At 43.7% G+C, this 57,671-nt stretch carries 60 protein-coding genes (2 of these 60 cut by a window edge); 20 read left to right on the top strand and 40 right to left on the bottom strand.

Annotation, left to right across the window (positions count from 1 at the left end; translation table 11 throughout):
• The 18 genes from R7R78_RS00780 to R7R78_RS00695 form a co-directional block, all read right to left on the bottom strand.
• Positions 1-550, bottom strand: partial view of a phage portal protein gene (locus R7R78_RS00780; protein ID WP_225472817.1) — the beginning only. Its footprint begins 1,010 nt before the window's first position; 550 of the gene's 1,560 nt are visible here — the first part of the coding sequence; the start codon lies at positions 548-550; its stop codon lies off the left edge, out of view.
• Positions 550-1,077 carry a hypothetical protein gene (locus R7R78_RS00775; protein WP_225472816.1) on the bottom strand — a complete coding sequence of 176 codons (528 nt, stop codon included), beginning with the start codon at positions 1,075-1,077 and terminating at the stop codon, positions 550-552. Before R7R78_RS00775 ends, R7R78_RS00780 begins: the two co-directional genes overlap by 1 nt.
• Positions 1,071-3,005, bottom strand: a complete 1,935-nt coding sequence (locus tag R7R78_RS00770) for a terminase gpA endonuclease subunit (protein ID WP_225472815.1) — start codon at positions 3,003-3,005, stop codon at positions 1,071-1,073. The genes R7R78_RS00775 and R7R78_RS00770 overlap by 7 nt, the downstream gene beginning before the upstream one ends.
• Positions 3,006-3,015: 10 nt before the next feature.
• Positions 3,016-3,585 (bottom strand): terminase small subunit, encoded by a 570-nt coding sequence (locus tag R7R78_RS00765; RefSeq protein WP_064368144.1) that lies wholly within the window; start codon positions 3,583-3,585, stop codon positions 3,016-3,018.
• A gap of 448 nt (positions 3,586-4,033) precedes the next feature.
• Positions 4,034-5,248, bottom strand: coding sequence for a tyrosine-type recombinase/integrase (locus R7R78_RS00760; RefSeq protein ID WP_225472814.1), 1,215 nt, complete (start codon positions 5,246-5,248; stop codon positions 4,034-4,036).
• 326 nt (positions 5,249-5,574) lie between these two features.
• On the bottom strand, positions 5,575-5,760 hold the full coding sequence (locus R7R78_RS00755) for a hypothetical protein (protein ID WP_025766795.1): 186 nt from the start codon (positions 5,758-5,760) through the stop codon (positions 5,575-5,577).
• Between the two features lie 41 nt (positions 5,761-5,801).
• Positions 5,802-6,260 (bottom strand): hypothetical protein, encoded by a 459-nt coding sequence (locus R7R78_RS00750; RefSeq protein ID WP_029822217.1) that lies wholly within the window; start codon positions 6,258-6,260, stop codon positions 5,802-5,804.
• Positions 6,226-6,513, bottom strand: a complete 288-nt coding sequence (locus tag R7R78_RS00745; protein WP_029822218.1) for a hypothetical protein — start codon at positions 6,511-6,513, stop codon at positions 6,226-6,228. Before R7R78_RS00745 ends, R7R78_RS00750 begins: the two co-directional genes overlap by 35 nt.
• 145 nt (positions 6,514-6,658) lie before the next feature.
• Entirely contained in the window at positions 6,659-7,576 is a 918-nt protein-coding gene (locus R7R78_RS00740; RefSeq protein WP_225472813.1) for a DUF4435 domain-containing protein, read from the bottom strand.
• A gap of 1 nt (position 7,577) precedes the next feature.
• Entirely contained in the window at positions 7,578-8,747 is a 1,170-nt protein-coding gene (locus tag R7R78_RS00735; RefSeq protein ID WP_225472812.1) for an AAA family ATPase, read from the bottom strand.
• A 676-nt stretch (positions 8,748-9,423) separates the two neighbouring features.
• A complete protein-coding gene (locus tag R7R78_RS00730) occupies positions 9,424-10,050 on the bottom strand; it encodes a Shedu anti-phage system protein SduA domain-containing protein (protein WP_225472811.1) in 627 nt (208 codons plus the stop codon).
• Complete coding sequence (locus tag R7R78_RS00725) at positions 10,047-10,322, bottom strand: hypothetical protein (protein WP_206946621.1); 276 nt, start codon at positions 10,320-10,322, stop codon at positions 10,047-10,049. The genes R7R78_RS00730 and R7R78_RS00725 overlap by 4 nt, the downstream gene beginning before the upstream one ends.
• Positions 10,323-10,377: 55 nt before the next feature.
• Positions 10,378-10,959 carry a hypothetical protein gene (locus tag R7R78_RS00720; protein WP_225472810.1) on the bottom strand — a complete coding sequence of 194 codons (582 nt, stop codon included), beginning with the start codon at positions 10,957-10,959 and terminating at the stop codon, positions 10,378-10,380.
• Positions 10,960-11,691: an ATP-binding protein gene (locus R7R78_RS00715; protein ID WP_225472809.1), complete on the bottom strand. Its 732-nt coding sequence runs from the start codon at positions 11,689-11,691 to the stop codon at positions 10,960-10,962.
• Positions 11,688-12,473, bottom strand: a complete 786-nt coding sequence (locus R7R78_RS00710; RefSeq protein WP_225472808.1) for a hypothetical protein — start codon at positions 12,471-12,473, stop codon at positions 11,688-11,690. Before R7R78_RS00710 ends, R7R78_RS00715 begins: the two co-directional genes overlap by 4 nt.
• Positions 12,470-12,601 (bottom strand): hypothetical protein, encoded by a 132-nt coding sequence (locus R7R78_RS00705; protein WP_255201246.1) that lies wholly within the window; start codon positions 12,599-12,601, stop codon positions 12,470-12,472. The genes R7R78_RS00710 and R7R78_RS00705 overlap by 4 nt, the downstream gene beginning before the upstream one ends.
• Before the next feature lie 59 nt (positions 12,602-12,660).
• The gene (locus R7R78_RS00700) at positions 12,661-13,209 is read right to left on the bottom strand and encodes a toxin YdaT family protein (RefSeq protein WP_025632637.1); all 549 of its coding nucleotides are present in this window, start codon (positions 13,207-13,209) and stop codon (positions 12,661-12,663) included.
• 52 nt (positions 13,210-13,261) lie between these two features.
• On the bottom strand, positions 13,262-13,471 hold the full coding sequence (locus R7R78_RS00695) for a helix-turn-helix domain-containing protein (protein ID WP_025766805.1): 210 nt from the start codon (positions 13,469-13,471) through the stop codon (positions 13,262-13,264).
• Between the two features lie 115 nt (positions 13,472-13,586).
• Here R7R78_RS00695 and R7R78_RS00690 point away from each other — a divergent pair, with 115 nt between their 5' ends.
• From R7R78_RS00690 to R7R78_RS00665, 6 genes are all read left to right on the top strand, one after another.
• Positions 13,587-14,249 (top strand): LexA family protein, encoded by a 663-nt coding sequence (locus R7R78_RS00690; RefSeq protein ID WP_025766806.1) that lies wholly within the window; start codon positions 13,587-13,589, stop codon positions 14,247-14,249.
• A gap of 266 nt (positions 14,250-14,515) precedes the next feature.
• Entirely contained in the window at positions 14,516-14,788 is a 273-nt protein-coding gene (locus R7R78_RS00685; protein ID WP_025766807.1) for a hypothetical protein, read from the top strand.
• Between the two features lie 162 nt (positions 14,789-14,950).
• Positions 14,951-15,193: a hypothetical protein gene (locus R7R78_RS00680; protein WP_176291387.1), complete on the top strand. Its 243-nt coding sequence runs from the start codon at positions 14,951-14,953 to the stop codon at positions 15,191-15,193.
• A complete protein-coding gene (locus R7R78_RS00675; protein ID WP_225472807.1) occupies positions 15,190-15,591 on the top strand; it encodes a hypothetical protein in 402 nt (133 codons plus the stop codon). Before R7R78_RS00680 ends, R7R78_RS00675 begins: the two co-directional genes overlap by 4 nt.
• Positions 15,566-15,724: a hypothetical protein gene (locus R7R78_RS00670; RefSeq protein ID WP_180764731.1), complete on the top strand. Its 159-nt coding sequence runs from the start codon at positions 15,566-15,568 to the stop codon at positions 15,722-15,724. The genes R7R78_RS00675 and R7R78_RS00670 overlap by 26 nt, the downstream gene beginning before the upstream one ends.
• A 65-nt stretch (positions 15,725-15,789) precedes the next feature.
• Positions 15,790-16,095 carry a helix-turn-helix transcriptional regulator gene (locus R7R78_RS00665; RefSeq protein WP_140139313.1) on the top strand — a complete coding sequence of 102 codons (306 nt, stop codon included), beginning with the start codon at positions 15,790-15,792 and terminating at the stop codon, positions 16,093-16,095.
• A gap of 18 nt (positions 16,096-16,113) precedes the next feature.
• Here the strand turns inward: R7R78_RS00665 and R7R78_RS00660 are convergent, their stop codons facing one another.
• The 5 genes from R7R78_RS00660 to R7R78_RS00640 all read right to left on the bottom strand — a co-directional run bounded on the left by R7R78_RS00660 (position 16,114) and on the right by R7R78_RS00640 (position 21,177).
• Positions 16,114-17,046 (bottom strand): type VI secretion protein, encoded by a 933-nt coding sequence (locus tag R7R78_RS00660; RefSeq protein ID WP_258496369.1) that lies wholly within the window; start codon positions 17,044-17,046, stop codon positions 16,114-16,116.
• A gap of 133 nt (positions 17,047-17,179) precedes the next feature.
• A complete protein-coding gene (locus R7R78_RS00655; RefSeq protein WP_225472805.1) occupies positions 17,180-18,214 on the bottom strand; it encodes a GTP pyrophosphokinase family protein in 1,035 nt (344 codons plus the stop codon).
• A 35-nt stretch (positions 18,215-18,249) separates the two neighbouring features.
• Positions 18,250-19,056, bottom strand: a complete 807-nt coding sequence (locus R7R78_RS00650) for a DUF2971 domain-containing protein (protein ID WP_225472804.1) — start codon at positions 19,054-19,056, stop codon at positions 18,250-18,252.
• Positions 19,057-19,143: 87 nt separating this feature from the next.
• Entirely contained in the window at positions 19,144-19,821 is a 678-nt protein-coding gene (locus tag R7R78_RS00645) for a hypothetical protein (RefSeq protein WP_225472803.1), read from the bottom strand.
• A 159-nt stretch (positions 19,822-19,980) separates the two neighbouring features.
• Positions 19,981-21,177 (bottom strand): tyrosine-type recombinase/integrase, encoded by a 1,197-nt coding sequence (locus R7R78_RS00640; RefSeq protein ID WP_225472802.1) that lies wholly within the window; start codon positions 21,175-21,177, stop codon positions 19,981-19,983.
• 180 nt (positions 21,178-21,357) lie between these two features.
• Here R7R78_RS00640 and sbcB point away from each other — a divergent pair, with 180 nt between their 5' ends.
• From sbcB to purT, 5 genes are all read left to right on the top strand, one after another.
• A complete protein-coding gene (sbcB, locus tag R7R78_RS00635) occupies positions 21,358-22,779 on the top strand; it encodes an exodeoxyribonuclease I (RefSeq protein ID WP_086046658.1) in 1,422 nt (473 codons plus the stop codon).
• Between the two features lie 55 nt (positions 22,780-22,834).
• Positions 22,835-23,209 (top strand): CidA/LrgA family protein, encoded by a 375-nt coding sequence (locus R7R78_RS00630; RefSeq protein ID WP_005377887.1) that lies wholly within the window; start codon positions 22,835-22,837, stop codon positions 23,207-23,209.
• Position 23,210: 1 nt separating this feature from the next.
• The gene (locus tag R7R78_RS00625; protein ID WP_005385454.1) at positions 23,211-23,888 is read left to right on the top strand and encodes an LrgB family protein; all 678 of its coding nucleotides are present in this window, start codon (positions 23,211-23,213) and stop codon (positions 23,886-23,888) included.
• Between the two features lie 429 nt (positions 23,889-24,317).
• Positions 24,318-25,205, top strand: coding sequence for a cytidine deaminase (cdd, locus tag R7R78_RS00620; RefSeq protein WP_005377892.1), 888 nt, complete (start codon positions 24,318-24,320; stop codon positions 25,203-25,205).
• Positions 25,206-25,348: 143 nt separating this feature from the next.
• On the top strand, positions 25,349-26,524 hold the full coding sequence (purT, locus tag R7R78_RS00615) for a formate-dependent phosphoribosylglycinamide formyltransferase (RefSeq protein ID WP_225472801.1): 1,176 nt from the start codon (positions 25,349-25,351) through the stop codon (positions 26,522-26,524).
• Between the two features lie 72 nt (positions 26,525-26,596).
• Here the strand turns inward: purT and R7R78_RS00610 are convergent, their stop codons facing one another.
• Positions 26,597-27,247 carry a thiopurine S-methyltransferase gene (locus tag R7R78_RS00610; protein WP_213973290.1) on the bottom strand — a complete coding sequence of 217 codons (651 nt, stop codon included), beginning with the start codon at positions 27,245-27,247 and terminating at the stop codon, positions 26,597-26,599.
• A gap of 315 nt (positions 27,248-27,562) precedes the next feature.
• Here R7R78_RS00610 and R7R78_RS00605 point away from each other — a divergent pair, with 315 nt between their 5' ends.
• A complete protein-coding gene (locus tag R7R78_RS00605) occupies positions 27,563-28,342 on the top strand; it encodes a phosphoribosylglycinamide formyltransferase (protein WP_025766820.1) in 780 nt (259 codons plus the stop codon).
• Between the two features lie 121 nt (positions 28,343-28,463).
• Here R7R78_RS00605 and ihfA read toward each other — a convergent pair whose 3' ends face one another.
• Positions 28,464-28,760 carry an integration host factor subunit alpha gene (gene ihfA, locus R7R78_RS00600; RefSeq protein WP_005377899.1) on the bottom strand — a complete coding sequence of 99 codons (297 nt, stop codon included), beginning with the start codon at positions 28,758-28,760 and terminating at the stop codon, positions 28,464-28,466.
• Positions 28,761-29,294: 534 nt separating this feature from the next.
• Here ihfA and R7R78_RS00595 point away from each other — a divergent pair.
• Entirely contained in the window at positions 29,295-30,176 is an 882-nt protein-coding gene (locus tag R7R78_RS00595) for an AEC family transporter (RefSeq protein WP_005377901.1), read from the top strand.
• 216 nt (positions 30,177-30,392) lie between these two features.
• On the opposite strand, the gene pheT is transcribed toward R7R78_RS00595, so the two are convergent.
• From pheT to thrS, 12 genes are all read right to left on the bottom strand, one after another.
• The gene (gene pheT / locus R7R78_RS00590) at positions 30,393-32,798 is read right to left on the bottom strand and encodes a phenylalanine--tRNA ligase subunit beta (protein WP_225472800.1); all 2,406 of its coding nucleotides are present in this window, start codon (positions 32,796-32,798) and stop codon (positions 30,393-30,395) included.
• Positions 32,799-32,816: 18 nt separating this feature from the next.
• Positions 32,817-33,800: a phenylalanine--tRNA ligase subunit alpha gene (gene pheS / locus R7R78_RS00585; protein WP_005385470.1), complete on the bottom strand. Its 984-nt coding sequence runs from the start codon at positions 33,798-33,800 to the stop codon at positions 32,817-32,819.
• 191 nt (positions 33,801-33,991) lie between these two features.
• The gene (locus R7R78_RS00580) at positions 33,992-35,167 is read right to left on the bottom strand and encodes a hypothetical protein (RefSeq protein WP_064368098.1); all 1,176 of its coding nucleotides are present in this window, start codon (positions 35,165-35,167) and stop codon (positions 33,992-33,994) included.
• Between the two features lie 10 nt (positions 35,168-35,177).
• Positions 35,178-35,969: an outer membrane lipoprotein-sorting protein gene (locus R7R78_RS00575; RefSeq protein WP_005385474.1), complete on the bottom strand. Its 792-nt coding sequence runs from the start codon at positions 35,967-35,969 to the stop codon at positions 35,178-35,180.
• Positions 35,970-35,987: 18 nt separating this feature from the next.
• Positions 35,988-38,366: an efflux RND transporter permease subunit gene (locus tag R7R78_RS00570; RefSeq protein ID WP_225472799.1), complete on the bottom strand. Its 2,379-nt coding sequence runs from the start codon at positions 38,364-38,366 to the stop codon at positions 35,988-35,990.
• A gap of 248 nt (positions 38,367-38,614) precedes the next feature.
• Positions 38,615-39,403, bottom strand: a complete 789-nt coding sequence (locus R7R78_RS00565; RefSeq protein WP_005377913.1) for a TetR/AcrR family transcriptional regulator — start codon at positions 39,401-39,403, stop codon at positions 38,615-38,617.
• A gap of 448 nt (positions 39,404-39,851) precedes the next feature.
• Positions 39,852-40,661 carry a helix-turn-helix domain-containing protein gene (locus R7R78_RS00560; protein ID WP_225472798.1) on the bottom strand — a complete coding sequence of 270 codons (810 nt, stop codon included), beginning with the start codon at positions 40,659-40,661 and terminating at the stop codon, positions 39,852-39,854.
• A 366-nt stretch (positions 40,662-41,027) separates the two neighbouring features.
• Positions 41,028-41,345 carry a heavy metal-binding domain-containing protein gene (locus tag R7R78_RS00555; RefSeq protein ID WP_005377919.1) on the bottom strand — a complete coding sequence of 106 codons (318 nt, stop codon included), beginning with the start codon at positions 41,343-41,345 and terminating at the stop codon, positions 41,028-41,030.
• Positions 41,346-41,534: 189 nt separating this feature from the next.
• Complete coding sequence (rplT, locus tag R7R78_RS00550) at positions 41,535-41,888, bottom strand: 50S ribosomal protein L20 (protein WP_004727974.1); 354 nt, start codon at positions 41,886-41,888, stop codon at positions 41,535-41,537.
• A 40-nt stretch (positions 41,889-41,928) separates the two neighbouring features.
• A complete protein-coding gene (gene rpmI / locus R7R78_RS00545) occupies positions 41,929-42,123 on the bottom strand; it encodes a 50S ribosomal protein L35 (RefSeq protein WP_005377932.1) in 195 nt (64 codons plus the stop codon).
• Positions 42,124-42,243: 120 nt separating this feature from the next.
• Complete coding sequence (infC, locus tag R7R78_RS00540) at positions 42,244-42,795, bottom strand: translation initiation factor IF-3 (RefSeq protein WP_080276913.1); 552 nt, start codon at positions 42,793-42,795, stop codon at positions 42,244-42,246.
• A gap of 3 nt (positions 42,796-42,798) precedes the next feature.
• Positions 42,799-44,727: a threonine--tRNA ligase gene (gene thrS / locus R7R78_RS00535; protein ID WP_005395892.1), complete on the bottom strand. Its 1,929-nt coding sequence runs from the start codon at positions 44,725-44,727 to the stop codon at positions 42,799-42,801.
• Between the two features lie 404 nt (positions 44,728-45,131).
• Between thrS and R7R78_RS00530 the strand changes: the two genes are divergently transcribed.
• Positions 45,132-46,109, top strand: coding sequence for a DUF3187 family protein (locus R7R78_RS00530; RefSeq protein WP_025766827.1), 978 nt, complete (start codon positions 45,132-45,134; stop codon positions 46,107-46,109).
• A gap of 6 nt (positions 46,110-46,115) precedes the next feature.
• Here the strand turns inward: R7R78_RS00530 and R7R78_RS00525 are convergent, their stop codons facing one another.
• Entirely contained in the window at positions 46,116-46,859 is a 744-nt protein-coding gene (locus R7R78_RS00525) for a sporulation protein (RefSeq protein WP_025766828.1), read from the bottom strand.
• 248 nt (positions 46,860-47,107) lie between these two features.
• On the opposite strand from R7R78_RS00525, the gene hutC reads away from it, so the two are divergent.
• From hutC to R7R78_RS00495, 6 genes are all read left to right on the top strand, one after another.
• Positions 47,108-47,815: a histidine utilization repressor gene (gene hutC, locus R7R78_RS00520; protein ID WP_225472797.1), complete on the top strand. Its 708-nt coding sequence runs from the start codon at positions 47,108-47,110 to the stop codon at positions 47,813-47,815.
• Positions 47,816-47,944: 129 nt separating this feature from the next.
• The gene (gene hutI, locus R7R78_RS00515; RefSeq protein ID WP_225472796.1) at positions 47,945-49,195 is read left to right on the top strand and encodes an imidazolonepropionase; all 1,251 of its coding nucleotides are present in this window, start codon (positions 47,945-47,947) and stop codon (positions 49,193-49,195) included.
• 1 nt (position 49,196) lies between these two features.
• Complete coding sequence (gene hutG / locus R7R78_RS00510) at positions 49,197-50,207, top strand: formimidoylglutamase (RefSeq protein ID WP_042521966.1); 1,011 nt, start codon at positions 49,197-49,199, stop codon at positions 50,205-50,207.
• A gap of 73 nt (positions 50,208-50,280) precedes the next feature.
• Positions 50,281-51,978 (top strand): urocanate hydratase, encoded by a 1,698-nt coding sequence (gene hutU, locus R7R78_RS00505; protein ID WP_225472795.1) that lies wholly within the window; start codon positions 50,281-50,283, stop codon positions 51,976-51,978.
• Positions 51,979-51,989: 11 nt separating this feature from the next.
• Complete coding sequence (gene hutH / locus R7R78_RS00500; protein WP_017821814.1) at positions 51,990-53,525, top strand: histidine ammonia-lyase; 1,536 nt, start codon at positions 51,990-51,992, stop codon at positions 53,523-53,525.
• Positions 53,526-53,860: 335 nt separating this feature from the next.
• Complete coding sequence (locus R7R78_RS00495) at positions 53,861-54,586, top strand: DUF3581 domain-containing protein (protein ID WP_017821813.1); 726 nt, start codon at positions 53,861-53,863, stop codon at positions 54,584-54,586.
• 110 nt (positions 54,587-54,696) lie between these two features.
• Here R7R78_RS00495 and R7R78_RS00490 read toward each other — a convergent pair whose 3' ends face one another.
• Positions 54,697-55,158: a methyltransferase family protein gene (locus R7R78_RS00490; protein ID WP_005377951.1), complete on the bottom strand. Its 462-nt coding sequence runs from the start codon at positions 55,156-55,158 to the stop codon at positions 54,697-54,699.
• Between the two features lie 73 nt (positions 55,159-55,231).
• Positions 55,232-57,671, bottom strand: partial view of an FAD-binding and (Fe-S)-binding domain-containing protein gene (locus tag R7R78_RS00485; RefSeq protein ID WP_213868404.1) — the 3' portion only. 596 nt of this gene lie beyond the right edge of the window; the window shows 2,440 of its 3,036 coding nt (coding positions 597-3,036); the start codon falls outside the window, past its right edge; the stop codon is at positions 55,232-55,234.

Here is a 57,671-nt window from a genome sequence, read left to right as displayed (position 1 = left end):
CGTTGACCTGAATCGGTACTCTTAGAGGGTCTATGAGCTGAATAGCAAATCCCCAGGGACCAGCATGTGGGCCTTCAACGATTCGTATGAACGCTTCACCGCTCCCCACTACCGTATTGAGAATAACGCGCTTGGCTCTGCGCCAATCAAGGCGCCCATCAACGGTACAGTTTTCGCGTCGTCCCCACTTTTTAAAAGCTTTCTCAACGGCAGCATTTCCGTTGGTATCCAATGAACCATCAGGCTCTTTGCCCCGAACTTGAAGAACAATACCTTTATGTCCGAGTACATTTTTACGAACTTCTCGGACAAACCCTCGGGCATAGTCATTGTTACTGATCTGTTCGCGTGAGCGAGCGACTAAAACCGCGAGTTTTTGATCAATCATCTTGCCAATGGGCACAGGTGAAGAATCCCAAGAACTATTGTTTCTGTCTGGATCAGCTGCCGAGAATAGGCTTCGAGAAACAGGGCTCAATTTGACATATGGCGTCTTGCGACGTTTCTTTTTGGCCTCTGGCTTAGCGTTGCGATTAAAAGGATTCCACATCAGCGCATCCTCACTTTATTTACTGTCAGAAGACCTCGGCCAGACTTCTTACGCTTCTCCTGATTCACCCTATTGAGAAATCGCTGCTCTAACTGCAGCAGTTCGCTCAACGGGGTCTTCTCCAGACTACGACCACCAAACGACAGCTTAAGCTGATCAGATGTAGCACGATTGGTTAAGGTAGCCTGAATAGCTGCCAATGCTTTCTCTGCTTCGCTGCGAGGGTCATGTACATCCAATGCTGCCAAGTCTGGCAGTACAGTTAATCGGCTGGTAAGAGGCTGATGTACATCGGTGCCATCAGTTACACGCAACACAACGCTGTATTCTTCTGCGGGCCAGTTCGCTGTTTCGCTTGCTGGTATCGAGAATTGGAACGCATCACCCTCCGGTGTGCCGACAATGTCTGCCTTACCGCATGCGGAACGTAGATAGATAGTGGCTACCCAAGAACTAGCGGGGTAATCTGGATAAGAGAGTTTGAAGTTGACCGACAGACCTGAAGTGATCTTTGTCGGTATTACCATGATTTAGCAAAGTTTCCTTTTCGCCGTACTAAGCGGCGCTTGCGTTTTTTCAACTTAACAGGCTTACGCTCTTCCTCGTCTTCCTGCTCGTCTGCCTCATCGGCTACCGATTCAGGTTGAGTTTCTTCCTCATCATCAATCGGTTTTGGTTTCTTTCGGTCAAGTCGTAGCATTCTGGCCACCATATAGTTCATACCTTCACAGTCGAGAAAGTGGTTGTCTTTACTGACTCGATTCCACTCTCCTTTTTCATCATCAAACTCCTCAGCAACAATCTGCTTACAGTAATCTTCTGAGACATCGGAAGGCAGTAACCAATCACCAACGGTGCCGCGTTTCCAACGGACACGGTTATGTACCCACGCTTTAGCCAAGCTGGCATCAAAGTCCCATCTCTTGTCACCACGCTTTCTAACCTTGCCCTGCTTATCAACTTCAACGCGAGTGACACGAAAAGGTTTGGGAAGCTTCTGCCAACCCATTAACGCTCGTGCACGAGTTTTATGGCGACGAACCCAGGCATAAACCTCATCGGTTCTGTAGCCTGCATCGACACCGCACTGCCTGATTTTTAAGTTCCCCCATTCATGCTCCATCAAGTCATCGAGTTCACTCCATACCTCCGGCTTATCGGTATCCCCCCATAGCTCGCCAAACTCAATCAGGCGTGAGGACATACCATCAACCCAACCGCGTACGATATAAACAAGACGGTTTTTCTGGACATCCACAGTACAAATTAGTGTGTGTACCCCATCAGGAACTTCACCTGATGAGAACGTCGAGCGTAGCTTGTAGACTTCTTCCCATTCAGGAGCATCACCAACAACAGCAAATATTTCTCCAAACCCTGTGTTATAAACAGAGAGTAATTGGTGTGGGTCACCGCTTCTCTGCGCTTGAAGGAGTTTTCTGGCTAGATAGCCATAACTCTTTTTACCGGAGAACGAGCAAAGACCACTCACCCAAATACTGAAGTGGTTGTTGTCCTCCAGTGGATGAAGCATGGAATGAAATGGGACGACGGTCGATTCATAACCCTGTGTAATCAATACAGAGCTGTCGTCGTACTTCTTAGCATATTGCCCAGGAGCAATAGCAACACCTTGAGCGTTCATTACTTTGCGGTGTTTGTCTTCAATCTGTCCCCCACAATGAGGGCAGATTAAACGGGCTTCACGCGATGCAGCTGCGGGAGAGCTTTCATTCTCTGTGCCTTTGCCTGGCCACCAAAGTAGATCACTTCGTGGTATGAAATACTCACCGCAATCTGGGTCAGGGCATGGGACAGCCCATTCATGTCGAGTTCCTTGTTCCCACTCCAACCAAATCGGGCTCGACACTTTGCCTTTTGGTGCAACTGCCCAATGAGTCATCCCTGTTTCAGGGTGTTCATAGGTACTTGCCTTACCATGCGTTGGCGTACTAGTTAGCCCAAGCTTTGAGTCGATATAAGCATCACCACGAGCTTCTGCAATTTCCGCTAATGAGCCCTCACCTGTTGCATTGGTATCAGGACGGTCTAACTCATCAACTAGCGTGATAACCGCAGAATCCGATGCCAATTCAGTTGCCGAACCAGCCCATGCAAAACGCAAAGACACGCCCCCAATACGCTTTTTATGTTTGGGGCTTTTATCATCGTACTTTAACCACAGCGTTGAGCACTCTCGGAACATCTCCATTATTTTGGGCTCAACGACGTTGTTAATGTTCGACTCGGTCGGCCCCACATAGATGATCGGTGCAGGTTGGTCATCAAGGCGCCATCCAATCACGTTTTGCATCGTGGCCGACTTTCCCATCTGCGTTCCCATAACAAAGGTGATTTTTGAATAAGCAGGGTCGGCAAACGCGACACAAACAGGAATCATGTATGGTGTTGAAGTCGTATCAAACGGACCAGGTATTGGCGAACCCGGAGGCATTATTCTATTCTCAGTCGCCCACTGCGCAGCATTCCTCAGCGGCTTCGCTCTGATCATCTCTGCTACGTTTTGCAAGATACTCAGCAACGAACGCACTGAGGTGGTCAGCGGTGGCAGTGCGTATACGTCGAGCTTCTCGATCAATTGTGTTTTTGCATTTGGCGGGTTCATGTTCTGACGCTACCTCTAAAGCTGTTCGAGCCCCTATGCCATCCAGCTCACTACCAAATAAGTTTCCAACCATGTAAAGGAACTGGGCTAACTCTCCCAAATCCATCACTGTTTCTTCGGCCTTTTGAGCTTCAATTTCAGCTTTGCGGCGTTTGGCAGCAGTGAGTAATAAGTCTTCACCGTCTTTGGTGCCAACTTTTGGGCTGCTGTGCTCTTTCTCGTACTGGCCAATTTGCTTTTTAATTTCGCGGTCGATAATCCACTGAATGGCTTTATCTGTTTCAATGATTAGAGGCTTACCTCGTCCACCACCGCCTTGGTGTGGCAAGCCCTCTTTGATGAGGTCACCCACCCACTTCGGTGAGTAACCCATAATTCGAGCAAATTCATTTCGGTTTACTTCAGCCATAGCGACATTCTTCTAGCGTTACGCGTTATGGTTCACTCCCTTCTCGACCCACTCGATAGAAGGGAGTAAAAACCGGACATTAAAATGAGGCGGAATCGGCGAGTCTCAGCCCCGTGGGTTATTGAACCTCTGGGAAGGACCCGCAATCTTTCGCAGCCCTTGTGGGACAAGGCGTGAGTGGGATTTGACTTGAAATTAATTGAACAGCGTTTTTAAACCTAATTTTCACCGTGATTTTCAACCACTCAAAAAACGCTGAAATCAGGCGTTTTTGGGGTCAAAACCAGTAAAACTCCCTTCTACTCCTTTCTCGGTTTTTTAGTCATTTAGACGTCTAAACATCCAAATGAACACCTATCACCACAATTAACAGATTTTCTTAAGAGTTAAATCGGTCAGCGATGCGTGAAGCCTTATCGATTCTAAGCTCACACTAGATGATCATGTTTTAGGATCTTCCCGCGATCTTCCCATGGAAAAAAATAAAGCCCTGCAGATCTAACCAATTGTGATAAGTCTGCAAGGCCTTAAGTTTCAAGGCTTCCGTTGTCGTGTGTATGTAAGCTTGGTCTAAGTCTGACATCTTGTGATTAAGAATGCGTTCACGTACAAACTTATCGACACCTAGGTCAGTCAGCCTAGTGCCAACTAACTTACGGCAATGGTGGCTAGTAAACTCACCCTCACTCCATTCCGCATAAGTACTGTTAGCAGTGTCCTTACAGATAGGTGCATCCCCTTTCGCATTGGGAAATATAAACTTCTGTCCTTCCTTTTGGGTAAGGCGATACTGTTGAAGTAGGTTTCTAATCTGCCAGGTCATCGGTAACATCAAAGCTTCACCGTTCTTGGCATTACAGGCGGGTATCCTCCAGATATTCTCGTCCCAATCGATATGGCTCCATCGAGCTAAGCGGGTTTCACGAATACGTGTCCCGTGAGCTAACTGCATCAACACAAACACCTGCTTTTGCACTGAGTGTGTCTTTAACCTATCAAGTAATTGGCTCACATCATCAGACTGAATTTTCCCCTCGTTAGGTGTGATTTTCTTGCTGATAAAATCAGTAAATACCATCGCAGCCACTGGGTTTGAAGCGATATGCTCTTCTCGATATGCCTGATTAAACGCTGCTTTTAAAATAGCAAAGTAGCCTTTAACCGTTCTAAGTTCATAGCGCTCACGCAGCGGCCAAACCAATAAGTCCTTGATATGGTGCTTCCGAATATTAGCAAGAGGCAACTCCCCAAGAGCTGGTAACAAGTGATTAAAGACCACCGACTTAACGGCACTTTTCCTCTCTGAAGAGATATCCTTGTTCGACTCAATATGCTGCACATACCAGCGCAAGCAATCACTAAAACAGGTCCAGTCTGTAACCACTTGGTCCGTATCCGTCGCCATCCTAGCAATCTTTTGGGGTAACAACTCAAACAGTGCCTTAGCGCTTAGACGAGGCCAAAGTCCAAGCCGTTCCCATTTTGGTTTCCCGTATTTGCCATTGTTCTTGCGCTTATCAATCAACCACCAAGTAGCACTCTCACGAGACTTATGAAAACGCAGCTCCAACGCATACCTTTCATCCCGAAGCCTCGTGACAGTATCACTTTTCAGATAGCTTTTAATTTTCGCATCAGAGATACGTAATCGTACTGTAGTCATAGAGTTAAACCGCTAATCTGTCTCTCCAGTGTCACGCCGCTTCTTCGCCTGTGGCTGACGTTTCCAGTAATGAAGGGGAGTTTCGCCCCTCAGCTTGAGCCTTATTGATTTTCTTTGTGTGCTCTCATGTTAAGGATTAAGCAACGGGTCAGGTTACTTCATGGTCATAGCTAACACAGAGAAACAGCGAGGCACCAACGCATGTCCGTGAAGACATTAGGAATAGGGTCACCACCGTAAGCACTGTTACTAAATGGCCGAAGCCTGGCAATGCTCGACGACATTGCAAATCGTTAACGTCTTTGCTCTTGGTGGTGAAAATGGGGTTACTGTTCTTTACCGAGGTGCTTTTTCACAATATCAATCAAGCGATCGTCTGTGTCGGTCTTGGTGTTTTTGGCATGAGCATCAGCAATCGTGATAAGCAGCTCAGTCACCGATTCAGGGCTAAGTAGCTTTGCAGCCCAGTAACCAAGCAAGCTTTTAAAGAAGGTAAACAAGAAAACTTTCATAGTATTAGCTCCAATAAAAAAGCGGCCGTTATAGGCCGCTTCTAATTCAGTATGTCTTTCGGGAATTTATCGATGAAGTCGGAGACCTCTCCTGCTCCTTTATGTGTGTTGTAATACGTTTTCCAATATCGTGCCAAGGCAGGAATATCACCTGGACTAGGTAAAGACTTAGGAACACGCAAGTAATGCACTCGGCACATCGCCACCGCATAAGCTAAGTTAGTGATAAGTTCCTGTGCTGTACCTTCTTTTACAAGCTGGCTTACCTTTTCTTTCAACTCAGTACGATAAGCCAAATAGTTTTGCCAAATATCGTCATGAGTGGCAGGTTCCATCTGCACAATACCTAGAGCCGGACCATTACCAATTTGCTTGAGGTATTTGGCTCGGCTCTCAACAAAGATAGTGCCGACAACCAATTGCTCTGCCGATGTACTATACAAGCCAAGCAGCTTTAAAGTCGGCCTAACGACTAATTCGGTCAGTTGCTTTGCATCCATCTATTTTCTTCCCCTGTTTACGCTTGTCGAAATGAACCCAGATATCAAAAATTAGCCTCGCAATTACAACGACAAGACCACCAATGGAAATTAAATTGGCAATGGTGATATCGGGGCTACTGGTAGCCAATTCACTGGATTGCTGGGCCTTAGCCGCCACAGTTTCGCTGAATACGCTGACACCAGTACCGCCACAATACGCGATTAGCCTACCTTTCCATTCATGGAGGTTTTCAAGAAATGTCTTAACCATGTGGAACTCTTAGAAACAAAAAAGCACCCGAAGGTGCTCCAACACAGTTTTGTTGAGATATAAAAAAACCCCGCCGAATGGGCGAGGTTTTGCACAATGGAAAGATTGCGCCATTTAGGGGTGAATGTCAAGGCTCACCCAAAGATTATATACTACAGTATTTGTTCTTAAATGATGAAACATCATCAAGTATTCTTTCGTAACACCTGTTGTCTTTCGGAAAATCTCGCCCAATTATTAGTTCATCTATTTTCGTTTGCTTTTTCATATACTCTTGAATGAACTTCCCAGCCTTTTTACCATCACCTTCGAAAGCCTTTGAGATCTTATCAACTTTCTTTTTACTCAGCAGGCTAGTAACTTCTTTAGAGAGCTCACTCATTTTTGACTCAAAATTGTGCCCTCTAATAAAAAAGTGAATTGAATTACTAAATATACCGAGCTCTTCTAGAAGTTCTTTTTGCGGTGCTGATAAAGCATAATTAAACTCGTTAGCTATAACTCCATTCAATGAAATTTTATTAACTAAAACATTAGCGGACTCACTATCCTTAGAAAAGAGGTGGTAACAAAAAGTCTCATAGTACTCTTGAGACCAACCCTCAACTGCCTGTATCAAACATGGTATACCTACACCATCAGGTTTCCGGCTAAGAGTTGCACGACAACATTCTTCAAACAGGCCTCTAGGCTGATAATAGTAATTTTCAATTGAATAAGCGTAAGTCTGAAAACAGAATTCATTTCTGTAAAGTTCTTGATTTAAGCCGAATATATTATCGTAATCACTATCGATACATACCAAATTATATCGACCTAGGGTAATCCGTTCTTCTGATATAGCTTTTAGTAATGTCGACTTTCCATTTGCCTTACCCTCACAGCAAACAGCTTCCACAGCTATACCATCAATACCAGCCTGTTCAAAAACTCCGCCCCAAAAATAGCAATCATCAAAACCTTCTACAAAAGCAGTGACCTGGGGGGGCTCACCAAAGGCCGCTTGGGATTCCTCTAAATCATCATCAAATTCAAAATCAGGGACATTTTGTTCTACGTTCATACTAAATAGTTAGCTCCAAACAATTATGCAACCAACCATTCTTAACCAAACTAGGAGAATGAGTAGTAATAATAAACTGATTGTCTGGTGCAATATTAGATAAATCTCTAATTAAATTTTTCTGCCATTTTACATGGAAGGAAATTTCCGGCTCATCAAGTAAAAATACTGCCACCCTATCTTTGTAGTAGTAAACAGATAAAAATAGGTATATTAGAGTTTTCTCACCTCTAGACAAAAGTTGCCAAGAAACAAGCTCCTCTTCACCATTGTTTAATACATTTGCTAAGGTAATTTTATCATAAGCATCACGCGCTATTCTTTTATTGGTAGCTTCAAAATATTCATTAATTTTGTCGAGTACATCGTCGAGTTCTTTTTGCTGACGAGCTATAGATAAATAACTTTTTGAGGCCATTAATTTATCTAAAAAGTCTTTATCACCTTCTCCTTTAACACGATTAATCTCTTGAACAAAAAGCTTATTCAAATGTGCTTCTCGAGCTTGGACAGCGCTTCTGCAATAAGCAAAACGTTCATCTATAGAACTACTGTAAACATTCCAGAACATAGTATTGGTTTCAATGTCATAATTTTTCAAATTATGCATGGATAAACGATCTTCTTGGAATAGAAAAGCTAGTGGTTTTTTAGAAGACAAAGAATCAATAAATTCGTGACTATCAGAAGAATCTTGAAAAATATCCTCTGAATTCCTGTATGACTTCTTCCACATTTCACCAGTATTCTTACTCTCATAAGATAAAAATGCAGAGGTAACATCATCGCCTATACTTTCGTACAATGACTGAGCCTGTCTTAATAGCTCTATATCATGGAAATGTCTATTATCTATTAACTCATCAATCTCCTCAAATATTGTAGAGTTTCCTTCAATTTGAGGAATAATAAGGGTCGCAATTTGACTATCGTTTATTAACGTTAATTCCGAAGACCAAAACCTATATTTTGATGTAGCTGGCTTTCCTAAAGACTGGGGGGTTGGATTTAAACTATCAAAAAGCACGTTTAGAATAGAACTTTTACCTGTTCCATTTATTCCTGTAAGAAAAGTCACACGGTTTTTGAAAGGTATAGAGATCTCCTCTTTACCCCATAAGTTTAAAATTTCGATTTTTTTAACATGTAACTGTTTTAAATCTATTTCCACTTTTCTAACACTCTATATAAGTGATATATCTATCACAACAACCGAGCGATAGACTCGATTGTACTTTTGCGCATAACGCCAAACTAAGGTGCGGGCAACACAAGCACCAAACTAAATCCATTGTGCCATAAACACTTGAGTCAACTCAAACGAAAACACATGTAAATGATAATCATTCCCAAATAAATATTGCCAAAATGGTATTTTCTTTATTTTTCAATACCATACAAAAAAAAACACTAAATCACTATCCGTAGTTGCACATTTTCAACACGGTTAGGAAAAATAACAACTATCCAAACTCTATCCACCTAATCTCTTTCCACGGTTTCATAGGAGTTTTCTACTTTGACTGAACGCTTCCAAGTAACAATCAACTGTACGAGCGTTTTCATTTACTAGAAAGTGCTAAAGCCACGATGTGCTCAATCAAAATTGACCTATCAATTCATCTACTTCAAGTTTGGTAAAGCATATTTGTGACCTTTACTTAAATATCATTACAAAGCCTTGATAAGATTGTTAGCACAAGGGTAAGAACTGTAGATTGTTCATATCCCGATGCGTAATCCCGTTTATTAACAATAGACAGCCAAGCTAAACTTTCGTTAGTGGGATGGCGCTAGTGTTTGAACACCCAGAAAGTACTAATAAAGCGGCCAGTGCAACTAGAGATTTAAAACTGCGAAAGTATTACAAATTGGTCGTCCATAGCTTCATACAAGTCATCGAATGTATAGCAGGCAATGTGCTTGCTATCGACTAATAACCTTTCCACTCGAGCATCAAAGCGCTCCTGACAATCACCAAGTTTCAACCCATCTCTGCGGCCAATGATAAGAGCGCCGTTGTACTTAATGGAGTAGTGTCCAAACTCAGACTGCATGTTTGGAGTCTTATCGTTAACTGCGAGGTGCAGGTACCAGTCGATAACTTGGCTATATCCGTGTTCAAATCGGCTAGCCCACGGATACGTTGATGTTTTCTTGTTGACTCTTTGGTTAAAAATTGAATTTAGCTTCGCGTCCTCAAACTCAATAAACGAAAATGTTTTTTGATTCTTATCCGCGACAACAAAGTCTGCACGATACTTCCCAAGAATAGGCAACTCTTCGTTAAACATTGATGGGGCATCAACACCAACGACCCTACCCATCAATAGCACAAGCTGATCTCTGTCCTTAAAAAACTGAAGTAACTCGGTTTCTGAAAGCTCAGGTTTTGAGTTAAGAAGCTCATTAAATTCATCAAGTTCTTTGCGACACTGCTGGCTTTCCAATTGCCCACTTTTCATGAGAATCATTTATTAGACCTCATCACTGTGGACACATTACTTTCCTGCACGATATCTACAATCCTCGTAGTGCCATCCTGCTTTGCATAAACGAGCCAATATCCTTTACCTAACGCACTCCGAAATAGTCTTTGTTTCTTAGACAAAGTAATAGGCTTTAGAGACCTCTCATTATCGGACTTCAGCCAGTCTACCGCGCGGCGAGCTTTCACTCGTACATCACGAGGAATAGATTCCATCGCAGACATTGCTTTTGGAGTGACTTTTACCATCTGAGACACAATATTCCCCCTAATGTTATCGCGTAAGTCATTGTTAATTTAATTGCCCAGTTATTCAAGCCACCCTCTCCTTCTCTATCCTTTCCATTAGCGCCAACATCGCGGCATTACGCTTAGCAGCCAGCCAATCTGCTAAGCCATCAAGGATAGGATGGTATTGGCGTTTGAATACTGAAAAGGTACAAACGAAACGGCCGGAGCACATGGCCGCGAAGCGGCTTTCTAGGTCCCACGCTACTCGGCCATCGTTGCAATGCATGCATTTTCGATAGTGACGGTTTGGAGCTCGGTACTTACCGCTGCCGCCACAGCAAGAACAAATACGGCCTTGTGGTGTGATCGCCTCTTCCACAGCTGCGCGCACAATGGCTGCGAATGCGGCTTCACTCTTTTGACCGCGCCAGTCATCGGTCAGCGTATACAATTCCGCGAGTACCGCCTTTTCCAGTGCTCTTCTCGATTGCGCGTTATCCAGTAACTCCACAAACAACACCAGAAAACCGACCGGAGATTCCTTCCAGGTTATCCCCACCATGCCGAGTTGGTCTTCCAAAGAAAATAAGCCTTTGCCGCCCTTTTGCGGTTCGTAATTTATGCCTTTTAAGTCGAACTTAGCCAATAACGTTTCTGGTCGCATTTATGCTACCTCCTTGCTGTTCCTCACCTGCTTGCGAAAACTCTCCCACGTAAAGCTCACCCACTCACAGCTCTCCAACAAACGCTCCATCACACGAGCACCAAGAACCTGCGTCAGGTCATCAGATTTCAGATTGGTCAGAATGCCGGTTGGCTTCTCGTTGGTATAGCGTGAGTCGATGATGGTATTAATCATGATCGCCTCGTGGTCATTCATTCGCTGAACCCCAACCTCATCCAACACCAACAATTCGACCTGAGCTAAATACTTCAGAAACTGAGCTTCTGTAACGTTCGATTGGCGGTTGTACTTATCGCGAATTTTCATCATCAACTCAGCGACCGTAATCACCAACACTGTACGATTGCGCGTCATCAACGAGTTCGCCATTGCACAAGCCAGATGGTTTTTACCCGTTCCTGTCGATCCAGAAAATACAAAGTTTTTCTCATCACCTTCCAAGAACTCAGAAACCCAACGGCGAGAAACACTAAACGCCTGACGTTGGCCTTGGTTCTCCGTCACGTAATTGGCAAATCGACACTTCAAGTGCTTCTTGCCTACTCCACTGCGACCAAGTAAATCCTGAACTTTGCTCTGCTGGTAGTTCTGATACACCGCATGGCTTTGCTTCTCGACTTCCTGCTGAGCAAGTTGAGCCATCTGCTCTGGCGTGTACGGCACAACGTTCGCAGGCATCGCTTGCTGCAGTTTTTGGAAAAAGCTGTTCATTGGTCACCTCCGTTTTGGCGGTCTTTGAACCACTGAGGTGGTCCGTAATCATCAGGGTTGGTTTGGTCTGAAAACTGCTCCACCGGAATTAGCTTCGAGTTTGGCGAGGACGATTTAAGGCTAAACAACCCTTGCCACTCGTTGTCGATGGATTGCTCAATGATTTGGCGCTGCATGCTCACCACGTTCTGGGAGAGCTTGAGCAAGTCGAGCATTTTGGTGCGCTCGCCCCGCTCAGTTTTGAAAGGCTTTTTGATTCGCTTACGGAATGCCAGGTACTCAGCCCAAGCATCGTGATCGAGCATAGCTGGAATTTGTTCCTCAGGAACCAAGCTACCCGTGATGGGAGACTTTTTGTTTACTTTTTCTGTAGTAGTCTCTGGTAATCTCTGTGTAGTCTCTGTTTTAGTTTGGCTGATTGGTACAGCACTGCTTGGCGCATTTGTACGTTCTAGTTTGGCGCATTCCGCCAAACCAGTTTGCTCCATTTGTGCAATCAAGTTTGGCTCATTAATGCGGTAGAAAACTCGGCAAGGAACACCTTGCTTTTTCTCTTCCAAAATACCTAACTGACGCAGCTTTTTACGCGCGGTATCAAGCTCTCTTCGAGTCATGCCCGTTTCGTCTTGCCACTCTTCCTGAGTTTTGTAAAACCACCCTGAAGCGTTCGTTCTTCGGCTCCAGTAAATACTCTGGCTAAGCATTAATGCGCCTGTGATACCAATACCCATCTTCACAAACGATCGATGAAAAGCGATGGGTCTATCCAAATACTCAATCACACCGCAGTCCCCGCTTTCATGGATTCAAAGATTTCCATCGCTTTAGTCCGTGATACGACGAAACGACAAACACCGTTATTGGCCACCCAGATATAGCAGCCGTGATAGTTCTGTAAGCTAAGGCTCATTGCACAAAGTTCTCCTAGTTAGATGCGTGTTATGTGGTGGTCAGCCACTACGCTTTTGATTAGGCTGCTTTCTTCGCCATTAACGACTCAAGGTATTCCAGAAGTGGCGCGTGAGATGCCTTCGCCTCCTGCACTTCTCGATACGCATCGCGCAGCTGGTCAATGTTCGCGTTCTCCCCTAAAGAGATCACCGCACGGAATGCTTCAGATGTTTCTTTGTTGTGGTTATGCAAGAGCAAATCTCGGCTTAAGTTTGCATCACTCGCACCAATGCAAGTGACAGAGAACCCAAGCGGGTTAAGAAATTGGTTAAGCATGTCGCTTGCGCGTTTGGCAGGCATCGCCTTAAGCACCGCAGGTAACAAATCCATCATCGTGGCTTTGGCCTCTACGCTGGTGCGCTCGACATAGCGGAAAAAGTTCTGAGCATTGTTCTTGTCATCAGCGCCCGGTACTTTAAGTAGCTCTTTACGCTGCGCATCAACCTCGTGCTCAAGATCGAGTTTGTGATACAAGCTCGCGACACGGTGAGCAATACACTCTTTACTCAGTTCAGTGCGCCAACTTTCTATTGCGTTACGCATAACGCTTTTAAAACTATTATTCATGGTTTTTCCTTACTGGTTGTTTGTACAGAATGTGGTTGATCAGCCTAATTTCTTAAACTGGCGTATTCTTTATATGGTCACCCAATAGTTCTTCTATTGGCACTTTGCCACCAGTGGCCTTAGAAATGGCGCAAATATACTTAGCAGGAGCCTGATGTTTTCGATTAATCCAATTCCATACATGTGATTGTTTAACACCTAAAAGCTTTGCAAGTGATGTTTGTCCTCCTACAAGCTCGGTAGCTCGTTCTATAGCGGACATAGCTATCCTCCTAACAACTTTACGTGTTGAACTTTATATACGGTTTACGTGTTTGTCAACTAACACGTTTTGTTGTGATAATTAACACGAAATGGGAAATCAGGAAGATAAGTTGATGAGTTTTGCTGAAAGAGTAAGGCAACGTAGAAAAGATTTAGATCTATCGCAGGCTGAACTAGCTGAACGAATCGGTTTAGCTCAGCAGTCTATTAATAAAATTGAGACTGGCGTTACTTTAAAGCCAAGAAATATTGTTCAGTTAGCAGAAGCTTTAGAGTGTGACCCTACTTGGTTACTTACAGGCAAGAGCGCACAAAGCGATAGTATTAAAGGAAGCGGCGATGCTCTCCCTTCAAATACAATTTCTCCTTATTCACTGAAACGCATCCCGATAATTAGCCAAGTTCAAGCTGGCGCATGGGGAGGCGTAGATCCTCAATCCTCCTTAGATGATGATGTTGAATGGCAAATTACGACGATGAATGTAGGTGACGATGCATTTGCGATGAAAGTCACCGGAAACTCAATGACGAACCCACATGGTTCACCTTCAATTCCGGCTGGTTCGATAGTGATAGTGGAGCCATGCGACTGCCCAGATAATGGCAAGATTGTTGTTGCAACCTTAAATGACTCACCAGAAGCAACAATTAAAAAGTTAGAGATCGATGGCCCACAAAAATTTTTGGTGCCATTAAATCCTAAGTACGACCCTATTCCTATTAACGGGAACTGTCGTATTGTTGGATATGTAAAACAAGTAATCATGGATTTATAGCTGCGCAAAACTCAATGACTTAGCTACTTTTCCCCTAACTGCACACTCTTTCAAAAAATTGCCACCTCAACGTAGGTGGTTTTTTTTATCTAAAAATACAACTTTACGTGTTGACATTGTCACGAATTAACAATTATGATTCATAACAACTTAAGTTGTTATGATAAATACAAACAACTTGAACGTTTGTGAAACTGCAGTCTGACCAGCTGCAACTCATCCACTTGACCAATCGTTTATTTAGAACTTTGTGCAATGAGAGCTTAATGATGAAAACAATGACGTTAGACCAAACCCATCAACTGCTGAACAACCTGCAACTACTCAATGTGTGCAGCCATCAGTTTGAAGAAGTGACAGCAGAGCTAAGTAAGGATGATCCGCTCCGTATCGCTGCGACTTCCATCTTTGAAGGAGCCGAGGACTTTAAAGGGCTGGAGATTCACGTAAACGAAGAAGATTTTGAAAAGGCGCAAGAGCTATTCAGCCAGCTGGTTAGCCTGCAAGCCGCAGTGGAAGCAAGAACACTACCCCACTAGAAAGAGAAAACCCCTATCGGTGACCAAACCAACAGGGGCGTTCTTTGTGCAATGAGACTTAGATAACTAACTCTCGCAATCAGTATATCTCTGGCTGACCACCAATATCAAGAGTTTAGGCTGATTGCGGGTATTCACCCCACAACCAATAGGACATGTGCAATGAGTATTTTAACTTACCGCAACAGCCAAGAGGCATTTATAGGTAAACACATTACTTCTCTGTTAGAGCAAGACGGCCACGAAGAACTCGACATCAAACGAGCCGTTGAGCGCGGAATCGATCACTATCGTAATACTGCTGGATTTGCCAAGGGTAAAGTGTTCGATGAGTGCCTAGCCAGAGCTAAACAGATGCTCTCACCTAAGAAGCCAAAGCGAACTAAAAAGAGCAAAACGAAATGACGCCTGAAGAGCGTAAACGTAAGCAAAATGCAAAGCGCGCTCAAAGATGTAGAGATAAACGTAAAGCCAACAACAACCATGATTTGCGCGTATCTCTAAACCCTCTGGAACAGGCGAAGTTAGAGAAAATCTGTCAGTTCTTCGCCTACCCTGCTGAGCCGTACACCAAGGAAGAAGCGCTTCAGTCACTTATCCATCGTGTTTATAACGAAATTACAGTGATTAAAGCGCAATTGGGGAAATGCACTAAGTGCGGAGAACAGCTGCCCGAAGGGTGCGCAAAGTTAAGCGAAGGCGGTTTATTTAAAGGTGACGCAGCTTGCTGGCACACCGCTAATCGAGTTCGTATTTATCAACCATCGGAGAAAGACAATGAAAGCAGACCAAGTGGCAGTTAAGGCCAAGGAAGAATTTTACGACATGGTAGATGAAACCGCGCTGAGTGACTACGCGGTCAACGAAGTAGACCTTGGAGAGATTGAAATCAACGGCAAGAAAATGACTGTCTATTTAGGCATTCGCCAGAACTAAAGCATTAAACCAACACAACCGATTGACCACGGTTTACGACTAACAAGATACAGGAGCTTTGTGCAATGACTTACTCGAACCTTAATACATCACCTATGAGCTTTACATACTCTGCCCCCGCTTTCGTAGTTGAATCTGCAAAAGAAGCAGACAAGCCTGTATATGACGTAGAGCGTTACCCAGAATCTTCCAACAAGATCATGTGCCATCAAGAGGTGTTAGATTTCTTCAATAAAAAGCGAACCACCATCATTGCATGGCGCAAGAACCGCAACTTCCCAGAGCCAATTAGCAAATCACCGCTGCGCTGGATACGCGCAGCAGTGATGGAATGGGTAGAGCATGAAGGTGGGTTTAAGGCTGGGGTTTAATGCCCCATTGACTTGGCCTTACCAATGACAAGCCTCTCGTAGTGATTTTAAGCCTGTATCCAAGTCATCGATATTAAATGTTACTGTTTTTGATGAACCATTATAAGTTGAATATCTAAGAACCATAGTGTCTGTATTTTGCATAGACTTTATGAAGGGTATAGTTGAGCTTGCAAATAATGCTTTCTTATTAGTTGATAAAATAAATTTCATTTGTTGTGCTTTGTCTTTGCCAAAGCGAACAGTTACAGTTTCACTATTCTCACCAAGATAATCCCCTGTATCAATATAAGCATCTGTTTTATCTTCATTGCAACGAAGTACTAGAGTTTGATCACCAAACTCCGCTTCTTTCACCATTGTAACGCGAGGGCTATCATCAATAGGAGATTTAGAGTTTAAAACGAGCCAATTACTTAAAGGATCTTCACTTTTTGGATTTTCAGTAAGGTGAGCTTTACTCTCTTTTGGTCCTCTCATCACAGTATTGTTCTCGGCTACAAGGTCGCTTAGAGAGCCAGCCCCGAGAAAGTCACTCACGGATAATAGCGGGATATCTCGTTTTTTAAACTCTGAGCAATCTTGTGCTGAAGCGACATGAAATACTGATCTTTTAAAGGCATCAAAGTCTGGTTTTTTCCCCTTATTCGACAGTATCATACTGACCCTATTATTCTGCTCTCTTGTAATTTCATACACGTAGCTATATTCACTTGGGTTACTTTCGAGTTCAGTGATGCCAGATACCTTTAGAGACTTGTTGTCTACACACATCTGCAAAGAATAGGAAGAGACTAAGCCACTTTCACCAACAGCTAAGCTATTAATATTAAGCGTTTGAAACTGTTCAACTACAGCCATAATTGGCATATCGACTTCAAAATCACTCGCTACGGAAATTGCAGGGACAAATGCCAAGAGCGACAAAAAATTTGATTTGATTTTATTCATTTCGATTACATCCATATATAAGACACATAAATATGTCAAAATACCGCTAGAGAAACTAAATAGATCACACCTTAAACACGCTATACAACCTTGAACTGAAAGTACCGGAGTTCGGATTCATTAAAAGTTGCTGTTATATATTTTTTATTAGATGCTTGAACTCACTCAACTGGTTTCTAGTTCGTTTTGCAAACCCTTCGCCGAACCTATCAACATATTCATCAAACACGAACTCAAGAGCTTGTCGTATTGTCCCAATAGCCGTAAAAACAGTGTGAACTTCATTGTCCGCGTCAAAAGGTGGGTAAGCTGCTTCACATTCTTGCCGTGCAGACTCGGTGCGTTCAAGAATGTCTTGAAGATGCTGCAGATTCGTGACCCCAAGTGACTTGAGTTCCGCGACAAGTTCAGAAACATCTGAGGGTTCATCAAGTGTTCGCTCAGGAAACTTCCACTTTAGGAACGCCATTAAACTATCTAACTCAATATCCTGAGACATAACGCGAGTATCACTGTGATCAATAGCAGTAGTTATTCTAGCCTGATACTTTTCTCGAGCATCACGGATATGTTGAAACTGGTCATCTGCAGTTTCGAATAGTCCGGATAGAGCATTTAGCTTACGTCTAAGGTGCTTAGGTACATCAGACTCTTGTTTGTAACTTAAATGATGAGCAACTAAAGCCCAAGCATCTTGAAGAATAGTCCTTACCTGTATTTCACAACGGTGGTCTCTAATATCGTTATAGCGTTCACCAACATAACTACTTTTTAATTTAACGATGTAATGCAGTGCACCATAACCAAATCTATCAACTTCCGAATCTTGAACTTTGTCCACTTTCTCTACGATATCAAATGAGTTTTCAATCAACTTTTCTATTGACTCACGATCTTTCTCGTATAGGAAGACAACTCTCACCCCTGCAAAATCAGTAATCGATTCAAACGGATCTTTATAATTCTTTCTATGGATCTTTTCGCAGAAGCTGTCCAACGATTTACTTCGCGAAGATATCGAAGCCACTTCAATACCGTTTGTAGATACACTCTTATTCAAAATATAGTGAACTTCTTCACATAAAAGCTTATACCGTTCTATGCTTTCGTAGTAACTTCGGATTATTTCAGGAGAATTTCTCCAGACTTTATCTTTATAGTTTTGCAAGAATACCTCCCAAATACAGAATGCCGTGTTATGTTTTATTTAATACCATAGTGTCTGTTAAGCTCTATACAGTCTTGTAATGAATGTCCAAAAGAAGCCGTAGCCATAAAGCCAAAACCGTCAGAACGTACCCTCTGCTTAATTACTGGAATTTCAAATTTTTGATAAAAGTCATACCCAAGCTTTAGTAATTCACTTGATGCATTTGAACCAAGAAAAATCATTTCGATATCTTCAGTTGGTAAATCGTGGACATGAATGGGAAAACCATATGCATCTTTGTTATCTAGACTGGTACAAGCTTCGAGAGGTATAGCCAAACGCCTTTCTTGTTCGTATTTCCATTCTTTCGATTTAAAGTACAAGTCACTTACAAAGAAACTTGGTTCAGACAATATAGAAGAATCCAAGACTGGAGTAGAACTGACATAATTAACTTTACTCAATATAGATATGGTAGAGGATTTTTCTTTCAGTTTAATTGCTAAGCCACGATGTGATTCTGCATAATGTGCCCACATTAGTACATTATCAGGAATTTGTGACTCTGATTCGCTAAAGCAAGACATTCCCACCTTTGCACAGATATCTTCAAAGACAGACGTATCTAAGCGAAAGGGATAATCGCTGTCATCGACTATCAAATACTGTTCAATACTATTTGAATTTCCGTTGAGGTGAATTTTAACTTCCCTAGAACTAGGTTCAATTTCAACCTTCGACTTAAATCGAACCTTCATTTCATATGGGTCATTGTATGCATCGGGGGTATTAAATCGGATCGTTTGATACTTTAAAAACGCCTCCGCTGCACTAACCCCTAAATACTTAAATATCGACATACATCTCCTAAAACATAACACCTTAAATACGAAGCCCAACCTTGAACTGATATTGCCAAGCGTTGGAAAGCTCTCTTAAATGCAATATTAGTTGCCACTCAAACTAGCCCTAGCTGATTCAGTAATCTCTGCTGAAAGCACCCACATTAAATCCGTAACTTCCTCAATGTAGGCAACTGAGATATCTATTTGAGATCCATTCATAGTTAAGCCTTCGGTGTTTTCAACAAACTTTGATTTAATAGCTTTACCACCATTGTGAACCCAGTCAATACGAACAAAACGTACTTCATTATTGAGTCGATTAAAGGCTTCCGTAAATCGTTCACTTGGCTCTGAAACAACACCTATTGCCTGCAAGCATGAAATTATATGTGCAAGATCACTAGAGTGTTTAGCTCGCTGTATAGGCACTGCCCCGACCTTGTCTGCAAGCATGCTATAGTAAGTTTTAATTTCATTTTCAAACATTGACCAAGCAGTTAAAAGCATTGATTGCCTTTGATACATAGGCATGACTGAAGTAAAAATATCTTTGAAGTCATATTCATCTTCACTGATTCCCGCAATGTGCTGCTTCTCAACTTCTACGACTTCACCTTCATCGCCAGCCCACTGCTGGATAAACATTTTATCGGTGTATGTTTCAATATGTTGGTCTATGTTTTCGACAAACCCATCAACAAATTCAAGTTGCTTTCTATTAAATGCCCTGAGTAAATTCAGTTCTTCTGGTACAAAAAATAAATGAATATTTTTGAACATGATGACCTCTGATGGTTGGGGACTGCATAGGCTGCTAACCCATATTAAGCGAATCATAGCTGTCTTATATTCCACTATCATGCCGCCTTTCATCGGTCGGTTCAAAAGTTGATCTTTGAGTTAGTGATCTATGATACTAATTGTTTAGCAACAAGCACGCTAAGTCATAGCTACTTTTTCATGTTCCAGTTCTTTTTGCACTTGAACAAACAGCGCGTCTGCAAACTTTTCGTATGCTTCTTTTTGGTCTGATAGCCAGTCATGCTTGTTGTAAATGGCCATTACGCCGACCAGCTCATGGCCGAGCATTTTTTCGGTTACATGTGGCATAGTGCCTAGTTCTGAACAAGTAGTAGAAATACTGCGGCGGAAATCATGAGTTCGCCAGTGAGGTAGGTTCAGGTTATCGCGTAACCTTCTTATGTAGCGGTTTGCTGCGGATATGCAGATGGGCTTATGGAGGGATGCGCCAGGGAAAAGGTATTCATCATAGATGTTCATTAACCTTTCCAGCATCGGCTTGATGTGTTTGGGGATGGGTCTGCGAATGGTGTTACCCATTTTGCTGAGTTCTGGTGGTACCGTCCAAATGTCGTTGACCATATCGAAGTGTTCGCGCTTGGCCAAGCGAAGCTCTGATAGTCGGTTACCCCATAACATTGTTATTAAGTGCAGGTTCTTGGTCGATGTTCCCGCTTTGCTGCGCTCAATCGCAATCCAAACTTTGGCAAGTTCAGGAAGTGATAGAACTCGGTCACCGGCACTTGGTGACTCACCAACATCTTGCTGTCTGATTTTCTCAAAGTGCGTCCCATCAATGAGGAACTTGGATTTACAGAAGTTAAGACAGGCGCGCATTTTAGAAAATGCAGAGTTAGCCGTCTTCGGATTCTTCTTGGCAATGTCATCGAACCAACGCATCCATTCGCGCGCGGTGATCTTTTCTACGTCGACATCAGGAAAGGCGTTGTAAAAGTAGTTGTTTGCCACCGAGCGATAAAGCACCTGCGTCCCCTCTTTTTGAGTCGAGACTTTGTGCTCAAACCAGTAGTCGAGACAGTCCTTTAGGGTAACAAAATCCGTCTCACCAGTAAGGGCTATCTCTGGGTTTCTTCCCTCTTCTTTAAGTTCAAGCATCCTTTTATGGATTTGCCTTGCATTCTTGAGGGTGGTTATCGGATACTTGCCTATACGAATGCGTTTGTTTTTACCATTAAACCTGCAACGGTATTGGAACGTGATGTTTGCTTTGGGTGATATCTTCGCTATTAGTCCTTCGCCGTCATTCAGTTCTGCCGGGCCGCTATATTCGCTTAGTTTTGCAATAGCTTTTAGCTGCTTGTCTGTAATGCTCAAGTTGTCTACCTTAAATTAGGACGCAGCACTTACAAAATTTGGACACATATTTAGACGCAAGTGCAAATGTAAAACGCGTAAAAACAATTAAAACCTAACGAAAAGATAGCACATAGAACACTGCTAATCGACTGATATACAAGGCTAGTTTTGAAGAATAACGAACAGAAAAAGACATCCATGAATAATACCGAACAGCCTACATTCTTCTTCTTTGATTATGAGACATGGGGAACCAACCCCGCGAAAGATCGCCCAAGCCAGTTTGCTGGTGTTCGTACAGATGAAAACTTTAATATCATCGGCGAGCCTTTAGTCATGTACTGCCAGCCACCTGCTGATTATCTTCCGTCTCCTGAAGCTGCGCTTATTACTGGTATTACTCCGCAAAAAACGGTTCAAGAAGGCCTTTCTGAGCCAGAGTTTATCGCTAAGATTCACGCTGAACTCGCGAGACCAAATACCACCAGTTTAGGCTACAACAGCATTCGCTTTGATGACGAAGTGACCCGTTATACTTGTTATCGCAACTTTATCGATCCATACGCATGGAGTTGGCAAAACGGTAACTCGCGTTGGGATTTACTCGATGTACTACGCGCGTGCCATGCCCTTCGCCCAGAAGGCGTAGAATGGCCAGAAAACGAAGATGGCTTCACTAGCTTTAAATTAGAACACTTGTCTGTGGCTAACGGCATAGAACATAGTAACGCGCACGATGCCATGGCAGATGTGATTGCGACTATCGAAATGGCAAAGAAAGTAAAAGCAGCGCAACCAAAATTGTTTGATTACTTTTTTTCTATGCGCCAAAAGCGCAAGCTCAATGATTTAGTCGACATCGTCAACATGACACCGTTGATGCACGTTTCAGGCATGTTAGGGCGCGAATGCCAGTACACTAGCTGGATTGTGCCTGTTGCTTGGCATCCAACCAATAATAATGCCGTTATCACCATCGATTTAGCGAAAGACCCTCAACCTATTCTTGAGCTATCCGCAGAAGAGCTGCACGAAAGACTCTACACTAAGCGCGAAGATCTTGGTGAATTGCTACCAGTGCCAGTTAAACTAGTTCATTTGAACAAATGCCCTATTCTCGCCCCTGCAAAAACGTTAACGGCTGAAAATGCAGAGTCTATTGGCATTGATCGCCAGCAATGTCTCGCTAATCTCGCTTTGTTGCGCCAACATCCTGAAATTAGAGAAAAGCTGATTAGCCTCTTTTCAGTCGAGCGTAAATTCGATAAAAGTGATGACGTCGATACACAGCTTTACGACGGGTTCTTTTCTCCGGCTGATCGCGCAGCTATGGATATCATTCGAGAAACCGACCCGAATAATCTTGCTGCATTAGACATTGAATTTGATGACAAGCGTATTAAACCTCTATTGTTCCGCTATCGTGCGCGTAACTTCCCAGGCACATTAGACGAGCAAGAACAAAGACGCTGGGCACTACACTGTCGAGAAGTGTTTGAAAGCCAAATTGAAGAGTACATGCTGAATTTAGAAAACTTAGTTCACGAACATGAAAGTGACGAAAAGAAGATTGCGATATTAAAATCCGTGTACTGTTATGTAGAGAGCTTAGCTTCCTAACTCCTCCTAATACAAGCGCACCTTATGGTGTGCTTGTTGTTTATATACTGTCAAAATGATTAAAGAACGATTCTTACAACTGATCCAACTGCTCATTTCAATCTTCCTCATCATGGGAGCACTTGGCATCGGAATTACCATTCAAAAGTTCACTGGCGTTTCCGTTCCAGGAAGTGTCATCGGTATGCTCGTACTGTTTTTCTCCATGACTCTTGGGCTTGTAAAAGTCGACTGGGTCAAACCGGGCGCCACGCTATTTATACGCTATATGATCTTATTGTTCGTTCCTATCAGCGTCGGATTAATGCAGCATTTCGATTTACTACTCGCCAATGCGCTCCCTATCATCGCTAGCGCGGTTGGCGGTTCACTCATTGTATTGGTCAGCCTCGCTTGGCTGCTGGATTACTTGCTACAGGAGAAACACTGATATGTGGTTAGTTGTTACCATTGCGGTTTTTCTTATCGCTCGCCAAATCGCAATCAAAGTGAACAATCCTCTAGCAAACCCTTTGCTGATCAGTATCGCAGTGCTCATTCCTTTGCTTACTTACTTAAATGTGCCATTTGAAACGTATTATGCGGATAACGAAGGAATTAGCTTTTTGCTTCAACCTGCTGTAGTTGCTCTGGCTTATCCACTATATGAACAACTACCACAAATTAAAGCAAACTGGCGAATCATCACTTTTGCTTGCACAGTAGGCAGTGTGATGTCGATGATGACAACCACCTTGATCGCAGTCGCTTTCAAAGCGGATATCAGTTTAATCGCGAGTCTAGTGGGTAAGTCCGTCACTACACCAATAGCGATGGAAATATCGAGTCACCTCGGTGGTGAAGCCGCCGTTGCAGCGATCTTGGTTCTGATTGTCGGTTTATTGGGCGCAATTTTGGCATACCCAATTTACAATTTGATTGGAATTAAACACCCGATTGCACGTGGTCTGACAATGGGTACAGTCTCTCATGCCTTAGGCACCGCTACTTGTGCAGAGAAACAGCCCATAGATGCCGCGTTCTCATCACTCGCATTGGTTTTATGTGGGATCATAACTTCTATTTTGGCTCCAAGCTTTTTTGCTTTGGCTGTCTGGCTATATCAATAGTTAAGCGCTCTCGGTCTGCCCTCCTTCCGGCAGGCCGTAGCCTTTCCGCTTCTTCCTTACCCTTTTCAAAACCCTATCTTATCTATCAACCTCACCCAGTAATACCGTGAAGGGACTTGATCGAGATATACATTCATAGCGTTAGCATTCTAGGTTCTACCACTCGCTCTAGATTACGTGGGTATAAAGTAGCATAGCGGTAAAGTCGCGTGGGTAACATACTCCTGCTCCTTGGTCATATGAACATATACTGATATGGTTAATTGTGAGACGGAGATAACGCTTCACACCTGTGCAATCGAATACATGTGTGAGCTCACTCTAATTATGTAACAGAATTATCAATTGCATTATTTATCGTGATCTAACGCACGGAACATTTCTATCTTTCACATAGAATAACTGTCCATGCAATAACAAGGATTCAACATGAAAAGTCGCATTGAACAGGCGCTAGCAGGCGCTCCAGAAGCACTTTCCAAACAACTTGCTCCTATCATCCAAGCTGATGATTTTGATGCTACGCTTTCAGTTCAACAATTTGAGCAGTTGCTTTCAGCTACCGGTCTATCAGACAAAGAGCTTCGTGTTGCGCTACTTCCTTTTGCCGCAGCGTACTCCTATGCTCCCCTTTCTGACTTTTATGTCGGCGCTATCGTTCGTGGTCTTTCAGGTCGCCTTTACTTCGGTGCCAACATGGAATTCTTTGGTGTACAGTTGGGTCAAACGGTTCACGCAGAGCAGTCTGCGATTAGCCATGCTTGGATGAAAGGCGAACGTGGTGTTAAGGATATCACTATCAACTTCAGCCCATGTGGTCACTGCCGCCAGTTCATGAATGAGTTATCTACCGCAAACGAGCTTAAAATCCAGCTCCCAGAACGTGAAGAAAAGTCACTTCATGAATACCTGCCTGAAGCCTTTGGACCAAACGATCTCGGTATCGAGTCCGGCTTAATGGCAGAAGTTAAACACCAATTCTCATGTGATGATGAAGACGCACTCATCCAAAGTGCAGTTGAAGCGATGAACATGAGCCACTCTCCATACACCAACAACTTGAGTGGTTTAGCATTAGAGATGACTAGCGGCCGTGTATTCCAAGGCGCTTATGCAGAAAATGCAGCGTTTAATCCTAGCTTGCCACCGCTACAAGTTGCGCTAATCCAAGTTTTACTTGCGGGTGAAACCTTTGACAGCATCAAAGCCGCTGCATTGGTAGAAAACTCTGAAGGTAAGATCAGTCACTTAGCCGATACGCAATCAACGTTGGAAGCGTTGAATCCAGATATTCCGCTTAGTTTTGTCAACGTATAAACGACAAATTCAACAAAAAGCTCTACAACATGTAGAGCTTTTTTATTACCTAAAAACCAAAAGCAAACGTTTGCTTTGTCATAAAACTTCAGTATGATCTCCTGCAATTTATGTCTCATCACTCTATTTTGTAAGGGAACACTATGTTTGGCACTGCAACTAGCGCAAATGCTACCCGTGTATTACTTTTAGGCTCTGGCGAACTCGGTAAAGAAGTCGCCATTGAATGCCAGAGACTTGGTTTAGAAGTGATTGCTTGTGATCGCTATGCCAATGCTCCAGCGATGCAAGTCGCTCACCGTAGTTATGTTATCGACATGTTAGATGGGAACGCCTTAGAAGAAGTTATTACGAAGGAACAACCTACTTACGTCGTACCAGAAATTGAAGCCATCGCAACCGGCAAACTGGTAGAGCTTGAAGAAAAAGGACTGAATGTTGTTCCAACCGCTAAGGCAACCAGGCTAACAATGAATCGTGAAGGTATCCGACGTTTGGCAGCAGAAGAACTGGAATTGACGACTTCACCTTATCGTTTTGCAGATAACTTTGAAGACTTCAAAGCCGCGGTTGAGCATGTGGGTATTCCGTGCGTGGTGAAGCCTGTGATGAGCTCTTCAGGTAAAGGGCAAAGTGTTATCAAGACCGAAGACGACGTTACAAAAGCATGGGATTACGCTCAGGAAGGCGGGCGTACGGGTGCAGGTCGCGTTATCGTGGAAGGTTTTATCGACTTCGATTACGAAATCACTTTATTGACCATCAGAGCCGTTGACGGTGTGCATTTCTGTGCTCCAATTGGTCATCGTCAGGAAGATGGCGACTACCGCGAATCATGGCAACCGCAAGCTATGTCAATAAACGCAGTAAAAGCAGCTGAATACACGGCTGAGAAAGTGGTAAACGCGCTCGGTGGCTACGGCATCTTTGGTGTAGAGCTATTTGTTAAAGGCGATAAAGTCATTTTCAATGAGGTCTCTCCTCGCCCTCACGATACGGGTATGGTTACAATGATTTCACAGGAAATGTCTGAGTTTGCTCTCCACGTGCGCGCGTTTACCGGAATGCCAATTAATAATATTGTGCAATATGGCCCATCTGCGTCTGCTGTTATTCTTGGACAAGGAACTTCCACAAACATTCGCTTTGAAAACCTAAGCAAAGCTTTAGCTCAACCTCAAACACAAGTTCGTCTATTCGGTAAGCCAGAAATCGATGGCCGCCGCCGTTTAGGTGTTGTCCTTACGCGACGAAAAACCACCGAAGAAGCCGTTCAAGATGCTGTTGAAAGTGCTTCAAAAGTGAATATCATTTATTAAATACGAACCACTCATACAAAAATAGCGCAGCTCAAATTGCTGCGCTATTTCGTGTTCCAAACCGAAGAGAGCCTATTCACTCTCGATTAAGTACACTTCTTCAGAGAAGCGACTTAAGCCTTTTTTCGCAATTTTAGGATGATTCTCGTCAGCTTCATCTACGTTCAAACAAGTAACTTTGTAACCTGAAAATAACTGCTCTATCTCTTCGACCGGCACGCTAAATGGAGGCCCCGCCATCTCTTCTTGAGGATAGTTGAGTGTAACAAGCAAAATACGACCGCCTGGGTTCAGCAGTTGCTTGAGACGCCCTACATACTCCTCTCGCATATCTTGCGGTAAAGCAACCAACGCGGCGCGATCATAAATGATATCGGCTTGAGATACTGGTGCAGTGAAAAAGTCCCCAGTATAAATAGAGAGCTCATCAAATTGATAAAGCTCGTGCATGCCATTAAGAGGCGTTACCGTTGGCGTGTAAAAATGTTCAGCAAAAAAGGCACGCACAGCAATATGGCTTAGCTCAACACCTTCAACCGAATCATGCTTCATCGCTAGCCAAATCAAGTCTTCTGACTTTCCACATAAAGGAACTAACACTTTATCTTCACGCTTTGGATTAGTGTGTTTCCAATATACTGGTAATAGCGGGTTTACATCTTCCAAGTGAAATCCGATCTGATTGCTGGCCCATTTGTTATGCCAAAATTCTTGGTCTCTCATTTTACTTTCTACTTGTCGGCTGTTTTCATTTTGAGAGGTAAGACTAACGTTTTTTTTCAATTTGTCTATGCCGTTCATCTTTGGTTAATACTGCGGTGATAGGATGTAATCGGTCTCATAGGAGACGCGCCTTTATCTGATAATCAGAATAAAGAAAAGAGAAATGGTGATCTAACGCACGATTCTACTTCAAGATAAAACTGAAACCTTGGAATCTTTCGTAATGGCCCCATTTATAAGTTAGTACCTGATTTGCCGAACTTAGCGACCTTTATGTTCCCTATTTTCTAAGTACAAGCAAGTTAAGGAGAGTGAATGAGCTTATTTCTTCGTACTACAGCATTGATGCTTTTGGTACTTAGCCGTGCACCGGCATTTGCCGCACTTCCAATTACCCCTGCGCCTAGTGGCGAACAAAATCGTTCAACCAGCCAAAACGAAGTTTGTTCGAAACTTTTTAAACACAGCCTTAGCGGTTTATATGGCATTCAGTCAATCGACACCACACCAACTCAGCCATATTCTGACTTCGACATCCTTTACAGCAAAGCTCACCAAGCACAATTTGAACTTGAAACTATCTGTAAGAGTACCGCACTTCTTAATGACGCTCAGCCATACTTCGCAGGCGTGAAATCCAAACAACGAGCAGAAGAAAAGATAGCTTTAGAGTTAGATGGGAAAGTTGAACGTATTACTGACCTAGCACGTGCAACGATTGTAGCTGAAGACGTCGCGAGTTTAGTCTCCATTTATGAAACGTTAGAGCGTGAAACAACGATTGTGAAAGTAAAAAATCGATTCAAAAAACCTGGCCCTTCAGGATATAGAGACTTGAACTTGCTCGTTCGTTTACCAAAAACAAACCTAGTAGCCGAAGTTCAACTGCACTTGAAAGCAATCGCAGATGTAAAAAGCGGTCCCGAACACGACCTATACGAAAAAATCCAGAAACTAGAACGTCAAGCGATGTTGGAAAAACGTGAGCTAAGCGAAATAGAGCTTGCCTCTATTCGCAACATGCGTACACAGTCTAAGAACTTGTACCAACAAGCATGGCAACCATACTTAACAACGCATCTAGAAGCGGCGTAACCGATATCATTAAGCGTCTCTCATAAACAGAAAAACCACCGCATTGCGGTGGTTTTCATTTGTATGCACACGAATTTTACGCAAAAAAAGACCACGCCTTAGCGTGATCCATTTATTCGGCTTACTGTACTTTCTTCAGGTTTTCTACACGAGCTTTTAACTTCTGACCCGGGCGAAAAGTCACTACACGTCGAGCAGTAATTGGAATATCTTCACCAGTTTTCGGGTTACGACCAGGTCGTTCATTCTTGTCACGAAGATCAAAGTTACCAAAACCTGACAGTTTTACCTGTTCGCCACTTTCCAGTGCCTTACGAATCTCTTCAAAGAACACTTCCACCGTTTCCTTGGCGTCCCGCTTACTAAATCCTAATTTATCAAACAGGTTTTCTGCCAGTTCGGCTTTTGTGAGCGCCATAAAACTTTCCTCAAAGCTATGTTAAACAATGCTACGTTAGTGTAGCGCCAGAGCAGTTTTACCCTACCAATTCAACAACATATCGGGGTTACATCAGGAAGTGTATGACAAGCTTATGATTTTCGCCAACTTTTTTCTTGGCGAACAAAAGGAATAGCACTACGTAAATTATTGTTAAACGCCAGAAATTTGATATTTTTGTTTTTGTTTCATCTTCATCAGGAAAAACATCCAGATTATAAAACTAAAAATAGTTTAAATGTCAACATTAAACACTATTTAATAAAAATATCAGATATTGGTTATTTAACAGACACTTGACATAGAACTTGTCGTAAATTCAGTGATTTGTATGTAACTCGATACGTAACAATTAGATTAAAAGGTATGACCACCTGTACTTTGCAACTGTGCTTAGAAAGCTTGATTAAACCCACGCTTCTCGCTGTTTAACGATGACGCCATATACAAAGATTGATAATGTGGAAGTTCGTGTATTTCCTCATTGGCTTCTTACACTGCTTCTAGGCGACCATGATTAATCAAATCATAAATATTCTTTTCCCTGTTTTTGCTCTTGTCGGAGTTGGCTATTTGGTCGGTCGTTACATCAAGCCTGACTTTCGCCCAATAAACCGCATTAATATTGAGGTTTTTACGCCAGCACTGGTATTTTCGTCACTCGTTAGCATGCCGCTCGATTCAAATCAGGGGCCACTTCTTTTGGCGGCAATTGTTGCGGTTTTAATTCCCGCACTACTCATGATCCCGGTATGTCGATGGACGTCACTCTCGTTTAAAACCTGGGCGCCACCACATATGTTTCGCAATAGCGGAAATCTAGCTATTCCTTTGTTTACCTATACGTTTGGAGAAATTGCGCTGTCGTCAGCAGTGCTTTTATTTGTCGTGTCAGCATGCTTGCATATCAGCTTAGGCGTAATGCTGCTTAGTCATGGCAACCCTTTTAAGCAAATAGTCAAGATGCCAATCTTTTTAGCAGCGTCGTTGGCTCTGTTTCTCAACGTGTCAAATGTGGGAGCATGGGCGCCTTTATACGAAGCCACGGCTCTACTTGGGCAAGCGGCCGTACCCGTGATGCTTTTATCTCTGGGGGCACAAATGTGTCATTTAAGGTTGGACGGTTTAAAGATTGGTGTGCTGTGTACCGTGCAGTCACTGGCAACTGGTGCTGTCGCTTTTGCACTTATTTATTGGTTAATTCCCCTTCCGACGATGCAATTGCAAATGATGGTGCTCTTCACAATGCTGCCGCCAGCCGTCATGAATTACCTATTTGCGGAAAGGCTGAATATAGAACCCATGAAGGTGGCGTCAATGGTACTATTTGGCAACTTTTTCAGCATTCTTACGCTGCCTCTTCTACTTAGCTATACCCTCTCACTCGCTGCCTAACCGCCAATAAGCTATCGTTAGCGTGTATTAGCTGAAAAACAATACGTTCCTAATCTCGGGTAAGGGCCATCCCTAGTTTGGTCTAGTATTTTAAAGTAATGAGGGGGGGGGGTGCGAGCAGTAAGGAACTTGAACAACGACAAGGTAATCCTAAAAATAAAAAACCCTGCCAAACTGGCAGGGTTTTCATTTCTTAAGAAGATACGTTACGCGAGATTAGTCACGCAGAGACGCACCAAACTTCTCAGAAACGTGAGCAACGATAGCGTCAACCGCACCAGCGATATCTGCATCTTCCAGCGTACGCTCAAGTGACTGTAGAGTCAGAGCGATTGCTAGGCTCTTCTTACCATCTTCAACGCCTTTACCTACGTAAACGTCGAACAGTTTCGCATCTTTAAGGAACTCGCCACCTTGCTCTAGACAAGCGTTAACGATGTCACCAGATGCAACAGCTTCATCCACTACTACCGCGATATCACGACGGTTTGAAGGGAATTTAGAAAGTGCTACCGCTTCTGGGATCACTTTGCTGTTGATTGCAGACCATTCGATTTCGAATACGATAGTACGACCGTTTAGACCGAACTTACGCTCAAGCTCAGGGTGAACGGTACCGATCACGCCTACTTCTTTGCCGTCTACGATGATTGCCGCAGATTGACCTGGGTGAAGAGCTGGATTAGCTTTTTTGCTTTCAGGTGACAGTGCAGCGAAAGAGTACGCTTTTTCGTTCGCAGATAGCTCTAGAATCGCTTCTAGATCGCCCTTAAGGTCGAAGAAATCAACAGTGTTGGTTTCGATATCCCAGTGCTCTTCACCACGAGTACCAGCAATAACACCTGCAAGCATAGGCTCTTGACGCATGCCGTTTTCTGCAGATTCACATGGGATGAAACGTAGGCCATATTCGAATAGACGAACGCGTGGCTGTTGACGCTTCTGGTTGTGAACAACCGTGTTCAGCAGACCTTGGATAAGACCAAGACGCATTGCTGACATGTCTGCAGAAATTGGGTTTGGAAGCACTAGAGGCTCAACACCAGGTACAACTAGCTTTTGTTGCTCAGGCTCAACGAAGCTGTATGTAATTGCTTCGTGGTAACCACGGTCAACAAGAAGATCACGAACGCGTTTCAGTGGAAGATCCGCTTCAACGTGGTTGTGCATCTTAAGTGCTGCTGCTGGGTGTTGGTTAGGAATGTTGTCATAACCGTAGATACGGCCAACTTCTTCAATCAGGTCTTGCTCGATAGCGATATCGAAACGCCATGTTGGCGCTACTGCCATCCAACCTTCTTCTGAAGCTTCAACAGTCAAACCTAGACGCTCTAGGATTTCTACTACGTCGCTATCTGCAATGTGGTGACCTAGCAGGTTGTCTAGCTTAGTACGACGTAGAGCAACTTTGTTTGGCTTAGGTAAGTCTGCTTCAGACTCTACTGCAACAACAGGTGCTACTTCACCGCCACAAATTTCAACAAGAAGCTGTGTTGCACGCTCCATTGCGCTCACTTGTAGTGCGTAATCCACACCACGCTCGAAACGCATTGAAGAATCAGTGTGAAGACCGTAGCTACGTGCGCGGCCACGGATGTGGTCAGGTGCAAAGAATGCACACTCTAGTAGAACGTCTTTAGTCTCAGTTGTTACACCAGACTCTTCACCACCAAAGATACCTGCGATTGCAAGTGCTTTGTTGTGGTCAGCAACTACTAGTGTATCTGCGTTTAGTTCTGCTTCGTTGCCGTCAAGAAGCGTTAGCTTCTCACCTTGCTCAGCCATACGAACTACGATGCCACCTTCGATCTTCGCTAGATCGAATGCGTGCATTGGTTGGCCTTGCTCTAGAAGAACGTAGTTAGTGATGTCTACTACAGGGTCGATAGAGCGAATACCACAACGACGCAGTTTCTCTTGCATCCATAGTGGTGTTTCAGCTTGAACGTTTACGTTCTTAATAACACGACCTAGGTAACGAGGACACGCAGCAGGAGCTTTCACTTCGATAGACACTTTATCGTCGATTGAAGGGGCAACTGCTTCTACTAATGGCTCTGTCACGTCAGCACGGTTTAGTACGCCAACTTCACGAGCTAGACCACGAATGCTGAAACAGTCAGCGCGGTTTGCCGTTAGGTCTACGTCTACTGTTACGTCGTCTAGACCTAGGAATTCACGGAAATCGGTACCGACTACTGCGTCTTCTGCTAGTTCCATGATACCGTCTGACTCAACGTCGATACCTAGTTCAGTGAATGAACAAAGCATGCCGTGAGATGGCTGGCCACGTAGTTTCGCTTTTTTGATTTTAAAATCACCTGGAAGAACAGCACCAACTGTTGCTACTGCTACTTTCAGACCTTGGCGACAGTTAGGTGCGCCACAAACAATGTCTAGAAGCTCTTCTTCACCCACGTCAACTTTAGTTACGCGCAGTTTGTCTGCATCTGGATGTTGACCACATTCAACAACGTGACCGACTTTAACGCCAGTAAAAGAACCAGCAACAGGAAGAACGTCGTCTACCTCTAGACCGGCCATTGTAATTTGGTGAGTTAGCTCGTCAGTAGTAACCGCAGGGTTTACCCACTCACGAAGCCATGATTCGCTGAATTTCATGTTGATGAACCCTCTGGATTACTTGAACTGTTTTAGGAAACGAAGATCGTTCTCGAAGAACGCACGTAGGTCGTTCACGCCGTAACGAAGCATTGTTAGACGCTCAACACCCATACCGAATGCGAAACCAGAGTATTTTTCAGGATCGATACCTACGCTACGTAGCACGTTCGGGTGAACCATACCGCAGCCTAGCACTTCTAACCATTTACCGTTTTTGCCTTTCACGTCTACTTCAGCTGAAGGCTCAGTGAATGGGAAGTAAGATGGACGGAAACGTACTTCTACTTCTTCTTCGAAGAAGTTACATAGGAAATCGTGCAGGATGCCTTTCAGCTGAGCAAAGTTTACGTTCTCATCAACCAGCATGCCTTCCACTTGGTGGAACATTGGCGTGTGCGTTTGGTCGTAGTCGTTACGGTATACACGGCCTGGTGCGATGAAACGGAATGGTGGTTTACCATTTTCCATCGTACGGATCTGTACGCCTGACGTATGAGTACGAAGCATCAAGTCTGGGTTGAAGAAGAAAGTATCGTGGTCAGTACGCGCTGGGTGATCAGCTGCGATGTTTAGCGCATCGAAGTTGTGGAATGCATCTTCGATCTCTGGGCCAGCCTCGGTGTTAAAACCAAGTTCGCCAAAGAACTTCTCAATACGCTCTACAGTACGAGTTACTGGGTGTAAACCACCGTTTTCAATACGACGACCTGGTAGTGTTACGTCGATTGTTTCTGCTGCTAGTTTCGCTTCAAGCTCAGCACGTTGTAGTGCATCTTTACGAGCTGCGATAGCTTGCTGAACTACGCCTTTCGCTTTGTTGATCTCTTGACCAGCTTCACGGCGTTCTTCTGGTGGTAGTTTGCCTAGGCTTTGAAGTTGAGCAGTTAGCTCACCTTTTTTACCCAGATACTGAACACGCACTTCATCAAGTGCGACTAGCGATTCGGCAGCTTCAATTGCAGTGCTCGCGCTAGCAATGATCTCTTCTAGATGTTGCATCGTTTCCTCATCTACCTGTAGGTAGTGTCCATAAGGGAGTGATTGGTTTTTTGATAGCTGTACATAGTAGCCAAACCGGGCACCAATGCCAAATTGAATTACGAAAAGAAGAGGTTATTGAATAAAAAGAGCACAAAAACGTCAAAAATGTCATCTTTAGTTAATCTGCCGTTTAGTTGTGCCCTTTTGTTTTAGAAATAGTATTGAATAGATAGCTCGATAAAATCGTCATCTCTAGCGAAGTAGAGCAAATCATTTGGTGTTTCATTTTTAAACAACCAAGCATCAATTTGCCACTTAACGTGATTCGATATTCGGCTCGACGCCTCTAACTTAGCATTGTAAACATCAGCATTATCTAAATCCTTCGTGATTCCCGTCAATACTTCCGTTCCGTCCTCATCATTGAGCGCCCAACGAATACCTGCAAACACATCATTTTGACCGATAGTTTGTGCGTTGTTTCCACGACTGTCATAGAGGTACTCACCAATAACCCCCACATCCCAAACCGTGTCAAATGCACCGACGAAGGTATACTCAAAACCCGTCACAAGACCGACATGATTATCAGCGCTATCTCGATAAACACTTTCTAGTTTCCATAACCAATCGCCAACAATTCCTTGCACATCGAGACCGACATGACTCATCAGAGCGTAGTAAGGCTTTAATTCTCCGTACTCTAAACGAAAGTAAGGATCCCGGTTTGTTCCATATAAATAGCTTAGGCCTACGTCCCAATCGCCAAGCATTTTCGAATATCGAAAAGCCACATCTACGTGCTTCTCTTCTCTGCTTGATTCATAAATAGCATCATCAGAGACAACGGGGTCGGTTCGCAAGCGACCATCTGTACCCGCAAACGTTCGCTCCCTAAAGTAAGGTAATAACATTGCGTGGACGGTGCCCCAGTCTTTGAAAGAGGTAAAATGTAACATCGGCTGACCGAGTTTATCTTCACCATCGACGGCTTCAATGGCATCTGTTTGGTTTACTACATCAACTAAATGGGCTGATTCAGTCACTCCCCAAAAGACCTTACTAATCCCAACTCGAAGCTCATAATCATCCCAATAAGTCAGATAAAGTGCCTCTCGTATGTCGCCATGACTTCGCTCATCGTCTAGACCATCCAGACGATAGAAAGGTGTGAAAGTAAAGTTTGCATCACCATTTTGCATCTCCCAGTAAAATTCTGGCTGCAAAACCAATGACGTTTGCGCTTTGCTCTGACCCTGAGAGCCCGTTTTAAAAAACTGACGATGCTCAATATTGACTTGTCCTGCGAGCTCGACGGCAGTCAGAGGCATCGAGTAAAAAAAGGCTGCTGCACTAAGCAACAACCCAACATTTAATCGCTTCATTTTTCCTCCACTACCTCACTCGCTTCAACACATTCTTATGAAAGTCATTGTCTTGTAATCCAGTGTTAAAACGCATTTCGCTAGTCGTTAGCTCAGTACTTTTTCCTGTTTGATGGTTTGTCATCGCCATAGTGTGCGCTCGCCAATATTGGTTGAGATATTGCTTGTAATCGGAAAAAGAAAGCGTTTTTAACAAAGAGCCTTTGCGGTCGTAAAACTCAACTTTAAGTGGACGATAATGCGCTTTATCTAACCACACCGTTTGCTTGGTATAACCTGAGTTCTTATCGGTCGGAATTTGCTCTACGACGAAAACATCTTGCCCGTTTATGCTGTCATCTTTTAGGTAGTTGAAACGGTATTTTTCAATCTCAAAGGAACTGAGATCCTCATACGCGAATTCACTGCCCATAAAAGGACCTGATTTGTTACGCGAGGAAATACGTTTCACACGTTTCAGTGCAGGAAGGTAAAGCCATTGGTCATCGGCACCCACCGTATGAGAATGGTTGAGAAACGCCGTGCCTTTTACATCTCTCGGTTCATCAAATATCGTGAGCCCTTTGTCACCATCGCCATCAACTTCAAGTGATTGTAAGCGCATTAAACGTGTGCTGCTTTCTCCTTGCGCGTTTCGCAGAATCATTTGCATCGTAGCAACAGAATCCCCCCACCCTTCATCACGGGCTTTGCGCTCTTGAGCAATCTCTAATCCTTTCGCTTCATCCGCTAACACCGCATGACTCATAAAAAGCGAGACAGAAAGTGCAGATACTTTTAAGGCATTTTTTAGTAAATTCATGTTCAATCCTTTGATTCGTTATGACTGAGTAACAGCCGTGGTTTGAGAGTCAGTTGATTTAAGCTTGTTTCGGCGGTCCACCTCGTCGTAGACGCCTTTGTCAAACAACATCAGTAGAGTCGGTAGGAAGATGAAATCCACAACAAGGGCAATAAAGATGACAATGGCACTCAACTGTCCCATATCGGCATTTAAACGGAAGCTCGACATCGCCAGAACAGAGAAACCAGCAACAAGCACGACCGTCGTAATCCAGAGTGCGCGCCCCACGGTACGAAAGGCGTAGCGAACCGCTTGCTCCGCACTGTGGCCATCTTTACGAGCGTGTTGATATTTAGAAAGAAAGTGAACGGCGTCATCGACAACAACACCAAGCGTTAATGTCACAACGACAGACAATCCCAAGTTAATCTCGCCAGAAACCAGCGCCCAAATACCAAAACCAATAAGCGCAGGAGCAATATTCGGGACAAGACTAATTAAGCCAAGCTTGAACGAACGCAAGGCAAAGATCAGTAATGCAGAGATTAAGACAAGAGTAATGGGCAAGGTTGACAGCATGCTGGCCATATTCGTTTCACCAATATGCGCAAACATCAATGAAGGACTAGACGCAACAACATCATATTGAGGCGCGTTTTCGTTAAACCATTGGTAAATGCGATTTTCCAAATCAACAAGCTCGACGCTGCCCAAGTTCTCCACGGTGAGAACCATCTTGATCGACGACTTATCTACATTGATTTGGTTGTTCAAATCTAAACCATACGGTAGTGACATTTCATAAAGCAGCAGATATTGAGCCGCTAATTCTCTGTCTTGAGGGAGCGAGTAATAAGCCTGATCATCTCCATGCATGTTCTTGTTTAGGCGCTTATAAACATCGCTCAAGGTCGCAACATGGTCCGTTTCTGGCTGCAACCTTAGCCAGTCAGTAAATTTACCCACGGAATTGAGAAAATTAGGATCGGCAATGCCCTGCGATTCGTTAGTTTTTATCGCGATACTGATGTTCGCCATGCCACTGATTCGCTCTTCCATAAAATCAGCCGCTCGGCGAAATTCATTGCTATGGCCAAAGTACTCGACGGATTCATCATTGACTTTGTTCAGCGGAATCAAGCTCGCACTCGCGACAATAACAAGCACCGACAACGGCAATAACGCATGTCGCTTTGACACCACGAAATCTCCTAAATGATCCATAAAGTGCTTTCTTTCATCAGAAGTATCCGACTTCACCGTAACCGGAAGGATATTAAGCAAGGCGGGAAGTAACGTGATGGAAAGGAAACAAGCAACCATGACGCCAAGGGCTGATAGGTTGCCGAAATCTCTCAGGATTGGAGAATCCGACATATTCATCATTAAAAAGCCGATCGCGGTGGTAATGGAGGTAATCAAGATAGGCATGAAATTGAGCGCAATACTTCGCTCAATAGAGTGGGCTTTACTAAAGCCGTTTTGCATAGACTGACGCATTGTCGTGATGATGTGTACACAGTCTGCGACGGCAAGCGTCATCACCAAGGTAGGCACATTAACGGTCGCCGTGCTTAAGAACATACCAGCCCATCCTGACAAGCCCATTGTAACCATAACCGAGCCGATAATAACGATGAGCGTCGCGATGACGCTAAGCAATGAGCGCAACATGATGGTCAGAAACACCAATATCACTAGTAACATAGTTGGCACTAATGTTGCGCTATCATCTTGGGCTGCGGTCATAAACGCGTAGTTCATTGCAATAATACCAGCCTTGTGGAATTCCGTGTCTGGGTACACTTGCTGATAACGCTCAATCATTCCGTTTATGTAAGCAACCACCTCTTGTACTTCAGCAGTTTTATCTATTTCAGGGAGTTGGACCGTAATGTTTACGACCGTGACATCTCCTTTTTCAGAAATCAGTGAACTTTTCAAAACCGGCTCACTCAACGCAATACTTTTGACTTTGTCTATTCGTTGAGGTGTCAATTCATATTCGCTATACAGTAAATCTTCGACAAGAAGATCATCTTCAAACGCTTCGGTATGCTGGTAGTTAGCGAGGGAATCAACGCGGGTGGAGTATGGAACTTGCCACGCCTCGTCAGTGATCTGCTGAATAAGAGATAATGTGCTAGGAGTAAAAACAGTGCCGCTCTTTGGCGCTATAACCAAAGCAAGACTGTCAGATTTTGCAAAGGTGGTTTGAATTTCATCAAACGCAAGTAACTGCTCATTTGTTCCATCAAAGAAGATGTCGTAATCTCCTCTAAAGTAAAGATTTTTTCCTCCAATAGTTGCTATGACAATCAATAAAACGGTAGCAAGCATCACCAATACACTGTAATTCGTTGGTAGCTTACCCCATCCTGAACGGGCGTATTGTTGAACGTTGTGATGTGGCATCACACTCTCCTTTGTGACGTTTCGTCAAATTTAAAAACTAAAAAAACAGCAAATGCTGTAAATAACCAGACAAACTCGACATGCAAACTTTAGATCGAATGAATTTGGCTACATAAGTTAGTTTTTAGTAACTTCCTATGCTTCTCGTGATCATTGGCTGAACGCCAACCTTCGAGATTTAATGACGATTCGTCACAATAGTGCGATAAAAAAGCCAACCATAACGTCAGATTGGCCTTTCCAGTTTATTAGCGATTCACTGACTCTAAATAAGCAAGCTCTTCACTAAATAACTCCTGCTCCACCCGACGCCAGGTTTTACGGTAGTCCCATTCTGTAGATAAAGGCGACCAACCTAAACCATCAAGTAACATATTCGCGTTGTGCAGTACGGAGAATGGGTCTTGAATTCGCTGAATACATCGACTGTTCGATGCATTTTGCGCCAAAGCGTTTGAACCGAAGGCAATAGACCAGTTGGCGAATACAATAGCATCTGAACCAATTGCGGGAGAAAACTTAAGATCACCACATTCTACCGCATTGTTCACTAGCGCATCAGCACCATCTATTACTTGTTCTTCCAAGTTATTCAGTTCATTCACACGTTTAGGCGAAGCCTTCTCTAGAACCCAAGGCGTCTTTGCAACAATCGCACAGGTTGATAGTACTGGCTCCATACGAGCGTAAATACGATAACCTACATGCATCGCAATGATTTTTTCTCTGGTATTACCATTAAATTTGGCGGTACGTTCGAAAAATATTGCTTCGCTTTTCAGCGAATGAATACAAAGCGCAAGAATCACATCTTCTTTGCTGCAAAAATGATTGTAGATCGTCCCTTTAGAATAAGGGCTTGACGCTGTAAGCTTGTCCATCGTTAAGTTGGCAAAGCCTTGCTCTTGAACTAAAGACTTAGCCAATTGAATAAGCTCTATCTCACGATCAGCAATCGCCTGTTGCTTTTTTGTTAGCCCTGAAGACACACGACATCCGTCTTGCTTGCTATATTTTTTACAGCGAAAGTTAAACATAATCCTTTGATCCGTATACCAACACACTCCCAATAATTGTAACACGATTCTTTAATACAGGAACGCAACCAAAGTTGACGAACCGTCATAAATGACACTTCGTCATAATAGATCAAAAAACAAACATTTCAAGTATGAATTTATAATTAGAAGATAAATAGCTACCAATTATGCATACCCAAGTAGCTACTGGATGCTTGGTTCAACGAGAATGGTTTCTTTGTAGAGGAAGCGAGAGAGGCTTTGGGAGGAACAACGAAGGAAATCAGCATGTTAAAAATAACGAAAGTAGATGCTGAACAGGTATTATTCGAAATAAGCCCAAAACACTTTAAGTCTGAATTAAGAGCAAACACCGCTGAATGCCCTACTTACAAAGTATTTGCTGTCTTAGGCTTTTTCTTTTGCAACGCCCTTTCAGAAACTCTCTTCAAAAAAGGCTCAAAATCTATATCGATAGGCTTGGCTTATCACCTGCAGCTGCGATGGCATAACGAATATCATCAATAAATCGCCCCTCTGTCTCAATAATGCCGTCAGAGAATGTGACTGGCTGATGTGGCCCAGCAAGTAGAACAATATTAGTAAAATCAGAGACATTAAAGTTCTCTGCTACAACATTTTTGGAATGAAAATCGATGACGGTCTTTGCGACTTGATCTTCCAGTAACAAAAGCTGTTCTTCGGTAATTTTCATACGCGCCAAAGCAACGCGAACACACTTATCGTGGGTAGTCGTCTGCTCTTTTATGATTTCTGTATATTTGTCGTTGAGCTTGGAGTTCTCTGCATAGCTATAATATAAAGGCCCGTGCAGCGTTATATTTTTATCTTCATCAACGTAAACGAGATCCAACAACTCTAATGCTTTTAAGTAATCGGACATGCTCTGCTCAGACAAGTCATACTTTTTCTTTAAAAGAGAATAGCCGTCTTTACCTCGTAACATTCTCAATTCACGATAAAAGTCGTAAAGGTGAGGGAATTGAAAGAATACTTCATCCTGTGTGCGACTAAAGTAATCCTCGTCTTCACCTTGCAATTGATTTGCGAGCTTTTGTAGTTCATCTAACGTGCAATCAACCGCTCTACAATATTCCAGCAACTTATCTAAAGCGAGATTCGTGCTTGTAAGATGTCTCTTAAAGGTAGATAGTGGCATACCCATTTTCTCAGATAGCTCTCGATATGTTAGCCCTTTTGTTTTAATCGCTTGGCGTAATGCGGCTAGCAAGTATTCGGGAGTCAGATCTCTCATCTACAATTCCTTTTGGCAATGTTACAGCTGTATAGTATTTGTAACAATTTAGAACCGCTTGGCAAGGTATAAGTTCATATTTTTATAAGAAAAACATGAATTAATATACCGAAAAGAGAATTCACACAACAAATGAAAAATTCAATATGAATTCAATTTCATTATAGATATAAAATAATATGCAAAATAAAAGTGAAGCAATTACTCTAAATCATCGTGATTAATTTTAATAGTAACGTAAAGTTGAGAATATAAACCTATTCTCTCTACAAAAATCTAGAATAATTAACCTAAAAGGAACAGAACGGTAAATGCATAATAATTCACCGCTCTCTATTAGCATTTTTGCAATGCTATTCAAGTAGACTAGTCCGCTAGTTTCACTGCAGTACCAAATGCCAAAATTTCCGAAGAACCATCTACGATTGAGCTTGTGGTAAATCGAATCCCTACTATTGCATCGGCACCTTTAGATTCAGCGTCCGCCACCATGCGCTGTATAGCAATATCACGCGCGTCGGTCATCATTTCCGTGTAACCACGAATTTCGCCGCCAACAATGCTCTTGATACCCGCCATGAGGTCACGGCCAATATGCTTTGATTGAACAACATTACCAGTTACAACCCCTCTGATTTCAGAGATCTGCTTGCCAGGAATGCTTTCGGTCGTTGTGTAGATCATTTTTAATCCCTTATAAACGTAAAAATTTATACCCAAGCTACCTTATAACTAACATAAGATGCTAACCAATAAATTGAGAAGACTGATAAACAATACTCTAAATAGCCAAGCTAAAAGTCATTTGGGTATAAATTTTAGCAATAAAAAAGGAGAGCTAATGCTCTCCTTCTCTTAATCCTAAACTGCTAATTAAAGAGCAGCTTTCGCTTTTTCAACTAGAACTGCAAATGCAGCTTTGTCGAATACTGCGATGTCCGCAAGGATCTTACGGTCGATCTCGATAGATGCTTTCTTCAGACCGTTGATGAAACGGCTGTAAGATAGACCATTTTGACGAGATGCCGCATTGATACGTGCAATCCATAGTTGACGGAATTGACGTTTCTTAGCGCGACGGTCACGGTAAGCGTATTGACCAGCTTTAGTAACTGCTTGGAAAGCTACGCGGTAAACACGTGAACGCGCACCGTAGTAACCTTTAGCTTGTTTTAGAACTTTCTTATGACGTGCACGAGCTTGTACACCACGTTTTACGCGAGGCATTATGCTTCTCCTAAACTAAACGATTGATAACTAAAAAGAATTAAGCGTATGGCAACATACGGATTACTGCAGCCACTTCACATTTTGGAAGGATTGCATTCGGACGTAGTTGACGCTTGTTCTTAGTAGTACGCTTAGTCAGGATGTGACGTTTTGTAGCGTGCTTGTACTTAATACCACCAGCAGTTTTCTTAAAACGCTTAGCAGCACCTTTGTTGGTTTTCATCTTAGGCATGATGAATAACTCCGCATTGAGTAGGTTTAATAAACAACGTAATTAGGGCGAACAAAACCCAGCCATATGCCTTTATATAAAGGAAAGCGGCTAGGTTTTAATTACTTGATGAGCCGTTAATTACTTCTTTTTAGGGGCTAGCACCATGATCATCTGGCGACCTTCAATCTTCTTAGGGAAAGATTCAACTACAGCAATTTCTGCAGTATCTTCCTTAAGACGATTTAGAACGTCAACACCGATGTCTTGGTGTGCCATCTCTCGGCCACGGAAGCGAATTGTTACTTTCACTTTGTTGCCTTCTTCAAGGAAACGCGTCAGGTTGCGTAGTTTTACCTGATAGTCTCCAATATCAGTTCCAGGACGGAATTTTACTTCCTTGATCTGGACCTGCTTTTGCTTCTTCTTCTGCTCTTTAGCAGTTTTGCTCTTCTCGAAGAGGAACTTACCATAGTCCATCACACGACAAACAGGTGGCTCGGCGTTAGGACTGATCTCAACGAGATCCATACCAGCTTCTTCAGCAGCTGCAATGGCTTCTTGAATCGATACAACACCAACTGATTCACCGTCAGCGCCTGTTAGTCGAACTTCACGAATACCACGAATTTCACCGTTGATACGGTGCGGGTTTTGTTTTACCGGCTGTTGGCCACGTCTTCCGCCTTTAATAGCTTATTCCTCCAGATTGAGCTTACGGCTAGAGATCTCGTCTTGGATGTATGCAATAAAATCATCCACTTTAAATTTACCAAGATCTTTACCTTTACGAGTACGCACTGCAATTTCGCCAGCTTCCATTTCTTGGTCACCAACAACAAGCATATACGGTACACGCTTCAAAGTATGTTCGCGGATTTTAAAGCCAATCTTCTCATTTCTCAAGTCCGCTTTAGCTCTAATTCCACTTTTTTGTAGTTTTTGTACTATTTCTTGAACATAACCTGACTGTTTATCAGTAATGTTCATAAGAACTGCTTGTTCTGGCGCCAACCAAGTTGGGAAGAAACCAGCATATTCTTCGATAAGGATACCGATGAAGCGCTCTAGTGAACCTAGAATCGCACGGTGAATCATTACCGGTACAAGACGTTCATTGTTTTCACCTACATAAGTTGCACCTAAGCGACCTGGTAGGTTGAAGTCTAGCTGGACAGTACCACACTGCCACGCACGGTCTAGACAATCGTATAGTGTGAATTCAATCTTAGGACCGTAGAACGCACCCTCGCCTTCTTGAATTTCGTATGGAATATCCATCGATTCAAGAGACTGCTTCAATGCTTCTTCAGATTGATCCCAGATTTCATCTGAACCTACACGTTTCTCTGGACGAGTAGACAGTTTCACTACGATGTTGTCGAAACCAAATGTTTGGTACGTATCGTACACCATCTTGATACAGTTTGTTACTTCTTCTTGAATTTGGCTCTCAGTACAGAAAATGTGAGCGTCATCCTGAGTAAAGCCACGTACACGCATAATACCGTGTAGTGCACCAGATGGTTCGTTACGGTGACATGAGCCAAACTCAGCCATACGTAGCGGTAGGTCGCGGTACGATTTTAGACCTTGGTTGAAGATCTGTACGTGACCTGGACAGTTCATTGGCTTAATTGCGTATTCACGGTTCTCAGAAGAAGTTGTGAACATTGCATCAGCGTATTTATCCCAGTGACCTGAGCGTTCCCAAAGAACACGGTCCATCATAAGTGGACCTTTCACTTCTTGGTAACCGTACTCATCTAGCTTAGCGCGGATGAATACTTCTAGATCACGGAAGATAGACCAACCATTGTGATGCCAGAACACCATACCCGGTGCTTCTTGCTGCATGTGGAATAGGTCTAGTTGCTTACCAATCTTACGGTGATCACGCTTCGCCGCTTCTTCTAGGCGAGTTAGGTGCGCTTTCAGTGCTTTCTTGTCGTGGAAAGCCGTACCGTAGATACGTTGAAGCATTTTGTTGTCGCTGTTACCACGCCAGTAAGCACCTGCAACATTCAGCAAAGTGAAGTGTTGACAGAAGCTCATGTTAGGAACGTGAGGACCACGACACATGTCGATGTATTCTTCATGGTGGTAAAGGCCTGGACGATCATCACGAGATACGTTTTCGTCTAGGATTTCCACTTTGTATGGTTCGCCACGTGATTCAAACGTATCACGCGCTTCCTGCCAGCTTACTTTTTTCTTAACCACTTCGTACTTGGTTTTCGCTAGCTCTTTCATACGCTTTTCAATCTTTTCAAGATCTTCTTGCGTTAGAGATTCGTCTAAGTCGATATCGTAGTAGAAGCCATTGTCGATGGTTGGACCGATCGCCATTTTAGCTTGAGGGTAAAGCTGCTTAAGAGCGTGACCAAGAAGGTGAGCACAAGAGTGACGAACGATTTCTAGACCGTCTACTTCATCTTTAACTGTGATGATTTCAAGGCTTGCGTCTTCTTCAATTAGATCACACGCATCAACGCGGTTACCGTTTACACGACCAGCGATAGTTGCTTTTGCAAGACCAGGACCGATCGATTGCGCAACTTCCATAGTAGAAACTGGGTTGTCAAATTGACGCTGACTGCCGTCAGGAAGAGTAATAATAGGCATGCTATGTCCTTTACAGTGGTGTTGCACACCAAGCAACACATGTTATTCAAATTAGAAGCTATTTGTTGAAAATAGTTGAGAGTCAATAAAGGCCTCTCGGTAACACGAATACCGGACCGTTATCGAAAATGGGATTGTACCTAGCTCACATTTAGAATGCAAAGCGCGATTTTGTTTTGTCATAAGAACTTAACCGCAGACCCGTCACTACAATCTGATCATGCTTTTTTTAAGAGACCGCATAGCTGATGAATGGAATTGCCCCTCAATGAACTTACACAACAAATTACAATATCCCCTATTACGTGTGAACCGATACAAAGCCTAACACGCTGGGCGAGAGCTCAACGTGCGATTTAGGTATATAGTTGTTTTATAGAGTAGTTTGTATGTAGGTATTCATCATGGTCTATTTCAAATCGCGCTTTATGGTGCTTCTAAGCACCTCGATATGTTCTTTGCAAGCCTTCGCATCAAATGACTTATATGGCCCGCTGCGTTCTTACGCACAATCCCCAATGCAAGTGGTTAGTCACACCAACATACTGCGTTCAGGACATAGTCTGCCCTATGGTTTTGTCGAAGCCTATGGTTCAGGAACCGTGGCAAGTGTTTGGGCTCATACTGATGAATACGCACTGGATTATTACCACAATCAAATCGAATTAGGCAGCAAATGGCAAGTCAGCAACCGTTGGCAGTGGGAGCTCAACTATCGATGGGTCTTTGCCGCTGACAACCATTTAGATGGACTGACGAAAAGCTTCCATAAACTTTTCGGTATCGGACAAAATGGGCGGGATAAAGTAGACAGAGATCGTTTTTACATTTCAATGCCGCAATATGATGTGCTTGAAGATGATTTCGAAGGACAAACACTGGCCAATAACCTATCTACTTACTTACAGTATCAAGTGTTCCAAAATGAACATCACGGCCTATCGATTGGCGGCAGTTTGTATTTTAACGATGTGGCTCACGGCACTTTTCAAGGCAGCAGTTTCGAGCAAGGCTTCCAATTAAACTACAGCTACTTAAGTGATGCTCATGCATTTTATTCGATGATTGGCATGACTTTTCGTTCGGATGACCGTGCCTTGCTCGATCTGCCTTATCGACATAATACGATTGCCATTGCAGGTGGGTACCGTTATGCCTTAGAAGATAACCATCACCTGATGTTGGAATATCATTGGTATCAAGGCTCAACAGAAGGACCCACAGAGTTTGCTGATGCCTCTAATGAACTGGTATTGGGCTATCGATATCTAATGGAAAATTCAGCGCTTGAGTTTTTAGCCGTAGAGAACGCAAGAAACATGGATAACAGTACCGATATCGCTTTCACAATAGGATATCGGTACATATTTTCATCAAGTTGATGAGAGCTATAGATTTAGCGTTGGTGCAACTGCGGCTGCGACTTGAGCATCGGTTGCATTGATCGGCAACGTAAACGAGCGATATTGGTCACCAGCCAAACTGAGCGAACGGTCAATCTCTGCCAAACAATGCATGACCTGTCCTTCCAGAATAAAAGAAAGCTCAATTTCTTTTGATGAGATAAAGCCGTTGTTACGGAACTCTAGCTCTTGATAAATACCAGAGCGAGAGGAAAACGAGCCACCGCGCAAAAAGCCTTTTTCAACATCGGCTTTAACCATAGTGAAACCAGCTTGCTCGATCGCTTGAATAACCCGAGATGCTACTGGTAGTGGTTTCACTTCAATATAGTCACGGTCACGCGGGTCAATCGCAAAATCAATATCTAACGTCGTCTCGACCCAAACATGACATTGATTCTTAAGTGCGCTAACCGCAGTAATTGGCGTTTCATCATGCAGTTTTAGCTCAAACGGAACCTGCTTTTCTTCATTAGGTTGAATCACAAAAGGGTCAACTGCTTTCAATTGATCAATAGTGAAGGTTTGGTAACTTACGCTATCATCCACTTCGACTTTCATTTCCGTGTTCAATTTAATCGTAATAGCATCAATTTGTTGTTCGACGTCTCCGCCTTTGATATGAACATGCCCTTTCAGCGTCGCTCCTTGAAACACGCTCATTTCGTCCAAAATGGTATCTACTTTTGCAGAGCCGATCCCCAGTGATGCTTTCAATTTTTTAAACATACTTTTCCTTTTTTAGCGATTTTTCTTCTAATAATCGTTTGTTTACACAATTGTTTTCTGCTGTGCAAGCAATAGACCACAAGAAAATGTTTGAATTCAATCATCAATCCAAATAATGCTCAGCAGCAAGAATCATTCAGATCTTCAATAGGATTGCTCGGTCACTAAGCGGTACATTCGTCGAGAAATGTTTGCAATTTGTACCTAAATTAAGCAGTATTTGTATAGTCAAATAAAGGGAAATCATTATGTCTGCACCACTCTACATTCAAATTAAACAATTTATCCTGGAAAAAATTGATGCTGGAGAGTGGGTAGTTGGTCATCGCATCGCCACCGAGATTGAGCTTACCGAGCAATTTGGTGTCAGTAGAATGACAGTGAACAAAGCAATTCGGGATTTAGTAAATGAGGGCCGATTACAACGTCGCCCACGCTTAGGCACGTTCGTGTGTGATCCTGGTGAAAAGTCAGAATCTCCCCTGCTAGACATTCGAAACATTGCCGAAGAAGTCAGCGATAGAGGGCGAAAGTATGGCAGTAAAGTGCTCAAACAGATTGCCATAAAAGCAGATGACAACATTGCGACAAAACTCGGCGTTATGCTAGGCACGACAGTGTTTTACAGTGAAATTATTCACTATGAAGACCAAACGCCGATTCAATTGGAGCTCCGCTGGGTGAATAGCCAATATGCCCCGAGTTATTTAAATCAAGACTTCACACAAATCACTCCAAATCAATACCTGTCAAATAATTGCCCACTCAGCGCGATAGAACATACTGTAGAGGCAATTGTGCCTGAAAGCCGTATTAAGCAAGACTTAAAAATGCAAGCCAATGAACCTTGCCTTCTCTTGAATCGCAGAACGTGGAGCCAAGATAAGTTAGTCAGTACCGCCCTACTTTATCACCCTGGTAACAAATATAAGCTGAGCTCAAAAGTGCTCATTTAAGGACAAGATTTATCCTCTAGATCTACGTTTTGATCACATTTTAGCAACATCAATCTTGTCAGTGTTCTTATTTTGCTCTATTTATTTGTATATACATTTAATGATACAAATAAACACAGGGACACAAACATGGATTTGCTGATTGAAAACGCACGTCTAGTTACCATGCAATCGGGAGAATGCGGATACCTTCCAACGCCTCCAGCGCGCATTGGTATTAAATCTGGAAAAATCGTTGCGATCAGTACTTGTGCCATTGGTGAAGACGCACCGCAAACCGAGTCTCTGCAGTCTGCCCAACATTACGCTCAGAGTATCGACCTTCAAGGCAAGTTAGTTCTGCCAGGTTTGATCGACTGCCACACTCATCTTATTTACGCGGGCAATCGTGCCAACGAATTTGAAATGCGCTTAAACGGCGTGCCATATCAAGAAATTTCCAAACAAGGCGGTGGGATACTTTCAACGGTGCATGCGACGCGTTCAGCAACCGAAGCGCAATTAGTTGAGTTAGCGTTGCCACGTTTAGACGGGCTACTCGCGAGCGGCGTCACTTCTGTCGAAGTGAAATCAGGCTACGGATTGACACTGAATGATGAAATAAAAATGCTCCGTGCAGCCAAAATGCTTGAACAAGAGCGCAAAGTTAAAATCACCACTACACTTCTCGCCGCTCACGCCATTCCGCCAGAGTTCCAAGGTCGTGCAGATGATTATATTGAGCACATTTGTCAGGACATAATCCCTGTTGTCGCAAAGGAAGAATTAGCTACGAGTGTCGATGTTTTTTGTGAATCGATTGGTTTCAATCTTGAACAAACAGAAAAAGTGTTTGTAGCTGCAAAACGCCACGGCTTAAAGGTTAAAGGGCATACTGAGCAACTTTCTAATCTCGGTGGTACAGCCCTCACTGCGCAATACAACGGTCTGTCAGCGGATCACATCGAGTTTTTAGATGAGCAAGGTGTTAAAGCACTTGCTCGATCAAACACCGTCGCCACTCTATTGCCTGGCGCTTTTTATTTTCTAAGAGAAACTCAGTTACCACCGATTGAGTTGTTGAGAGAGCATAACGTGCCGATGGCAATTGCTACGGACGTCAACCCAGGTACATCACCATTTTCTGATCTCACACTCATGCTGAATATGGCGTGCACGCTATTTCGCCTTACACCGCAAGAAGCACTGCGTGGTGTAACGCAACATGCAGCCAAAGCTCTAGGTTATCAAAACTCACGTGGCGAAATCAAAGTAGGGTTTGATGCGGACTTCTCTATCTGGGATATCGAAAGCCCTGCGGATTTAAGCTATCAAGTCGGAGCAAAACGTCTGGTAGGTCGTATAGTAAATGGTGAATACATTTCACACGGAGGCCAATAATATGTCTCAATTCGACCTACACTCTCCCCTATTTCATTGGCAAGGCCGTCATGATGCCGAGGACGGCAAGCTTGGTCAGCGAATTCATCACGTTGTTCAACGCCAAAAAGCAGATGAGTTGAGTGCCGTTGCGCATGGCGTCTCATTACTCGGTTTTGCTACCGACGCTGGCGTTGCGAGAAACAAAGGACGCATTGGCGCAAAAAAAGCGCCAGACTTAATCCGACGAGCACTCGCTAATTTAGCATGGCACCAAGACGCCCCACTATATGACTTAGGTACTGTGGTGTGTGAAGACGACTTACTGGAAGAGAGCCAAGCTCTATGTGCAGCAACCATTTCAAGCGCACTGCCCCATACGCCAGTCATCGTGCTGGGTGGTGGGCATGAGATTGCATGGGCCTCCTTTTCCGGCTTAGCGGGGTATTTTAAAGAGCACTATCCAGAGAAGAAACCTAAAATCGGCATTATCAATTTCGATGCGCATTTCGATTTGCGCGCATTTGAGAGTAACCTCGCCGACATAAGACCGAGCTCTGGTACACCCTTCAACCAAATTCATCATTTTTGTCAACGTAACGATTGGGACTTTCATTACGCTTGTATTGGTGTAAGCCGCAGTAGCAACACTAAAGCGCTATTTGAAAAAGCAGATGCGTTAAATGTTTGGTATGTAGAGGACAATCAGCTCTGCTACTTAAACCACAGTTATCACTTAACTCAGCTTCAGCATTTTATTGACGATTGTGACTACCTCTATTTGACCATTGATCTGGATGTATTTCCTGCCGCAACCGCACCTGGAGTCAGCGCACCAGCAGCTCGGGGAGTGAGTTACGACACTATTGCACCCTTTTTAGATCGAATTCTTCATTACAAAAATAAGTTAATGCTGGCTGATATCGCCGAATACAACCCAAATTATGACGTCGATAGTCAAACAGCACGATTAGCTGCCCGTTTGTGTTGGGATATCGCCAACGCAATGGCGGAAAAACAGCACAAACCATAATGCATCCCAGATGCCACTGATTATTACGACCAAGCAAGTACTTGGTCATCACGAGAAACTAAAGGAGTCTGAAATGACACAGCGCCAGGGACAAGATCCACGACTTGATACAAGCAGAACAATTCGTGCACCTCACGGAGATAAACTGCGCGCAAAATCTTGGCTAACCGAAGCCCCTCTTCGTATGCTGATGAACAACCTTGATCCTGATGTTGCAGAACATCCACATTCACTGGTTGTATATGGCGGCATTGGCCGAGCAGCGCGAAACTGGGAATGTTACGACAAGATTGTTGAAGTACTTGAAAGACTCGAAGATGACCAAACGCTTTTAGTTCAATCAGGCAAGCCTGTTGGTGTTTTCCCTACCCATAAAAACGCCCCACGCGTGCTTATCGCAAACTCAAACCTCGTTCCTCATTGGGCAAACTGGGAACACTTCAACGAGCTCGATAAACAAGGCTTGATGATGTACGGCCAAATGACCGCTGGCAGCTGGATATACATTGGCTCGCAAGGTATCGTACAAGGCACATACGAAACGTTCGTATCTGTTGCAAAAAAACACTTTGACGGTGAAGCAAAGGGCCGTTGGATTCTAACAGGTGGTCTCGGTGGCATGGGTGGTGCTCAACCTCTCGCTGGTACAATGGCGGGCTTCTCCATGATTGCAGTAGAGTGTGATGAATCACGTATCGATTACCGCCTACGTACAGGCTATGTCGATAAGAAAGCAACTTCTTTAGATGAAGCGCTAGCTATCATTAAAGAGTCAGACACTCCAGTATCGGTTGGTCTACTAGATAATGCAGCAGACGTTTTCTCTGAGCTGGTAGAACGTAATATCACGCCTGATGTCGTAACAGACCAAACGTCTGCACACGACCCGCTCAATGGCTATTTACCACAAGGCTGGAGCATGTCTCACGCAGCAGAAATGCGTTTGCAAGATGAAGCAATGGTCGTAAAAGCAGCGAAAAAATCCATGGCTGTGCAAGTTCAAGCGATGTTAGAGCTGCAAAATCGCGGCGCCGCAACACTCGACTACGGTAACAACATCCGCCAGATGGCCTTGGAAGAAGGCGTAGAAAACGCATTTGATTTCCCTGGCTTCGTTCCAGCCTACATTCGTCCTCTATTCTGTGAAGGTATCGGTCCTTTCCGTTGGGCTGCTCTCTCTGGCGATCCTGAGGACATTTATAAAACCGACCAAAAAGTAAAAGAGCTAATTCCAGATAATCCGCACTTACATAACTGGCTAGATATGGCTCGCGAACGCATCCAGTTCCAAGGTTTACCTGCGCGTATTTGCTGGGTTGGTCTTAAAGATCGTGAGCGTCTTGGTCAAGCATTCAACGAAATGGTGAAAAATGGCGAACTTAAGGCGCCCGTTGTCATTGGTCGAGACCACTTAGACTCTGGCTCTGTAGCAAGCCCGAACCGTGAAACCGAAGGTATGATGGACGGTTCTGACGCCGTATCAGACTGGCCATTATTAAACGCGCTACTCAACACGGCGGGCGGCGCAACTTGGGTTTCACTGCACCACGGTGGTGGCGTAGGAATGGGTTTCTCGCAACACTCAGGTATGGTTATCTGCTGTGACGGCAGTGAAGATGCCTCAGAACGTATTGCCCGCGTGCTGCATAACGACCCAGCAACAGGCGTGATGCGTCATGCTGATGCGGGATACGATATCGCTAAACAATGTGCAGCAGAGCAAGGGCTAGATTTGCCAATGCTCAACGAAGAACTGAAGAAGCTCAAGTAAGGATGAAAGAGATGTTAAATTTAACGCTAAAGCCGGGTCATATTAGCTTAAACGAACTACGCCAAGTGAGCCGTTCACCAGTCAACCTTACTTTGGATCCTGAAGCCATTCCGGCCATTGAAGAAAGCACACAGGTCGTAGACCGAGTCATCGCGGAAGATAGAACGGTTTACGGAATTAACACTGGTTTTGGGCTATTGGCTAACACACGAATAGCACCAGAAGATTTAGAAACACTGCAACGCAGTATCGTTCTTTCTCATGCGGCAGGTATCGGTGAGTTTATGTCAGATGAAACGGTTCGTCTGATGATGGTATTAAAAATCAATAGTCTGTCTCGTGGCTTTTCTGGGATTCGCCTAAAAGTCATTAATATGCTGACCGACCTAGTCAACGCACAAGTTTACCCTTGCGTACCTAAAAAGGGCTCTGTTGGCGCATCAGGTGACTTAGCTCCTCTAGCCCATATGAGCACTGTATTACTGGGAGAAGGACAAGCTCGCCACAACGGTAAAATCATTTCCGGGCAAGAAGCATTAAAAATCGCAGGTCTAGAGCCTATCACTCTGGCGCCAAAAGAAGGCTTAGCGCTACTAAATGGGACTCAGGCATCCACAGCGTTCGCATTGGAAGGCCTGTTTATCGCGGAAGACCTTTTCGCGTCAGCAACCGTTTGTGGTGCAATGTCTGTTGAAGCCGCTCTCGGCAGCCGACGTCCATTCGATCCGCGCATTCACCGTGTACGTGGTCATCGCAGCCAAATGGACGCAGCACTCGCATACCGTCATTTGTTAGACACATCGAGTGAAATAGGTGATTCGCACACTAACTGTGAAAAAGTACAAGACCCGTATTCTTTGCGCTGTCAGCCTCAAGTGATGGGTGCGTGTTTACAGCAAATCCGCAATGCGGCGGAAGTATTACAAGTAGAAGCGAACTCCGTATCAGATAATCCGTTGGTGTTTGCTGAAGATGGTGACATCATCTCTGGCGGTAACTTCCACGCGGAGCCTGTTGCAATGGCAGCCGACAACCTAGCACTTGCGATTGCCGAGATCGGCAGCTTGTCTGAACGTCGTATGGCATTACTTATCGATAGCGCGCTATCAAAACTGCCACCGTTCTTAGTCGACAATGGTGGTGTGAACTCTGGTTTCATGATCGCTCAGGTGACCTCTGCTGCGTTAGCAAGTGAAAACAAAACGCTCGCTCACCCAGCGTCAGTAGACAGCTTGCCAACATCTGCAAACCAAGAAGATCACGTGTCAATGGCAACATTCGCGGCTCGCAGATTGAAAGAAATGGGCGAAAACACTCGCGGTATTCTGGCGGTAGAATACCTCTCAGCAGCACAAGGCCTAGACTTTAGAGCACCAAACAAGTCCTCTGAGCGTATTGAGATTGCGAAACAAATGTTGCGTGAAAAAGTATCGTTCTACGATAAAGATCGCTACTTTGCTCCAGACATTGAACAGGCAAATACTCTGCTTAAGCTGGCTATCCACAACACGCTCATGCCAGAGAGCTTGTTACCAAGTGTTCAATAACCAAGCATAACTGGCATTTCATCGAATAAACAGATAATGACTTGAAGGCTCTACGTTCAGCGTGGAGCCGTTTTACATACGATTAAACATGTTGATGGCACTATTTATGAACGCCAGTCTACTTTGATGGCTATACTTTAAAAGATAGGCGAGCGAAAAGGTCGTTGTTTATTGTTTTCACAAATAAAAGCGTTGCTAAAGTATGCGTTTTTAACGGTTTATCCGCCGAAATAGTGTCTTATTGTTAGGATACGGTGAAGTTTTCACTGGATGGACCATTGCTACGCAGATATTCGCATATAATCCCACACAGTTTTGGTTACTACGTAAAAATTATGTTTCTAACACCTTATTTTTCAAACACTAATCACCAGTTTCAGTTCACTCGCGAACAAGCAAGCCACTTTGCAAAACGTGTCGCAGGTGACTACAACCCAATTCATGATGAAGACAACAAACGCTTTTGTGTCCCTGGAGATTTACTTTTCGCTGTGCTTCTTAGTAAAGAAGGCGTTAGCCAAAAGATGCGTTTTAACTTCTCTGGCATGGTAAACGATGGTGTAGCACTTCATATTGAAAATAAGTGTGACAAAGAAAGCGCTGTTGTTGACGAGGCAGGTAAAGAATACTTACACATGTCCCGTGAAGGTGAAACTAACCACGATCCGGCATTTATTGAGCATGTAGTGACAAATTACGTGCAATTTTCTGGTATGAACTTCCCTCACATCATGGTTCCTCTTATGGAAGAGAAGCAAATGATGATCAACTGCCAGCGTCCATTAGTTATTTATGAAAGCATGGAAGTCGAATTTTCACGCTTAGACCTTACGCATCCAGAGGTGGATTTCACTGGCGCAACATTCGACGTAGAAGGAAAACGAGGTGTAGTCACCTTAAACTTTGCGTTCAAAGAAGACGGTGAAGTCGTTGGTAAAGGTATTAAGCGCATGGTTGCAAGTGGCTTGAAGCCATATGACCAAGAAGCGGTTGACGACCTTGTACGCCGCTTTAATGAACGTAAGGATGCATTCCTAGCAAAGTTCGTTAAGGCAGCCTAGTCGACTGCCCTATCAGAAGCGCACAAAAAACGTGTTTACTAAAAGAAAGCCCAACGTCGACCGTTGGGCTTTCTTTTTATGTCTCATCCAAACAAAACTAAACGCAATGTTTAGAGCCAACGACGAACATGGTTTTTATAATCCACATACTCTTCACCAAACAATCGCTCTAAAACGCGTTCCTCAGGCTTGATTTGAAACCGATTCATATAACTGACAAATATCACGCCACAAAGCACCACACTCAAGTGCTGCCACCACAAACCAGTTGCTATGATTAGAAGCAATAATGCCGTGTACATAGGGTTGCGTGAAAAGGCAAACACACCAGTTCTTACAACAGAAGATGCCGCTTCAGGTTTTACTGGGTTCACTGTGGTTTTTACTTTGCGAAATTCATACACGCCAGCAATGCCCATGTAGCCAGACAACAAAGTTAATACACCTACTACAAATTCAACAAAGGGTACTCGAATGTTCATGCTCGGCGTCAAAACTTTAAGTCCGTACATCAAAAGTATGACTAGCAAAAACACCACAACAGGTGGGACTTTGAGTTCAAGTTTTCTCAAGATTCATATCCTTTGAAAGGGTCTAAATACGGTTTCTAAAAAGCCCAGTAAAACTGGGCTTGATTTAGTCCGATTACAACAAAGTTAACAGCGCCTGAACGGGATGCTTGGGCTTCGTTCCTTCAAAGCGTTTAACTTGGCTGCGGCAAGAATAGCCTGTAATCAAACATCTCTCGTTATCCAACTTATCTAAGCTCGGCTTCCAGCTTAAATTGTAAATGTCTTTCGACATCGACAACTTATCAACCTCATGACCAAACGTACCCGCCATACCACAACAACCAACAGGTACCGTATTCAAAACTGCACCAAAGTGAGCAAAAATAGCGCCCCACTCTTTTTCCGCATTTGGCATTTTGGTTTTTTCAGTACAGTGCGCAAACAGATACCAAGGTTCCTGCGCCTTATGCTCTCCGCTTTCAAACGCTTCTAGTCTTGGGTAAAGCCATTCGTGGGCTGTTAGTACATCGAAATTACCTCGCTTACTGCCAAGCACTTCAGCGTATTCATCTCGATAACACAGCACCAAAGCAGGATCGACGCCAACTAGTGGGATATCCAAATCCGCTACCATCGCCAAGAACTTCGCTGTGTCGGCTGCTGTGTCCTTAAACTGACGTAAAAACCCTTTAATGTGTTGTGCTTTACCATTCGGCTTAAACGGCAGAAGCACCGGATTCATACCCAGCTTTTTCAATAACTTAACGAAGTCTTCAACGACATCAGCGTCGTAGTAACTAGTGAATGGGTCTTGAACAATTAAAACATGCTTGCTCTTTTCAGACGAAGACAAACCACTGAGCGCTTGCAGATCATAAGGCGTTGTCAGCGACTCTACTCGTTGTTTCAAGGTGGGTACTGATAACAACGGCGCATCGACATACCCGACCGTAGATGCCGTTAAACTTTTCACCCACGACTGCTTCAAAACACCATTTACGACACCTGGCGTTTTCGCCATCATCGGCAGCATAGTCTCAATGTTGGCAACCAGATAGTCTTTTGCAGGACGTTGGTAACGAGAGTGATAGATGTTTAAAAAGCGCGAGCGAAAGCTCGGAACATCGACTTTAATCGGACACTGACTCGCACACGCTTTACACGCCAAACAACCATTCATCGCTTCATACACTTCGTGAGAGAAGTCATACTCGTGACGACGATTGATAGAATGACGTACGCGGTCAATCATGGTTTTGATTGATATTTTGTTTTCTAGTGTTTGCTTTTCTAAGTCAAGAATATCAATGCCTTGCTCAGTAAGCTGACGCAACCACTCGCGAACCAAACCCGCACGACCTTTCGGTGAATGACGACGATCGGCTGTTACTTTCATCGATGGACACATTGGCGAGCTAGTATCGTAGTTAAAACACAAACCGTTACCGTTACATTCCATCGCTTGTTTAAAGCTGTCACGTACTTGAACGTCAATCTGACGGTCATAGTAACCACGTTTGGTATCGGTAACTTTGACAAGCTCTGCATCACTATCCAGCGGTGTACAGATTTTGCCCGGGTTCATTTTGTTGTGTGGATCGAATGCCGCTTTCACACGTCTCAGTTCAGTAAACAACTCGTCGCCGAAAAACTCAGGGCCATATTCTGAACGGAAACCTTTGCCGTGTTCACCCCACATCAAACCGCCGTATTTCGCCACCAGCTTGACCACTTCATCAGAAACTTCGTGCATCAATGCTTCTTGGTGCGGGTCACACAAATCCAACGCAGGACGTACGTGAAGCACCCCTGCATCGACGTGACCAAACATGCCGTAATTCAGAGACTTGCTGTCTAACAGTTCTCGAAACTCTACAATGAAGTCCGCCAGGTTTTCTGGTGGCACACAGGTATCTTCAGCGAATGCGACCGGTTTAGCACGACCTTTTGCTGCGCCTAACAAACCCACCGCTTTTTTACGCATGTTGTAAATACGCCCAATGCTAGCTACATCGTTACAAACTTGGTAGCCGATAATGCCCGCTTCTTCTGTTTCCAACATGGTATCGAGCTTGGCGGTCAATGCTGCAACCTGAGCAGCAACTTCCTCTTCGTCCTGACCTGCGTATTCCACCATGTTGATGCCAAGCATCTCTTTATTTGGAACATCGGTAAGTAAATCGCTCACGGTGTGCCAAACGATATCTTGCTTCGCGAGATTAAGCACTTTTGAGTCAACGGTTTCTACAGACAGCGCTTTCGCCTCTACCATAAACGGTGCATTACGCAGTGCAGAATCAAAGCTGTTGTATTTAACGTTAACCAAAGTACGTGCTTTCGGAATTGGCGTCAGGTTCAGCTTTGCTTCGGTAATAAATGCCAATGAACCTTCCGCGCCGCACAGTACTCGTGTGATATCGAAACGGTTACCGTCTTCATTCAAGGCATTTTTTAAATCGTAGCCCGTTAAAAATCGGTTAAGAGGAGGAAACTTATCTACGATCTGCTGGCGTTTTTCACGACATACGGATTCCGTTACACGTAGCGCCTTGGCAGCAAACTCGCCTTCTTTT

The sequence above is a fragment of the Vibrio sp. 2134-1 genome (assembly GCF_033339495.1).
Note: the sequence above shows the minus strand (reverse complement) of the source record. Positions and strands in the feature narration are given on the sequence as shown.

Excerpts from the sequence above, each read along its gene's own strand:
- R7R78_RS00775 (WP_225472816.1), bottom strand. The coding sequence starts at position 1,077 with ATGGTAATACCGACAAAGATCACTTCAGGTCTGTCGGTCAACTTCAAA.
- sbcB (WP_086046658.1), top strand. The coding sequence starts at position 21,358 with ATGAATAATACCGAACAGCCTACATTCTTCTTCTTTGATTATGAGACA.
- R7R78_RS00610 (WP_213973290.1), bottom strand. The coding sequence starts at position 27,247 with ATGAGAGACCAAGAATTTTGGCATAACAAATGGGCCAGCAATCAGATC.
- R7R78_RS00645 (WP_225472803.1), bottom strand. The coding sequence starts at position 19,821 with ATGTTCAAAAATATTCATTTATTTTTTGTACCAGAAGAACTGAATTTA.
- R7R78_RS00770 (WP_225472815.1), bottom strand. The coding sequence starts at position 3,005 with ATGCCTCCGGGTTCGCCAATACCTGGTCCGTTTGATACGACTTCAACA.
- R7R78_RS00695 (WP_025766805.1), bottom strand. The coding sequence starts at position 13,471 with ATGTCCGCTATAGAACGAGCTACCGAGCTTGTAGGAGGACAAACATCA.
- R7R78_RS00685 (WP_025766807.1), top strand. The coding sequence starts at position 14,516 with ATGATGAAAACAATGACGTTAGACCAAACCCATCAACTGCTGAACAAC.
- R7R78_RS00755 (WP_025766795.1), bottom strand. The coding sequence starts at position 5,760 with ATGAAAGTTTTCTTGTTTACCTTCTTTAAAAGCTTGCTTGGTTACTGG.
- R7R78_RS00575 (WP_005385474.1), bottom strand. The coding sequence starts at position 35,969 with ATGAATTTACTAAAAAATGCCTTAAAAGTATCTGCACTTTCTGTCTCG.
- R7R78_RS00720 (WP_225472810.1), bottom strand. The coding sequence starts at position 10,959 with ATGCGACCAGAAACGTTATTGGCTAAGTTCGACTTAAAAGGCATAAAT.
- R7R78_RS00760 (WP_225472814.1), bottom strand. The coding sequence starts at position 5,248 with ATGACTACAGTACGATTACGTATCTCTGATGCGAAAATTAAAAGCTAT.
- hutU (WP_225472795.1), top strand. The coding sequence starts at position 50,281 with ATGACACAGCGCCAGGGACAAGATCCACGACTTGATACAAGCAGAACA.
- R7R78_RS00525 (WP_025766828.1), bottom strand. The coding sequence starts at position 46,859 with ATGTTTAAAAAATTGAAAGCATCACTGGGGATCGGCTCTGCAAAAGTA.
- rpmI (WP_005377932.1), bottom strand. The coding sequence starts at position 42,123 with ATGCCTAAGATGAAAACCAACAAAGGTGCTGCTAAGCGTTTTAAGAAA.
- R7R78_RS00705 (WP_255201246.1), bottom strand. The coding sequence starts at position 12,601 with ATGAGCCTTAGCTTACAGAACTATCACGGCTGCTATATCTGGGTGGCC.
- R7R78_RS00630 (WP_005377887.1), top strand. The coding sequence starts at position 22,835 with ATGATTAAAGAACGATTCTTACAACTGATCCAACTGCTCATTTCAATC.
- pheS (WP_005385470.1), bottom strand. The coding sequence starts at position 33,800 with ATGCAACATCTAGAAGAGATCATTGCTAGCGCGAGCACTGCAATTGAA.
- cdd (WP_005377892.1), top strand. The coding sequence starts at position 24,318 with ATGAAAAGTCGCATTGAACAGGCGCTAGCAGGCGCTCCAGAAGCACTT.
- R7R78_RS00570 (WP_225472799.1), bottom strand. The coding sequence starts at position 38,366 with ATGCCACATCACAACGTTCAACAATACGCCCGTTCAGGATGGGGTAAG.
- hutI (WP_225472796.1), top strand. The coding sequence starts at position 47,945 with ATGGATTTGCTGATTGAAAACGCACGTCTAGTTACCATGCAATCGGGA.
- pheT (WP_225472800.1), bottom strand. The coding sequence starts at position 32,798 with ATGAAATTCAGCGAATCATGGCTTCGTGAGTGGGTAAACCCTGCGGTT.
- purT (WP_225472801.1), top strand. The coding sequence starts at position 25,349 with ATGTTTGGCACTGCAACTAGCGCAAATGCTACCCGTGTATTACTTTTA.
- R7R78_RS00595 (WP_005377901.1), top strand. The coding sequence starts at position 29,295 with ATGATTAATCAAATCATAAATATTCTTTTCCCTGTTTTTGCTCTTGTC.
- rplT (WP_004727974.1), bottom strand. The coding sequence starts at position 41,888 with ATGCCTCGCGTAAAACGTGGTGTACAAGCTCGTGCACGTCATAAGAAA.
- ihfA (WP_005377899.1), bottom strand. The coding sequence starts at position 28,760 with ATGGCGCTCACAAAAGCCGAACTGGCAGAAAACCTGTTTGATAAATTA.
- R7R78_RS00670 (WP_180764731.1), top strand. The coding sequence starts at position 15,566 with ATGAAAGCAGACCAAGTGGCAGTTAAGGCCAAGGAAGAATTTTACGAC.
- R7R78_RS00660 (WP_258496369.1), bottom strand. The coding sequence starts at position 17,046 with ATGAATAAAATCAAATCAAATTTTTTGTCGCTCTTGGCATTTGTCCCT.
- R7R78_RS00605 (WP_025766820.1), top strand. The coding sequence starts at position 27,563 with ATGAGCTTATTTCTTCGTACTACAGCATTGATGCTTTTGGTACTTAGC.
- R7R78_RS00650 (WP_225472804.1), bottom strand. The coding sequence starts at position 19,056 with ATGTCGATATTTAAGTATTTAGGGGTTAGTGCAGCGGAGGCGTTTTTA.
- R7R78_RS00740 (WP_225472813.1), bottom strand. The coding sequence starts at position 7,576 with ATGAACGTAGAACAAAATGTCCCTGATTTTGAATTTGATGATGATTTA.
- R7R78_RS00690 (WP_025766806.1), top strand. The coding sequence starts at position 13,587 with ATGAGTTTTGCTGAAAGAGTAAGGCAACGTAGAAAAGATTTAGATCTA.
- R7R78_RS00700 (WP_025632637.1), bottom strand. The coding sequence starts at position 13,209 with ATGAATAATAGTTTTAAAAGCGTTATGCGTAACGCAATAGAAAGTTGG.
- hutC (WP_225472797.1), top strand. The coding sequence starts at position 47,108 with ATGTCTGCACCACTCTACATTCAAATTAAACAATTTATCCTGGAAAAA.
- R7R78_RS00765 (WP_064368144.1), bottom strand. The coding sequence starts at position 3,585 with ATGGCTGAAGTAAACCGAAATGAATTTGCTCGAATTATGGGTTACTCA.
- R7R78_RS00565 (WP_005377913.1), bottom strand. The coding sequence starts at position 39,403 with ATGTTTAACTTTCGCTGTAAAAAATATAGCAAGCAAGACGGATGTCGT.
- R7R78_RS00580 (WP_064368098.1), bottom strand. The coding sequence starts at position 35,167 with ATGAAGCGATTAAATGTTGGGTTGTTGCTTAGTGCAGCAGCCTTTTTT.
- R7R78_RS00665 (WP_140139313.1), top strand. The coding sequence starts at position 15,790 with ATGACTTACTCGAACCTTAATACATCACCTATGAGCTTTACATACTCT.
- hutH (WP_017821814.1), top strand. The coding sequence starts at position 51,990 with ATGTTAAATTTAACGCTAAAGCCGGGTCATATTAGCTTAAACGAACTA.
- thrS (WP_005395892.1), bottom strand. The coding sequence starts at position 44,727 with ATGCCTATTATTACTCTTCCTGACGGCAGTCAGCGTCAATTTGACAAC.
- R7R78_RS00730 (WP_225472811.1), bottom strand. The coding sequence starts at position 10,050 with ATGATTCTCATGAAAAGTGGGCAATTGGAAAGCCAGCAGTGTCGCAAA.
- R7R78_RS00750 (WP_029822217.1), bottom strand. The coding sequence starts at position 6,260 with ATGGATGCAAAGCAACTGACCGAATTAGTCGTTAGGCCGACTTTAAAG.
- R7R78_RS00745 (WP_029822218.1), bottom strand. The coding sequence starts at position 6,513 with ATGGTTAAGACATTTCTTGAAAACCTCCATGAATGGAAAGGTAGGCTA.
- R7R78_RS00530 (WP_025766827.1), top strand. The coding sequence starts at position 45,132 with ATGGTCTATTTCAAATCGCGCTTTATGGTGCTTCTAAGCACCTCGATA.
- hutG (WP_042521966.1), top strand. The coding sequence starts at position 49,197 with ATGTCTCAATTCGACCTACACTCTCCCCTATTTCATTGGCAAGGCCGT.
- R7R78_RS00715 (WP_225472809.1), bottom strand. The coding sequence starts at position 11,691 with ATGAACAGCTTTTTCCAAAAACTGCAGCAAGCGATGCCTGCGAACGTT.
- R7R78_RS00560 (WP_225472798.1), bottom strand. The coding sequence starts at position 40,661 with ATGAGAGATCTGACTCCCGAATACTTGCTAGCCGCATTACGCCAAGCG.
- R7R78_RS00555 (WP_005377919.1), bottom strand. The coding sequence starts at position 41,345 with ATGATCTACACAACGACCGAAAGCATTCCTGGCAAGCAGATCTCTGAA.
- R7R78_RS00495 (WP_017821813.1), top strand. The coding sequence starts at position 53,861 with ATGTTTCTAACACCTTATTTTTCAAACACTAATCACCAGTTTCAGTTC.
- R7R78_RS00625 (WP_005385454.1), top strand. The coding sequence starts at position 23,211 with ATGTGGTTAGTTGTTACCATTGCGGTTTTTCTTATCGCTCGCCAAATC.
- R7R78_RS00680 (WP_176291387.1), top strand. The coding sequence starts at position 14,951 with ATGAGTATTTTAACTTACCGCAACAGCCAAGAGGCATTTATAGGTAAA.
- R7R78_RS00675 (WP_225472807.1), top strand. The coding sequence starts at position 15,190 with ATGACGCCTGAAGAGCGTAAACGTAAGCAAAATGCAAAGCGCGCTCAA.